49 protein-coding genes, 1 tRNA gene and 1 pseudogene (1 of these 51 running past the window's edge) are annotated in these 57,671 nt (G+C 29.9%); 16 read left to right on the forward strand and 35 right to left on the reverse strand.

Annotation, left to right across the window (positions count from 1 at the left end):
* Positions 1-345: 345 nt before the first annotated feature.
* The 17 genes from L3J60_RS04435 to L3J60_RS04515 form a co-directional block, all read right to left on the reverse strand.
* Positions 346-2,583, reverse strand: coding sequence for a heparinase II/III family protein (locus L3J60_RS04435; RefSeq protein ID WP_291974285.1), 2,238 nt, complete (start codon positions 2,581-2,583; stop codon positions 346-348).
* A 22-nt stretch (positions 2,584-2,605) separates the two neighbouring features.
* Complete coding sequence (locus L3J60_RS04440) at positions 2,606-4,912, reverse strand: chondroitinase-B domain-containing protein (RefSeq protein ID WP_291974286.1); 2,307 nt, start codon at positions 4,910-4,912, stop codon at positions 2,606-2,608.
* A gap of 32 nt (positions 4,913-4,944) precedes the next feature.
* The gene (locus L3J60_RS04445) at positions 4,945-6,156 is read right to left on the reverse strand and encodes a T9SS type A sorting domain-containing protein (RefSeq protein WP_291974287.1); all 1,212 of its coding nucleotides are present in this window, start codon (positions 6,154-6,156) and stop codon (positions 4,945-4,947) included.
* 28 nt (positions 6,157-6,184) lie between these two features.
* Positions 6,185-7,123: a polysaccharide lyase family 7 protein gene (locus L3J60_RS04450; RefSeq protein ID WP_291974288.1), complete on the reverse strand. Its 939-nt coding sequence runs from the start codon at positions 7,121-7,123 to the stop codon at positions 6,185-6,187.
* Positions 7,124-7,141: 18 nt separating this feature from the next.
* Positions 7,142-7,807, reverse strand: a complete 666-nt coding sequence (locus L3J60_RS04455; protein ID WP_291974289.1) for a bifunctional 4-hydroxy-2-oxoglutarate aldolase/2-dehydro-3-deoxy-phosphogluconate aldolase — start codon at positions 7,805-7,807, stop codon at positions 7,142-7,144.
* 16 nt (positions 7,808-7,823) lie between these two features.
* On the reverse strand, positions 7,824-9,041 hold the full coding sequence (locus L3J60_RS04460) for a 6-phosphofructokinase (protein ID WP_291974290.1): 1,218 nt from the start codon (positions 9,039-9,041) through the stop codon (positions 7,824-7,826).
* A gap of 77 nt (positions 9,042-9,118) precedes the next feature.
* Positions 9,119-10,165: a sugar kinase gene (locus tag L3J60_RS04465; protein WP_291974291.1), complete on the reverse strand. Its 1,047-nt coding sequence runs from the start codon at positions 10,163-10,165 to the stop codon at positions 9,119-9,121.
* Positions 10,166-10,167: 2 nt separating this feature from the next.
* Entirely contained in the window at positions 10,168-10,965 is a 798-nt protein-coding gene (locus tag L3J60_RS04470; RefSeq protein ID WP_291974292.1) for an alpha/beta hydrolase, read from the reverse strand.
* A gap of 178 nt (positions 10,966-11,143) precedes the next feature.
* Complete coding sequence (locus L3J60_RS04475) at positions 11,144-11,908, reverse strand: SDR family NAD(P)-dependent oxidoreductase (RefSeq protein WP_291974293.1); 765 nt, start codon at positions 11,906-11,908, stop codon at positions 11,144-11,146.
* A gap of 27 nt (positions 11,909-11,935) precedes the next feature.
* Positions 11,936-13,408, reverse strand: coding sequence for an MFS transporter (locus L3J60_RS04480; RefSeq protein ID WP_291974294.1), 1,473 nt, complete (start codon positions 13,406-13,408; stop codon positions 11,936-11,938).
* 221 nt (positions 13,409-13,629) lie between these two features.
* On the reverse strand, positions 13,630-14,331 hold the full coding sequence (locus L3J60_RS04485) for a FadR/GntR family transcriptional regulator (RefSeq protein ID WP_291974295.1): 702 nt from the start codon (positions 14,329-14,331) through the stop codon (positions 13,630-13,632).
* Positions 14,332-14,430: 99 nt separating this feature from the next.
* Positions 14,431-15,297 carry a polysaccharide lyase family 7 protein gene (locus tag L3J60_RS04490; RefSeq protein WP_291974296.1) on the reverse strand — a complete coding sequence of 289 codons (867 nt, stop codon included), beginning with the start codon at positions 15,295-15,297 and terminating at the stop codon, positions 14,431-14,433.
* Positions 15,298-15,434: 137 nt separating this feature from the next.
* Complete coding sequence (locus tag L3J60_RS04495) at positions 15,435-16,295, reverse strand: PKD domain-containing protein (RefSeq protein ID WP_291974297.1); 861 nt, start codon at positions 16,293-16,295, stop codon at positions 15,435-15,437.
* Positions 16,296-16,312: 17 nt separating this feature from the next.
* The gene (locus L3J60_RS04500) at positions 16,313-17,755 is read right to left on the reverse strand and encodes a RagB/SusD family nutrient uptake outer membrane protein (protein ID WP_291974298.1); all 1,443 of its coding nucleotides are present in this window, start codon (positions 17,753-17,755) and stop codon (positions 16,313-16,315) included.
* A gap of 11 nt (positions 17,756-17,766) precedes the next feature.
* On the reverse strand, positions 17,767-20,853 hold the full coding sequence (locus L3J60_RS04505; RefSeq protein ID WP_291974299.1) for a TonB-dependent receptor: 3,087 nt from the start codon (positions 20,851-20,853) through the stop codon (positions 17,767-17,769).
* Between the two features lie 404 nt (positions 20,854-21,257).
* Positions 21,258-21,605 carry a cupin domain-containing protein gene (locus L3J60_RS04510; RefSeq protein WP_291974300.1) on the reverse strand — a complete coding sequence of 116 codons (348 nt, stop codon included), beginning with the start codon at positions 21,603-21,605 and terminating at the stop codon, positions 21,258-21,260.
* Positions 21,606-21,619: 14 nt separating this feature from the next.
* Positions 21,620-23,899 carry an alginate lyase family protein gene (locus L3J60_RS04515; protein ID WP_291974301.1) on the reverse strand — a complete coding sequence of 760 codons (2,280 nt, stop codon included), beginning with the start codon at positions 23,897-23,899 and terminating at the stop codon, positions 21,620-21,622.
* Between the two features lie 105 nt (positions 23,900-24,004).
* Here L3J60_RS04515 and L3J60_RS04520 point away from each other — a divergent pair, with 105 nt between their 5' ends.
* Entirely contained in the window at positions 24,005-24,610 is a 606-nt protein-coding gene (locus tag L3J60_RS04520; protein ID WP_291974302.1) for a ribonuclease activity regulator RraA, read from the forward strand.
* A 129-nt stretch (positions 24,611-24,739) separates the two neighbouring features.
* Positions 24,740-27,169 (forward strand): polysaccharide lyase 6 family protein, encoded by a 2,430-nt coding sequence (locus L3J60_RS04525; protein WP_291974303.1) that lies wholly within the window; start codon positions 24,740-24,742, stop codon positions 27,167-27,169.
* Positions 27,170-27,523: 354 nt separating this feature from the next.
* Here L3J60_RS04525 and L3J60_RS04530 read toward each other — a convergent pair.
* Together L3J60_RS04530 and L3J60_RS04535 are read right to left on the reverse strand one after the other, a co-directional pair.
* Positions 27,524-27,676: pseudogene (locus tag L3J60_RS04530) on the reverse strand (IS1595 family transposase); the annotation flags it as partial.
* Positions 27,677-27,779: 103 nt separating this feature from the next.
* Positions 27,780-27,852 (reverse strand) — tRNA-Met (locus L3J60_RS04535).
* 97 nt (positions 27,853-27,949) lie between these two features.
* On the opposite strand from L3J60_RS04535, the gene era reads away from it, so the two are divergent.
* On the forward strand, positions 27,950-28,831 hold the full coding sequence (gene era, locus L3J60_RS04540; RefSeq protein WP_291974304.1) for a GTPase Era: 882 nt from the start codon (positions 27,950-27,952) through the stop codon (positions 28,829-28,831).
* A gap of 5 nt (positions 28,832-28,836) precedes the next feature.
* Here era and L3J60_RS04545 read toward each other — a convergent pair whose 3' ends face one another.
* Positions 28,837-29,295, reverse strand: a complete 459-nt coding sequence (locus L3J60_RS04545; protein WP_291974305.1) for a GTP-binding protein — start codon at positions 29,293-29,295, stop codon at positions 28,837-28,839.
* A 166-nt stretch (positions 29,296-29,461) separates the two neighbouring features.
* Here L3J60_RS04545 and der point away from each other — a divergent pair, with 166 nt between their 5' ends.
* The 3 genes from der (at position 29,462) to L3J60_RS04560 (ending at position 32,462) form a co-directional block, all read left to right on the forward strand.
* Positions 29,462-30,763: a ribosome biogenesis GTPase Der gene (der, locus tag L3J60_RS04550; protein ID WP_291974306.1), complete on the forward strand. Its 1,302-nt coding sequence runs from the start codon at positions 29,462-29,464 to the stop codon at positions 30,761-30,763.
* Positions 30,764-30,876: 113 nt separating this feature from the next.
* The gene (locus L3J60_RS04555; protein ID WP_291974307.1) at positions 30,877-32,043 is read left to right on the forward strand and encodes an FAD-dependent oxidoreductase; all 1,167 of its coding nucleotides are present in this window, start codon (positions 30,877-30,879) and stop codon (positions 32,041-32,043) included.
* 47 nt (positions 32,044-32,090) lie between these two features.
* A complete protein-coding gene (locus L3J60_RS04560) occupies positions 32,091-32,462 on the forward strand; it encodes a NifB/NifX family molybdenum-iron cluster-binding protein (RefSeq protein WP_291974308.1) in 372 nt (123 codons plus the stop codon).
* A gap of 204 nt (positions 32,463-32,666) precedes the next feature.
* Here the strand turns inward: L3J60_RS04560 and L3J60_RS04565 are convergent, their stop codons facing one another.
* The 8 genes from L3J60_RS04565 to L3J60_RS04600 all read right to left on the reverse strand — a co-directional run bounded on the left by L3J60_RS04565 (position 32,667) and on the right by L3J60_RS04600 (position 39,172).
* Positions 32,667-32,972 (reverse strand): hypothetical protein, encoded by a 306-nt coding sequence (locus L3J60_RS04565; protein ID WP_291974309.1) that lies wholly within the window; start codon positions 32,970-32,972, stop codon positions 32,667-32,669.
* A gap of 11 nt (positions 32,973-32,983) precedes the next feature.
* Positions 32,984-34,060, reverse strand: coding sequence for a cytochrome d ubiquinol oxidase subunit II (cydB, locus tag L3J60_RS04570; protein WP_291974310.1), 1,077 nt, complete (start codon positions 34,058-34,060; stop codon positions 32,984-32,986).
* Positions 34,061-34,063: 3 nt separating this feature from the next.
* Positions 34,064-35,395, reverse strand: coding sequence for a cytochrome ubiquinol oxidase subunit I (locus L3J60_RS04575; RefSeq protein ID WP_291974311.1), 1,332 nt, complete (start codon positions 35,393-35,395; stop codon positions 34,064-34,066).
* A 545-nt stretch (positions 35,396-35,940) separates the two neighbouring features.
* Entirely contained in the window at positions 35,941-36,735 is a 795-nt protein-coding gene (locus L3J60_RS04580) for a YgcG family protein (protein ID WP_291974312.1), read from the reverse strand.
* Positions 36,736-36,743: 8 nt separating this feature from the next.
* Entirely contained in the window at positions 36,744-37,181 is a 438-nt protein-coding gene (locus L3J60_RS04585; RefSeq protein ID WP_291974313.1) for a TPM domain-containing protein, read from the reverse strand.
* Positions 37,181-37,792, reverse strand: a complete 612-nt coding sequence (locus L3J60_RS04590; protein WP_291974314.1) for a LemA family protein — start codon at positions 37,790-37,792, stop codon at positions 37,181-37,183. Before L3J60_RS04590 ends, L3J60_RS04585 begins: the two co-directional genes overlap by 1 nt.
* 76 nt (positions 37,793-37,868) lie before the next feature.
* Positions 37,869-38,201, reverse strand: coding sequence for a MerR family transcriptional regulator (locus L3J60_RS04595; RefSeq protein ID WP_291974315.1), 333 nt, complete (start codon positions 38,199-38,201; stop codon positions 37,869-37,871).
* On the reverse strand, positions 38,201-39,172 hold the full coding sequence (locus tag L3J60_RS04600; RefSeq protein ID WP_291974316.1) for a peptidoglycan DD-metalloendopeptidase family protein: 972 nt from the start codon (positions 39,170-39,172) through the stop codon (positions 38,201-38,203). Before L3J60_RS04600 ends, L3J60_RS04595 begins: the two co-directional genes overlap by 1 nt.
* A 132-nt stretch (positions 39,173-39,304) precedes the next feature.
* Here L3J60_RS04600 and alaS point away from each other — a divergent pair, with 132 nt between their 5' ends.
* Together alaS and L3J60_RS04610 are read left to right on the forward strand one after the other, a co-directional pair.
* Complete coding sequence (alaS, locus tag L3J60_RS04605) at positions 39,305-41,953, forward strand: alanine--tRNA ligase (RefSeq protein WP_291974317.1); 2,649 nt, start codon at positions 39,305-39,307, stop codon at positions 41,951-41,953.
* 108 nt (positions 41,954-42,061) lie between these two features.
* On the forward strand, positions 42,062-43,009 hold the full coding sequence (locus L3J60_RS04610) for a GSCFA domain-containing protein (protein WP_291974318.1): 948 nt from the start codon (positions 42,062-42,064) through the stop codon (positions 43,007-43,009).
* A gap of 230 nt (positions 43,010-43,239) precedes the next feature.
* Here L3J60_RS04610 and L3J60_RS04615 read toward each other — a convergent pair whose 3' ends face one another.
* The gene (locus tag L3J60_RS04615; RefSeq protein ID WP_291974319.1) at positions 43,240-43,551 is read right to left on the reverse strand and encodes a rhodanese-like domain-containing protein; all 312 of its coding nucleotides are present in this window, start codon (positions 43,549-43,551) and stop codon (positions 43,240-43,242) included.
* Positions 43,552-43,618: 67 nt separating this feature from the next.
* Positions 43,619-45,364 (reverse strand): aromatic amino acid hydroxylase, encoded by a 1,746-nt coding sequence (locus L3J60_RS04620; RefSeq protein WP_291974320.1) that lies wholly within the window; start codon positions 45,362-45,364, stop codon positions 43,619-43,621.
* Between the two features lie 157 nt (positions 45,365-45,521).
* Here L3J60_RS04620 and gpmI point away from each other — a divergent pair, with 157 nt between their 5' ends.
* From gpmI to L3J60_RS04640, 4 genes are all read left to right on the forward strand, one after another.
* The gene (gene gpmI, locus L3J60_RS04625) at positions 45,522-47,039 is read left to right on the forward strand and encodes a 2,3-bisphosphoglycerate-independent phosphoglycerate mutase (protein ID WP_291974321.1); all 1,518 of its coding nucleotides are present in this window, start codon (positions 45,522-45,524) and stop codon (positions 47,037-47,039) included.
* A 33-nt stretch (positions 47,040-47,072) separates the two neighbouring features.
* Entirely contained in the window at positions 47,073-47,603 is a 531-nt protein-coding gene (locus L3J60_RS04630) for a thioredoxin family protein (RefSeq protein WP_291974322.1), read from the forward strand.
* Between the two features lie 47 nt (positions 47,604-47,650).
* Positions 47,651-48,064: a hypothetical protein gene (locus L3J60_RS04635; RefSeq protein ID WP_291974323.1), complete on the forward strand. Its 414-nt coding sequence runs from the start codon at positions 47,651-47,653 to the stop codon at positions 48,062-48,064.
* Positions 48,065-48,268: 204 nt separating this feature from the next.
* The gene (locus L3J60_RS04640) at positions 48,269-49,240 is read left to right on the forward strand and encodes a Fic family protein (protein WP_291974324.1); all 972 of its coding nucleotides are present in this window, start codon (positions 48,269-48,271) and stop codon (positions 49,238-49,240) included.
* A gap of 573 nt (positions 49,241-49,813) precedes the next feature.
* Here the strand turns inward: L3J60_RS04640 and L3J60_RS04645 are convergent.
* A complete protein-coding gene (locus L3J60_RS04645; protein WP_291974338.1) occupies positions 49,814-51,082 on the reverse strand; it encodes an acetyl-CoA hydrolase/transferase C-terminal domain-containing protein in 1,269 nt (422 codons plus the stop codon).
* A gap of 343 nt (positions 51,083-51,425) precedes the next feature.
* Here L3J60_RS04645 and map point away from each other — a divergent pair, with 343 nt between their 5' ends.
* The 3 genes from map to L3J60_RS04660 are packed head-to-tail and all read left to right on the forward strand — an operon-like array spanning position 51,426 to position 53,350.
* Positions 51,426-52,244 (forward strand): type I methionyl aminopeptidase, encoded by an 819-nt coding sequence (gene map, locus L3J60_RS04650; protein ID WP_291974325.1) that lies wholly within the window; start codon positions 51,426-51,428, stop codon positions 52,242-52,244.
* Between the two features lie 2 nt (positions 52,245-52,246).
* A complete protein-coding gene (locus L3J60_RS04655) occupies positions 52,247-52,579 on the forward strand; it encodes a cupin domain-containing protein (protein ID WP_291974326.1) in 333 nt (110 codons plus the stop codon).
* A gap of 6 nt (positions 52,580-52,585) precedes the next feature.
* Positions 52,586-53,350, forward strand: coding sequence for a class I SAM-dependent methyltransferase (locus L3J60_RS04660; RefSeq protein ID WP_291974327.1), 765 nt, complete (start codon positions 52,586-52,588; stop codon positions 53,348-53,350).
* A gap of 1 nt (position 53,351) precedes the next feature.
* Here L3J60_RS04660 and L3J60_RS04665 read toward each other — a convergent pair whose 3' ends face one another.
* A complete protein-coding gene (locus L3J60_RS04665; protein ID WP_291974328.1) occupies positions 53,352-54,338 on the reverse strand; it encodes an FAD:protein FMN transferase in 987 nt (328 codons plus the stop codon).
* Positions 54,339-54,481: 143 nt separating this feature from the next.
* Here L3J60_RS04665 and L3J60_RS04670 point away from each other — a divergent pair, with 143 nt between their 5' ends.
* Positions 54,482-55,321, forward strand: a complete 840-nt coding sequence (locus L3J60_RS04670) for an OmpA family protein (protein ID WP_291974329.1) — start codon at positions 54,482-54,484, stop codon at positions 55,319-55,321.
* 46 nt (positions 55,322-55,367) lie between these two features.
* Here the strand turns inward: L3J60_RS04670 and L3J60_RS04675 are convergent, their stop codons facing one another.
* From L3J60_RS04675 to nqrE, 3 genes are all read right to left on the reverse strand, one after another.
* The gene (locus tag L3J60_RS04675; protein ID WP_291974330.1) at positions 55,368-55,745 is read right to left on the reverse strand and encodes a Na(+)-translocating NADH-quinone reductase subunit F; all 378 of its coding nucleotides are present in this window, start codon (positions 55,743-55,745) and stop codon (positions 55,368-55,370) included.
* Positions 55,746-55,817: 72 nt separating this feature from the next.
* On the reverse strand, positions 55,818-57,128 hold the full coding sequence (gene nqrF / locus L3J60_RS04680; RefSeq protein WP_291974331.1) for an NADH:ubiquinone reductase (Na(+)-transporting) subunit F: 1,311 nt from the start codon (positions 57,126-57,128) through the stop codon (positions 55,818-55,820).
* A gap of 2 nt (positions 57,129-57,130) precedes the next feature.
* Positions 57,131-57,671: the 3' portion of an NADH:ubiquinone reductase (Na(+)-transporting) subunit E gene (gene nqrE, locus L3J60_RS04685; RefSeq protein ID WP_291974332.1), read on the reverse strand. Its footprint extends 173 nt past the window's final position; the window shows 541 of its 714 coding nt (coding positions 174-714); its start codon lies off the right edge, out of view — the gene reads right to left on this strand; its stop codon occupies positions 57,131-57,133.

Consider the following 57,671-nt stretch of genomic DNA (forward strand, 5'->3'; position numbering starts at 1 on the left):
CCTCTTTAAAATAACTAGAAGATCTTTCTTATCTTGATCTGCTAATTCCTCAATCATTAATTGTAAATCCATAATACTCTAAATTTATATAAAGATAGTAAAATCTACATCATTTCGCAACATAACCATTTTAAATGTGGCTTAAATTAACCCGAAATAGTGCTTTTTGAGGATTGACTAAGTAGCTAGAATGATAAAGAAAAATCAACTGTTGAATCCTAAAAGCTCAACCTACAAATCATTTATATCATTAACTTCTTGAAAAACTAAATTAGTTTAAAACTTTATGCTTAATTTTAGCAGATACAAAAGAACCGAGTAAATGTATTAACTTAACAAGTTATTTTATACTTTAAAATATAATCTATCCAAGTTTTTTTTGTTGACTGAATTTAACTTGGTTAGTCCAACAATAGAAATTTCAACTTTTTTATCACCAATTAATTGAATTTCAATTAAATTTTTTGATTTATTAAGATAGATATCTGTACTCTTTGAAAATTTAATTTCTACATTTTTATAACTGATATTCGTTATTCCAAAAAAGTAGTTTTCTTCATTTTTTGATAAGGAAGCAAAGCCTAAATCTGTTGAATTCCATTTTGATTGATTAATTTTCCAACCTTTTAAATCAGGATTTTCTTGATTTTCATTAATTCTGTTTTCATAACCTACATATGGATAAATTATAGTAATAAAACTAAAATTATGAGTATTACGTTTGGTTAAAATTGACCATTGCTTTCCTCTAGCTCCATTACTATCAACAGAGTCAATCGCATTTAATTCAAAAATATCACAACCCGAGGCATCATCAAAAGTAGCTCTCAATAAATTAGGTTGATTTTCAAAAGTATAATGTCCTTGCCAAACTTGTTTGTAATTATGACTATTGCTTGAAACAAAATTATCTTTTACAATCCAAAAATCATCTTTAATAAAAATAACTTGTCGCGAATATTTCACACCAATATTTTCAAATCCATTATGACTGCCTACAAATACATCAAAATTTGGATTTGTTTGCCAAGTAATTACTTTTGGTACTGGTAACGATTTAAAGTTACCAAATCCACTTCCTCCTTTATTAGAAACATAATTTTTTCCCAACAATTCATCATCCACCAAAGCCACATTTTTTACCCTTGAATTTTTGAATAATTCCAAATCATTCAAAGAATATCTCACTTGGTAATTTGGCAAAATAACCTTGCCATTTGCCATTGCTTGTACTCCTAATATATCTCCGTGCTGATGATCTGGCTTATCTTTATCTACTCCAGCTGATATTACCATCATTTTATCATTCAAATTCCAACCTTCTCTTTGAATAAAATATTTGGTACTTTTAAATGCAACCGACTGAATTTTAGGTGTTTCAGATTTTATGTTATTTAATAATTCTAATTGCGATTTATTTAAAAACCAATACATTTTTGCAGATACATTTTCACTTGCAAAATAACCCATTTCTGAATCATTAAATAATAAATAACCCAACGTTAATGCACCAGAAATATCATTTTTTTCAGCCCACGGATTGTCAGTGTCATCTTGTAAAACTGGTGCTGATTTATCAGGATACGCAATTTTCACAAGTGTTGTAAATAATGATTTCAATTTAGATCCCCATTCATCATCTAATTTTAACTTAGATTGCTTTACCAATTGATAGACATAAAAATAATTTTCAATATCACTTATATGATAATGTACTGAACGCTCAAATTGAAAACCATCAGGATTTATTTCCTTAGATAAATGATCTTTTAAAATTTCCATTGCTTTTTCATACCACACATCAGTTCCTTTAAAATCACGAAACAACATAGAAATCATTGCCAAAGCTGAAACACCTCTAGTTTGATGATTACCAGGTGTATATTTCATATTTATTTGATATAAATTTGCTCCGTGCTGTAATAAAGTTGCAATTGTTTTTAATTGATCTCCATCAGAATAATCTTTTTCTCCTAAAAACAAATTATGAATTTGTAACCAATTTAAAACACGATATCCAGCTCTAAATGATTCATAAATACCATTACCATCTTCAAGTTTTTCAAACTTATTGTTTTCTAATGCTTCATTTAAAGAAGCCATTTGAGATTTAAAATAGTTTATATACCTAGCATTTTTTTGCTGATAAAAATAATACAGTGCAATATCAACCATTTTATGTTGTCTTGCTAAATGACGAATAGCATACGCATTTATTGGCTCTCCATTTAAATAATTACAAGCTAATTTCCAACTTGGGTGATCTGAAAATTTACCCAAATAATCTAAAGCTCTTTCTGTATGTTCTTCTTTTTTTCCTGGATATAAAGCCTCATACTTTTGAAATTTTTGAGGTACATCCTTCCAATCATAAAAAAATCGTTCAGAAAATTTTGTTCTAAAATAATTTGCTAAAACAGCTTCTGAAATTTTTCCATTTACTGAAAGTTGTTCTTTAACAGAAGGCTTTAAATAATCAACCAGTTTATTGACCTCAATAACCTTATTAGCAGCTATTTCTTGAGAAAAACCAATACTAATACTAACTAAAAAACAACTAAATATGGCAACTAATAATTTCATTTTAAATAAATTCATCAACCTATTAATACATCAATTTTTGCTTAATAGTTTCTACAACCTTAATTTCTCCACTATTTACAACTTTATTATCTACTGGCAGTTGCCCTTTTTCACCCCATAAAACAGCAATATATTTTACTGGATTATTAATAAATGAATTATTCTCAAAGGTCACATTTACAATACCGTGATTCTTAATTAGCAATTTACTTGCTTCATTTTTACCACATTTTATAAATTCATTATTCTTCAAAATTAAATTACCTCCAATGGTAGATTCATCATAACCACCTCTGTAATAGTCAATAACATTTTGTTGAATATTTTCAAATTTTGAATTGGTGATAATTACAAACTCTGCATTATAAAAGCCTTTATCATTCGTTTCTTTAGCCAATTCAAAACCTTTTATACAATTTTTTATGATTGAATTTTTAACCGCAATGGTATCAGCAAACGAACCTTGTGAAACTTCTAATACACTTTTAAAATTGCTTATTTCAGAATCTTCTATTTTTAAATCATAAGCTACTGACATATATTTTTTTAAAGTAGCAAAGGCATTTTGGATATTTTTCCCTTTTAAAATAACACCTTGTAAATTTAAATTTCCATTTGGAAGTAATTCAAATGCAGCTGTATTTTTAGCTCCTGTATAGGTCATTTCAACTTTTTGATCTTTATCAGCTGATTTTATGGTAATTTCTTTATCAACTTTTAAAGGCAATGAAATTGTAATCGCTTTTGCAGTAATTTCAAGAATACTTCCGGGTTTAGCATTCGCCAATTCATTTGCTAATTCTTTTTCATTTGCAACTTTAATGATAGTATGTTCTAAGACTTCTTTTTGATTTGAAAACCAACTTGCCCCATATTTATTTTTATCAATAGTAATTTTATTTTTATCCACAGGAACAATAAAGGCTCCTATTCCAACTTTTTGATTTCTGACTTTTCCAAATAAATCGGTTTTAATCGTTTCAAAATCAAATCCTTTATAAGTTTCAAACTTATTTTCTTTTGGAGTAAATAACCAATCATTCAACTTTTCAAAATCCATTTTTTTGGTAATCAATCCATCACTTTGAACTTCACTTTCGTTTTTATAATTTAAAATATTATTTTTAAAAGTAACCCCATCAACTTTATCGTAATTTTTAATCAAATATTTTTCTGGCTGACTATTATAAATCAAGTTATTAGCAACAATCATTCTAGTAGGTCTTGCTGATCTAATTTCAGAAAGAGGCAAAACATCCTTTTTACTTATGTTTGCTCCAACACTAAATTGCCACGGTGTTTTACAATCAACATACGTATTGTAAGCAGCAACAACATCTGTAACTTGATTATATCTATTTAAAGGTGATTTAGGAATTCCATTCATTACTGCCAAAGCACTTCTAAATTCATTCCCTTTTAATTTATAAAAATAGTTATTGGTTATCCAATGTCCTGTGTTAATCACTCTAATTCCTCCTATAAAAGGAGAATTATCATTTCCTATAAAAATGTTACCATCTATAGTAGCATAATTTCCGTGACGTAAAACTAATGAACCTTCACACTCGAAAAACACATTATGTTTAAAAACATTAAAGTTTGACTTGCTTGAAATCACTTCAACCTCACCATTACAACTATCAAAATAATTATTAGCAATGTTTACATAAGCTGGTGTCATTGAAGTATAACTATCACCAATTTGAATGGTTTCGCCATGAGGGCCACCCATTCTAGGACGAGGTCCAAAATAATTATTTATTATTTGATGATGAGTATTGATGTTTCTATTTCCCTTTAAATACACTCTAACCGTTGGTCCAACACTTGATTTACCTGCAATATAACAGTGTTCTAACGTATTATTTCTCCCCCAAAATTCAACCCAATGATCATTTGTAGCTCTGCTTGGTTGTGTGAAATTTTTAATAACACAATTGCTTATTTTACAATGATTTGCAATTTCATTATCATTAATTTTAAATTGAATTATAGTATTTGAAGGTGAATATCCATTTTTAAAATACAATCCTCTCACTTGCAAATATTCACCAGCTAATTTTAAATAAGATTTTCCTTCAATAAAAACCTTTCCTTCAGTTTCACTTCTTAAAATAATTGGATTTTCTTTAGTACCATGTCCTCTAAATTTAATTAGAACATCCTTCCAAACCCCATTAGACAATACAATTTCATCACCTGGTTTAGCATTAGAAATAGCCGTTTTTAAAGCTTCATTATTCGGTACCTCAATGATATTTGTATTGATTTTACCACAAGATAAAAAAGTAATAAAAACCAGAAGAATTATAAATTTTTTATACATTTTTAATGAATTTTGAAAGTTTTAATTTAATACTATTCTACAATAATTTTCTTAGTAAAATTTGAATTATTTGCCTTCACGTTTAATATATAAATTCCTTTTGAAAGAGATGAAATATCTAATTTATTCGATCTCAAAACTTTTTTTTCTAAAATTTTAGACCCTAACAAATTATATACTTTTACAGAAGTTATATCTATATTTTTTGATTTAATATTTATAAAACCTTTTGCTGGATTAGGGTATATATTAAATTTTGAAGCTAAAACATTATCTTCAACATAAAGAGCTGCTGCTGTTGGATTTAATGCTCCATAAACATCTTTAATACCTTCCCATCCCGCAAATGCATCTGGGTAAACTTTTGTACTAGTAGTACTAAACACCCAATTTGGCACACTAGAATTACTTCCGTTTGCAGAAACAATCCAATCATCAGCTGTATAACCAGTTTTAGTACCTTGCCTTAAAATATAGTTTGCGTCTGAGGTTGTAGCAAATTCTACAATAGTTGCACTTGTTGTAATGAATCGACTACCTCCACCTACTATTGGTTGAGCATAAACAATTTGACCATATCCATACTCTGCACCATTTTCGTAATCATCATCCATATAAGTGATAGAATCATATAGAGTCCATGATGTGTGGTCTCCTGTTGCATTAATAATACCATCAGCATCAGTAGCGTCAGAAGTTCCATCTATCCTAACACTTTTTGGATTTGAACTAGCAGATATAAGCATATAGGTTGCAGTTGCATCAATTAAATTACCATCATAACCAATATCAGGTGTTTTAGTAGAAACATTAGAGGAGCTTGAACCAGTTACATCATTACCAGTTAACTCAATAACGATAACCGTAGCATCAGAAGATATAAGAGATGAATAGGCGTTCGTTGTAACAACGTTGGTATTTTTATCAGTATAGTTACATACAATAGCCAATATTCCATTAGCACCAAAAGTTCTTGTGCCATCTCCTAATTTTATAGCTTCTGAAACTTTTCCACGACTTGAACTGCTTCCATCTCCTTCAATCGATATAAAATACAAATCAGAAGGAACAACTGCATTTGCTGTACCTCTAATTTCAATATATTCGTTAGTTAAATCTGGACCTGATGGGCTTGCAATAAGCTTATTTATATAAATTCCAGTACCCATTGGAATGTTGTCAAACGTTTGAGAATACCCAAACGAGCTAATAATTAATGCAATAAAAAATAATTTTGTTTTCATAATATAAAGTTTTAATTGCTTAATTTATTTAATGTGTTACTGTTAATTTGTAATATTTTAATTTACTAAAAGCTTCTTTATCAGTTGACCCCAAATAATTTCCTGCTTTAAAATAATTTTCAAAAGGCCATTTTGCTAGACTTCCATCCTCAAAAGTATAAGAGTTGTTTCCGTTTAAGATAACTTCGAGCTTACCAGCAGAAGCAATAATTTGTAAATCAAATGCTTCGTATCCTACATATCCCATGTTATGTTTAATATCAGACCAAGTGTTACTAGAGACATCTAACAAATTATCTCCATTTGTGTTTTCATTGATCAAAGATTTTTTGTAAGCCCATAAATTACCGTCTATCCAAGTCATTTTAAGTAATGGCGGGGCATTGTTGGAAGTAAAACTGTGCAAATCCATATCATTTTGAGAAATAATACCATGTATTTGCATTAAAATAACCTTAGGGTGATTGTAACTACTTCCATTAGAATTTTTAGAAACCTCAACCATTTTTAATCTACCAGATATAGAACCACCGTTCTTAAGCGTCCAATTTTCTTTTGAATTACTAGGATTAATAAGTTCTCTTAATTCGGTTCTAGAATAACTACTATTTGTTGTTGAAACATCTGGATATGTGTAGAAAACAATAGAACCGTCTATAGTATCATCATACATAAAAGGTTGAACAGCTACTAAAGTTCTGTATCCATTATTAATAAGTTGATTAGGTTGATAACTATCAGGACTTCCATTATTGTCTTTATCTACTGGTAAAGTTAATTTCCAATGAGAAAAATCTATGTTAGCATATTGAGGTGTATTATTATTTGAACTACTCGATCCATTTGGATCGTGATATGGAACAATATTACCTTCATAGCCACCACAACTAATAAACAAAAAAAGTATTATCCATAAGATTTTGGATAACTTAATATTGAATTTTTTTACTTTCAAGTTAACAATCATGTCTCAACCTTTTAAATATTATTTCAATGCATCTATTATTTTGAGAGCTTTTTTAACAAGCTCTTTAATTTTTTTATAATCAAAACTTCCTTCAGTATTCTTAGAAATTAGTTTTGACCCCATCCCAACACACGTTACGCCAGCATTAAACCAAGATTCTAAACTTTCTTTTGTTGGTGACACGCCTCCTGTTGGCATAATACTTGTCCAAGGTTGTGGTCCTTTTATTGCTTTAACAAAATCGGCTCTATAAGTTCCTCCAGGAAATAATTTGACTATTTCGCAACCCATTTCTTCAGCTTTTGCAATTTCAGATAATGAGCCACATCCTGCAGACCAAAGCACCTTACGTCTGTTACAAACAATTACAATATCTTCTCTCAATACTGGTGTAACAATAAAATTAGCTCCTAAAGCTATAAACCTTGAAGCTGCAGCCCCATCAGTTACAGAGCCAACGCCCATTATCATGTCTGGTAATTCTTTTATTGCATATTTATTTAATTTACCAAACACTTCATGAGCAAAATCACCACGAGCTGTAAACTCCATCAACCTTGCACCACCATCATAACAGGCTTTTAAAACTTTTTTACTTACCTCAATATTTGGATGATAAAACAACGGTACTAGTCCGGTTTCTTTCATTGCTGTTGCAACCTCTATTCTTGTAAATTGTGCCATTATTAACTTTTAAAATTTAACTCCAGTTTAATATCTTTTTTAAATCATATTGTGCTGGATTACTAATATATTTTTCTACTTTTTTATAATCTTTTTCTTTTATAAAACTCATGTTATTTATAAATAATTGAGCCATATCAGATTCAATTTCAACTAATCTAGGTTTTACCTTACCAGATTCATCTTGAAAATCTCTCAAATAAAGTGGTGCAATATCTCCTCGTGAATTTGCACTAACAATACATCCTGTTAAACCTTGATCAAATAATTTTTTTACACCAATACCTAACAATGTACACAAAGTTAAATCGAAGGCTATTGGATTGCAGCATCTCAACTCATAACCTACTTCAACAGGTCTAGACTTTATTTCAATTCCAATTTCTTTTAACTTTAATTGCAATAAATAATTAAAAACATGAGACTTACTTACATTTCCAAGTTCAGGATGTCCGTGTTCATCAAATGTAAAATTAATTCCCGAATTTTTAATTTCATCTACATCCATAAAATGAAAAACACCTTCGCTTACCAAAGCAACTCCATACTCAATTCCACTAATTTTATTTTTAATAATTGATGAAATAATTATATTGATAATTTTATCAAATGTTATTTTTGTTTTATTAAACATTTCAGGAATTATCATCATAGGAAAATGACAAGCCGAGGCTATTCCAAAAGCTAAATGTCCCGCAGACCTCCCCATTGTAGACATTACAAACCAATTTTCACTGGTTCTGGCATCTTTATATACTGTGTTTCCAATTCTAACGCCCTCATCTTTAGCAGTATGAAATCCAAAAGTTGGATTCCTATCAGGCAAAGGTAAATCATTATCTATTGTTTTTGGAACGTGAATATGTGCTATCTCCAAATGATTTTCTACAAGATAATTTGTTAATCTATTCGCTGTTGACGCAGTATCATCACCTCCAATTGTGACCAATAATTTTACATTATTTTTTTTGAAAAAATCAGCTTTAAAATCACTATCTTTTGGTTTGAACCTACTCATAGTTAACGTAGAGCCTCCTAAACTAAAAATACGATCAGCACTTTGAAAGTCAAAGTGTTTTATAGATGAATTTTCAGAAAATAACCCCTTATATCCATGATGAACACCTAAAACGTCATATCCATCTTTCAGAAATATTTTGGCAAGTGTACTTATTACCGTATTAATTCCTGGTGCTGGACCACCTCCACAAATTATTGCAATTGATTTTTTCATTATTTAAGAAGGAAGGCTGAGCTAAATGAATAACTCGACTTTCCATCAATCTAAATTTAATTAATAATCTATATTATTTATCTAGCAACTCGACCTGAGGAGTCTCCTCCCATTAATTTATTTACTTCATCAACAGTTACTAAATTTGCATCTCCTTTTATCGTGTGTTTTAAACAAGATGCTGCTACTGCAAAGTCCAATGCGTTTTGGTCATCTTCTGGATATTTTAACAATCCATAAATTAAACCTCCCATAAAACTATCACCACCTCCAACTCTATCTACAATATCTGTAATTTGGTATTGACGTGTTTTGTGCATTTTTTTACCATCGTATAAAACGCCAGCCCAAGTATTATGTGAGGCCGAAATAGAACCACGCAATGTTGTAATTACTTTTTTAGCTCTTGGGAATTTTTCCATCATTTGTTGACAAACAGATAAAAAAGCTTCTGCCTTTATATTTTGCCCTTCAGTTTGTACACTAATACCTTCTGGTTTAATTCCAAAGTGCATTTCTGCATCTTCTTCATTTCCTAAAATAATATCACAATAAGAAGTCAATTCTGCCATAATTCCTTCACGATGTGCAGCATCACAAAATTTCCAAAGTTTGGCTCGGTAATTTAAATCGGTTGAAATGGTCAATCCTAATTTGCTTGCCACTTTTACAGCTTCTAAACAAACATCAGCAGCACCTTGAGAAATAGCAGGTGTAATTCCTGTCCAATGAAACCATTCAGCACCATCAAAAACTTCCTCCCAATTAATCATTCCAGATTTAATTTCTGACATTGCTGAGTATGCTCTGTCATAAACTACTTTAGAACCTCTACTGACAGCTCCTGTTTCTAAAAAGTAGATACCTAATCTATCGCCACCCCAAATAATTTTATCTATTCCCACGCCTCTTTTACGCATTTCCATCATCGCACATTGTCCTATATCATTTTTAGGCAAACGGGTTACAAAATCTACAGATATACCATAATTTGCTAAAGAAACGGCTACATTGGATTCTCCACCTCCATAAACAACATCAAAATTATTGGCTTGTGAAAATCTTAAAAATCCTTGCGGAGACAATCTTAACATGATTTCTCCAAATGTTACTACTTTACTCATTTTTAATTATTTTTTTTAAAATCCAGATTGTCCAAAAAATTCCACATTTGGATATTTACTTTTTGTTTTTCTTTATCAGAAAATTTACCATGTTTACCATTTGGAACAGTTATAAATTTTGTTTTAACACCAAAGGATATCATTTTTTTAGCCAATTCCAAAGATTGAGAATAAGGAACAATAGGATCAGAGTCACCATGAACAATAAATAGTGGTGGGCTGTTTTTTGTTATATAGTATAAAGGAGATACAGATTTTACAAATTCTAGATTTCCAAATCCATCACCTAACCATCGTTTGGCTGATCCCCATTTATTTAATGGGACTAAATCTGTAACCCCATATTTGTCAATAATGGCAGCAACATTGATTTCTCCACTATACGTACAGTTAGTATCAAACCTTTTATCATTTGCCAGTAGTCCTGCCATAAGGGCTAAATGACCACCAGAGGAACTACCCATGATAACAATTTTTTTAGTATCAATATTTAATTCTTGAGCATGAGCGTATATATAAATTAAAGCACAGCGAACATCTTCAATAGCTGCTGGAGCTGGAGCAACGTCAACTAAACGATATTCTACATTGGCGACAGCATACCCATTTTTAAAAAATGAACTATAACCAGTTTGAGATTCTTTGACACCATGATTCCACCCACCACCATGAATATTTATGACTACTGGGGTAGGTTTTTCGGATTTCGGATTGGCATATAAATCCATGCGACCATTCCAACCGTCAACTTTGGTATAAATAACATTTATCTGTGCCTGATAACCTTCAGGGAATTTCACAAGCTTATATTCCTCGTCCTGACTGTATGTAGTACTGGATAAATTTATTAAAGTGATGAATAAAAAAATAAGTTTTTTCATATAGGTTAAGACTTCTAAATTGTAATATTTCTTTAATTGTGATAGAAAAACTACACCAATTTTCAAATTAACTATAAATTTAAAATCAACTATAAATTTAAATTCCTAAAGCTTGTCCACCCCCAATTTGAATAGTTTCAGCTGTTATAAAAGATGCATCTTTACTAGCTAAAAATGACACAACGGAAGCTACTTCTTGTGGTTGCCCTAATCTTCCAAGCATAATATTATTCTTCCATGAAGCAAAAACTTCTGGCTTGGTTGATTTAATTTGAGCATGGAATGGAGTATCAATTGTACCAGGAGATACTGCATTTACTCTAATTCCATATTCAGCTAAATCTTTTGCTAAAGCTCTTGTTATAGTATGAACTCCTGCTTTAGATGTTCCGTAAATTCCAGCTCCCGGTCCTCCAGCATTCCAAGCTGCATTCGATGTGTAATTAATTATGGAAGCATTTTCTCCTTTTTTAAGGAAAGGAATAGCAGCTCTTGATGCAAAAAATACTGAATCAAGGTTTAAAGCCATTACAAATCTATAAAATTCAGTTGTCATTTCTTCAAATCGAGATCTACCACCTAATCCACCTGCATTATTTACAAGAAGGTCAATTTTACCATACTTTTTCCCGATTGTATTTATATTAGAAGTTACAGCTTCATCATTTGTAACATCAAATCCATAATATTCTGCAGTAATTCCTTCTGCAGTAAGTTCTTCTACTCTTTTAGCTCCTGCTTCATCCTCAATACCGTTTAAAACTACGGTATATCCATCTTTACCCAATCGTTTTGCTACTTCAAAACCTATTCCGCCAGTAGCTCCTGTGATTACTGCTACTTTACTTTTTAAATTACTCATATTTCTAAATTTTATTAATTTTTAATTTTATTTTATCTTCTCAATTTTACCTATTGTCATAAATATAGAGATTAATGATAATGGAACTAATGCACCCAGCAAACCAAACAATAATGGCCAACTTGTGATATAGCCTGCAAACTTAATTGCTAATATTGTACCCAATACCGCAGATGCACCACCTAAACCTGCTAATGATCCAACTGATTTTCCGCCATGTAAATCACTAGGTAATGTTTGAATATTAGTCATTGTAAATTGGAAACCTCCAAGAACAAAAGCCATTAATATAACTGCTAAAGGAGCATTTGGAACCATAACAGCTGCAATAATAGATGGAATTATAATTGCTCCCCCTAAGACCATTGCTGTTTTTCTAGCTTTATCAACTGTTGATCCTTTACGAATTAAATATCCTGAAAACCATCCACCTGCAACACTTCCAATCATTGCTCCCACATAAGGAACCCATGCTGAAAAGGCTAATTCTTTAATGTTTAAACCGAATTCTTCCACTAAATACATTGGCAAAAAAGTAACAAACATCCACCAAATAGGATCAAGAAAAAATCTTCCTAATATTACAGAATAATTCTTTTTATTAGCTAGTAATTGTCCCCATGTTTTACCAACTTCAATTTCTTCAGTATTATTATTAGATTCTGACTTTTTACTTAAAATATATTCTCGTTCCTCATCAGTAATCCAAGGGTGATCTTTTGGACCTTTCTTATTTATAATAAGCCATGGAATTAACCACAAAAGACCTAAACCACCAATTACAACAAAAGTAAGTTTCCATCCAATTGCCATATATAACATTAAAATAATTATTGGGGCTAATATAGAACCAATAGATGCAGCAGCCCCAAAAAGACCTTGTGCAAAAGCACGTTCCTTTTGTGGAAACCATTCCGCATTACTCTTTGTGGCTCCAGGCCATGGACCTGCTTCTCCTAAACCAAGCATCATCCTAAATCCAGTTAAAGATACTTTTCCTTGTGCTAGTGAAGTAAAAGAATCGGCAATACCCCATAAGAAAACTGAAACTACAAAACCTTTACGAGTTCCTATTCTATCATATAATTTTCCAGAAAAAAGTTGACTAAAACCATAGGCAATCATAAAGAAAATTGTAATAAGACCTAACTCTTCCTTTGCTTGTTTTGAAGCTACTTCAGGGCTTGCATCTTTATCTACAATACCTAATTCATAAGCAATTCCTTCACGATTAACAGCAATTTTACCATCTTCTTTAAAAGTGATAAATTTAGGTTTCTGAATAATTTCCTTTCCCCGCTTTGAAACTAAACGATAGGTATTATCCTCAGCTATAAACTGAGCCTGATTCTCATTTAGATTAACATTAATATCATCTACTAATTTATATTCAATATTAGCGACCCACATATAATTCAACGTACCTCTATCAAGGTAATTTATAATGGTAATAAGCATTATTAAACCAATAATTACCCACCTTAATCCTTTTATCTTCATGTTTAACTGTTTTATTTTTAGATTCTTTTAAACAATACAATCTTATATTCATTTTTATTTTTGATAAATACTTAAGTTAAAATTATATTGAATTTATTGAATTAAGTTATTAAAATATTTTTTTAATAGCACTTATTCTATATTAATATGTGACGTTCCCTCCTAATTAAATTCATTATTTGAAGATTATCTGTACAAAATCTCTTCATTTTTATTTAAAATTATTCTTTATAACAATATTGATATAATTCTGTAAAATGAATTTTTAATTTTTCTTTAGCATCACTAGAATTTTGATTTTTAATAGCATCAAAAATGGCTTGATGTTCCTCAATTCCCAATAATGCTCTGTCTTTATCACAAACGTGATACTTATCAAAATTAGTAATAATACCTGGCGTAATAATTAACATCAATTTATTTAAAGTGCTATTACCACTTGCTTTTGCAATTGCTAAATGAAATAATAAATCTTCTTGAACTGCATTTTCACCATTTAAAACTTTTTCTTTATAAGCATTTAATGCAGACTCCATTTGTACCAAGTTTTTTTCACTTCTACGAAGAGCGGCTAAGCCAGCAGATTTTAATTCTAACAAAATTCTAGTTTCAACTAATGCTTTAAAATTTGGATCTTGTAAACTTAAAATATCGTCTACCATACCATTTAAAGCTATGACTCCAATATTAGCAACAAAAGTTCCGCTTTGAGGAATTGATTTTAACAAACCATAATATTCAAGTTTTTGAATAGCTTCCCTTACATTACTTCTAGTTACCTCAAATTTTTCAGACAACATTCTCTCCGAAGGTAATTTGTCTTCTGGTTCCAAATTTTTAAAATTTATTAAATCTCTAATTTTGGAGATTATTAAATTTTGAACTTCCAGATTGTCGCTTTTTGTTATTAAATCTAACTTCATATTTAAATAATGGTTAACTAAATTTTTTTGCTAAAATTATGAAAATCTAAAATAGTAAATTTACTTCTCTATTTATAGCAATTCTCAACAATATCAATTCTAATGTGTTACAACTAAAGAATAATATTTAACTCTTGCAAATGAATCTTTATTTTTACTGACTAAATAATTTCCCGCTTTAAAATAATTTTCGAAAACTCCCCATTTTTGAATGCTAATATCATCATATACTACAGATGCATTATCATTTAAAATCACTTCCATTTTATCTTTTGAAACTTTAACTTCTAAGGTGAATTTATCAAACCCAACATATTCTGGAAAAGTATAACCATCATCATCACCCCACGAATTAGTTTTTAAAATATCAATAGCATTCGTATTTAAATCTTTTAAAACTTTTGTTTTAACCCTAACTTTTCCATCTACCCAATAAATTTTTAACATTGGAGGTGCATTGTTATCACTTTGTCCTATCAAATCACGCTGAGCATTGGTCAATCTTCCATGAATTTGCATAATAATGGCTCTGTTATAATCACCATTCTCATCCATTGAAATCTCATCCATTGATAATACTCCTTTTATATTACCTCCTTGAGCAAAAGTCCAATTTACATTTAAATTATTTGGATCTATCAACTCTCTTAATTCAGTTCTTGAATAGGAAGTATTAGAAGTGGTAGCTCCTGGATAGGTATAAAACACAATGGCTCCATTAATAGAATCATTATACATAAATGGTTTTAACGTTTCATTGGTTGCATAATCCAATATTTCTGGAGGATACACTTCTGTTGGATTTCCTATAGGAAGCGTAACTTTCCAATGGCTTAAATCAATTTTGGGTAATTTATAATCACTTGAATTACCTCCCTGATTGTTATCAGCAGGCGTAATATACTCACCTCCTGACTTATTCGGTACATTTTCTTGACAGCTTACACTAATGCTCAATAAGAGCATTAGTGTCACTGTAATTATATAATTCAAACAAATTATAATTTTTCTCATTTCACTTTTCTACTTTATTATCCTAAACACTAATACTAAATATGTTTTATCGGAAGTTATTCACACTTCCTAGTTATACCATTTTACAACTATGGTAAAGCAAGTGAAAAGTCATCTACTCTGCACTCAACACCTTCATTTATAATTAAAATAGCTATCGTCTCATTAGCTCCTGTATTGAATGGAATATCTACCCTAACATAGGCATTTGCATCGGTTTGATCAGTTCCAACATAATTAGCAAGGGTTGCACCTGCAACTTGACTTAAATCTGTTATGGAACCTCCTAAAACACTAACGGTTAATGATCCAGTACCACTAGTTTTCATTGTATAATAATACGTTAAAATATAATCAGTGTTTGCAGATAATTTCAATTCTTGATAAGCTACACGATCTCCCGCAGATGGAAATTTAGCTGCTTGAGAACCACTATTTACAGGACTAGAAGTAATTTGAATTACACCTCCTAAACTTGTCCTCCATGAATCTCTACCATCTCCTGTTCCATCAGGAAGTGAATTATCTTCAAAGCCTGCCTCAAGAATATTTGGTAATAAAGCTGCTGGTACCGGTGGCTGAACAACTTCTATAACTTGACTATCTGTACTTACTACATCTAATTTATCTGAAGCAGTCAAAGTAACCGTATAACTTCCCTCTCCTGAGAATGTATGAACAGGGTCAACTTCTGTTGATGAACTACCATCTCCAAAATCCCAAGCATAAGTTGTTGCACTAGTTGAGGTATTGGCAAAGGTATAAATTTTCCATGCATCTACATCACCTGAACCTTGACTGTATACAAAACTAGAAGAAGGTGGTGTAGCATCAGGAATAGAATTAGCTTCTATTGGATCAAATTGGCCATCATTTATACAGCTATTTAACATTAGGACAGTTACAATTGCAACTAAAGCCCATAAACTATTTTTGATTAGATTTTTCATTGTTAATGTGTTTTATATTAGTAACCAGGGTTTTGCTTTAAAACACCCTTACTTAAGTTAATTTCTCTTTGTGGAATAGGTAATAACAAATCTGTTGCTGTAAAACTTCCACCTGTTGCTGTAGAAAATGCTGATAACACATTTTGAGCTTCATTAAATCGAATTAAATCAAACAATCTTTGATCCTCAAATGCAAGTTCAACACGTCTTTCGTCTAATAATTCTTGCTTAGTAATTGGGTCAGGAGCATCTATAGTTGGCATACCTGCTCTTAACCGAATTGCATTAAATGAATCTCTTGCTGCTTGAGACGTTGTAGAGGCACCTCCAGCCATAATAGCTTCAACATGCATTAAAAGCACATCAGCATAACGTAACACTATCCAGTCATTTCCTGCTTTAGTTGGATCTGTAGATGTTGGTGCAATACCTAATGAAGCATCTCCATTTGGTAAATATTTTACTACTTGATATTGTGTTGGCTGTCCAACATCTTGGCGATATGAATATGGTGTTCTATTACCTCCTAAATTATCTAAAGCATTTCTCACATCTTCAGTTGTATAATTTACACCACTAGTTCTACCAACACCATTTAGCCATTCTGCAGAAAAATTTTCACTATCTTGTGAATCACCTTCATATCCAATAGCAAAGATAATTTCATCGTTTAATTCATTATAAAATACATCTTTAAAATTAGGTTCTAATGCAAACCCACTTCCCATAACATCTTCACATAAAGTTTGTGCTTCTAAATAGTTAGTCCCTTCAGTTAAATATACTTTAGCTAATAATGCTTGTGCAGCCGCTTTTGAGGCTCTTGTTTTATAAGCATTATCTAAACTACCTACAGCTACTAATAAATCGCTTTCAATTAAACTATAAACTTCAGATGTTGCTGCTCTAGTATACTGAACGTCAGTATCTTCAGTTGAAATAACAGAGGTAACTAAAGGAATCTCTCCATACAAACGGACGAGATTAAAATACGCATAGGCTCGAACAAATTTTGCTTCTCCTTCAATCCTAGCTCTATTCTCATCTGATGCTACGTCTAAATTTGCTAAAACGGTATTGGCTCTAAATATTACATTGTAAAAACTTGTGTAATAGTCTGCAACAATGCCATTTGTTGCTTCAATAGCATAATTCTCAAATTGAGCAGCTTCTCCTTCACTACTTTTTGTCCTGGTATTATCACTACGCATTTCAGTAAGGTAAAACTCATATTGTAAAGCATGGTTATCACCAGTTCTTGTAGAGTTAACACCCTGAAGACCATCGTACATATTAACCAGTGCTCCTTCTAAATCTGAATCATTTTGAAAAAATGTGGCAGAATTTAACACAGAAATTGGTGCTGGGCTCAAATAATCCTGACAAGATGTTAAAGTAAAAAACACGAGACCTACTATTACTATATCTTTTAATTTTAGTTTATTAATTATATTTTTCATAATTGTTCTTTTTAAAATTCAACATTTAAGCCTACAGAAATTGTTTGTTGTATAGGCGATCCTCCTCTTTGATATCCATAAGTTGTAGATAACTGAGTGCCAGATTTATGATAGACAGATTCTGGATTCCAACCGGTATAATTTTTTGCCGTGAGATACATTAAATTTTGCCCTGAGACATAAACTCTAAATTTAGTTAGGTTAAGTTTATCAGCTGTGCTACTTGGTAATGTATATCCAATATTTACGTTTCTTAATGCTACATAAGAAGCATTTTGTATGATAGAATTGGTAAATATTTTTTGCTTAATAAAGCCTTGATTTGGTGTACTAGAAATAAAATCTTGAGCAGAATTAAATTGATTGAAAATATATTGATCCGCCATATTTCTTACCTCTGCACCATGACTACCTTGAAACATAAAAGAAATATCAAAATCGTAAATTTTAAAATCATTAGAAAAACTCCACACTAAATCTGGATATGGATTACCTAATATGGTTTTATCATTGTCATCAATCAATCCATCACCATTTAAATCTTTTACATAAACATCTTGAGCTTGAGCTCCAATTGGATGATAAGGATTGGATATATACTCTAAAGGAATTTGTTTATCTACAACCCAACCGTAAAATGATGAGATAGGGTTGCCCTCAAGATTAATCCATTCAGCAGCTCTCTTTGAGTCAACACTTTGTATCTGACCATTAGAATCTGCAAAATCTAGTAATTCATTTTTATTATGAGATGCAATTAAAGTTGTTTTCCAAGAGAAGTTCTCCTTTGACACGTTGCGCGAACGTAACTCTAATTCAACACCACTATTTTTTACCTTTCCAAGGTTTACTAAAGCTTCTGTAAAACCTGTAGTTGCCGATATTGGATTGTTTAATAATAGTTGATCACTTGTTCTATTATAATAATCTAATGAACCTGTAATGATATTATTTGCAAAACCAAAGTCTATACCAGGGTTAATTTCTCTTAAACGTTCCCATTGTAAATCTTTATTTGCAATGTTTAGCGGATTATAACCATTAGTTATATTACCATTAATTACAGCTGTAGAAGGATCAAGTAAGGAATAGGAAGGATAGAAATCTATTTGATTACTACCTGTATCTAATGCGTTGCTTCCTGTAAAACCATAACTTATACGTAATTTTAAATTATTAACAACTTCACTTTCTTTTAAAAAACTTTCGTTACTAACTATCCATCCAACAGAAAAAGCAGGGAAATTTCCGTATTTATAATTTGAACCAAAAATTGAGCTACCATCGCGTCTGAAACTAACGGAAGCTAAATATTTATTATCAAAAGCATAATTAGCTCTTGCAAATATAGAAACTAACGCTTCTTCATATTCTTCAGAGCTAAAATTTATAATGTTAGTTGCTGCCGATATTGTTTGTAGTTTATCGGATGTATAACCATTTCCTGAAATAGCATCATTACTAAATTTCCAACGTTCAGTAGCCAAACCAGCAATAGCAGATATAGTATGTTTTCCTATGGTTTTGTCATAAGCAAAATAACCGTCTAGAGATCCATGTACTCGTTTTTCATTAAACAAATCTAATTGCGCAGCAGCAGCTCCTTTTCTACTTGCCTGTACACCTTGCCATCTACGTCTTTTAGTATATTGGACATCTCCACCAGCTGTTATTTTAATATTTAAATCGTCATTAATGTTATATTTTCCATAAGCACTTCCAAAAATTTTAAATTTATTATCTGTACGATCACGTTCTAAAATTTTTGCAGCAGGATTGGTATTGGACGTATTACTAATACTTGTTCCCCCAGATGCAACTGGCACACCATTAGCCAGATCATAGTTGTCAAACATACGTTGTATGGCATAGTCGCCAATTTGAGCATTTGCATATTTACCACCATCTCTTAATCTATTTACAAATTGAATATTACGTGCATCTAAATAGACAGGCAACCAGGAAGGCTGACGTAAAATATCGTGTGTAGAACCATCAAAACGACGTCTGTCTGTTATAGAAGGAGTTAAATTCACACCAAATGAAAATTTATCATTTAATTTTGTATTAACCTTTAATTTAAGACTATACTTTTTATAGTCATCAGTTAACAAAACACCTTCGTCATGTAAATAACTTAAGGCTGTACTGAATTTTGTTCTTTTACTTCCTCCTCTAGCTGCAAATGAGTAACTAGAAATAATTCCTCCATTAAAGATTACATCTTGCCAGTTTGTATTATCCCCTAATAACTGTTTGTATTTAGTTTTGTCTGATATTGCACCTGTTGCTGCTAATTCTTCAGCGGCAGTTTTAGCTACAGAAAAGGTATAAGCATCACTATGTCTTCCTTCTTTATATCCAGTATAAGAATTAAAACTAAATTTAGTTTCACCTTCTTTCCCACTTTTGGTAGAAATCATTATAATACCATTTGCACCACGAGAACCATAAATAGAAGTAGATGCAGCATCTTTTAATATTTCAAAAGATTGCACATCATTCATATCTAATGATCCCAGGTAATCACCATCTACCACCAATCCATCTACAACAATTAAAGGTGTAGAATTACCCGTAATTGAACCAGGTCCACGAATTGTAATTGTTGGTGCAGCACCTGCTGAACCATCTGTGTTTTGAATGTTTACACCAGAAACTCTACCAACAAGAGCTTCATCTACACGTGGCACAGCTTCATTCTCCATATTCTTATTTACAACTTTTGAAATAGATCCTGTTAAATGAGATTTTTTTGATGTTCCATATCCAATTACAACAACTTCATCAAGAACATTTTGTTGCTCCTTTAATGTTATATTTAGATTTTTTTGATTGTTTATAGTAATTGATTTGGTTTCAAATCCTAAAAAAGAAAATTGTAATACATCTCCTTTTTTTACGTCTAAAGAAAACACACCGTCAAAATCGGAGGTCGTTCCTTTTGCAGATCCCTTTATAATAACATTTACCCCAGGAACTGGAGAATTATCAGCTGCTGACAAAACCGTACCTTTTATAGGATAGCTAGTTTGTGCTATTAAAGATAAATTGAGTAATAATACTGCAATTATAGTTAATTTAGATTTTAAATTCATAATATGTTTTTTGTATAAGAATTAAGTTTGAGTAATACATTTTTAAATATTAATAATAGTTCAGATTTTAATCTTAAGTTTCTCCATTTTATAAACCAACTACTTTTAAAAAAGATTAATTAAAATTCTTATTTTTGCAGTTAACAACATGGTGTACAAAATGTCATGTTCATTTTACTTCCCTCCTAAGTGGAGTAAATTTTTCTAAAAAGGGTAGGTGCAACTATCCTTTTTTTTGTGTCTAGTTTTAAGGTGAATTTTCAATAATTTTTGTTTTTTGAATTAATATTATTTTTTGGTAAACCAAACTGGTAAACCAAACTGGTTGACCAAATATAAAAAAAATTATCTACTTAACAAAAAATTAACATAATAATCTCATCTTTATACAACTAAAGATATAGTTATTCCATAAAATCTTCTCTAATTGGACTAAAAACGTCAATAAGTATTCCCGCTTTTGTGCAAGTTGCTCCGTGAAGTACCTTCGGTGGAATATATACAGAATCTCCACCTTTTACTATTTTAGTTTCTCCACCAATTGAAAATTCAAACTCCCCACTCGCTACATATGTAGTTTGTGAATGATAATGTTCATGTTCATAACCAATACCTCCTTCGTCAAAACTTACTTTAACAAGCATAATTTTATCATCATAGCCCATTATTTTACGCTTAACCCCTTCTCCTACTACTTCCCATTCTTGGTTTTCGTCTAATAAAAATTCTTTACTTGCTCCAAAACTTTTCATAATTGTTATTTCTATTAATTAATATTTGTGTAATAATAAGATCCAATCCATTGGTAAACCTTGTCGTTCAGTTTTAATTTGTGTTTACTGGTTTTTGAAACAACATCATTAGCCAACATCAATAATTTTGATTTTCCATTTACGGTTTTAATTTTAATTGAAACAAATTCTGGAGTATTTGTCAAAACTTCTAAATTTGAAATAATGCTTTTTGAATTTAATGCCAATTCTGATACCGGACTATAACTACCATGGGGCTCAATAACAGAAACAAAAATGGTGTTTTGTGTATCCTTTCTTCTCAAAATAAATGCAGGATCATTTCTTAAATTGAAATGAGGATCATTTGCTCCAATTTTTGCGAATATTAAATTATCATTTTTAGTAGCAACTGTTGTCAATGTATAAAATACACCTTGATTTAACCAAGAAAATTTAACATTATTAGAAGTCGGTTTCCCTTCTCCTATTTTCCATAAATACTGATAACCGTCTTTTTCACCTAATGGTTTTAATTCTGAATTTACTTTATAATCAAAATTTGTTTCCATTATTTGACCAAAATAATAAAAAGGTAAATCGTATTGATTTTTAGTTTTTGATTGAACTTGAAGCACATCAATTACAAAAGGTTTTTCAAATTCATCATCATTAATAATTGCCATTGTTCTATGTAATTGAGTACCTGAATAAGCATTATCCTCTTTTGCACTTACAATTTTGATACTGCTATTTTTTGCATCAAAAAAGAATAAATCAGAATGATGTTTACTACCAATTTCATATTTTCCTTTAAATTGACTCGATTCATTTTGAACAAGGGTGTTATGTGCAATTGTTTGTTTTGCCCAAGTTTTGTTTTCTTTTAAATAATTACCACCTCCTTTTTGTTCAATATTTACAAATCGCACCAAACCATAATCTTGTAAAACTTCATTGCTATTATTAAATAATGAAAAAGATAATTTATCATAATGTCCGTGACTTAATCCTTGTGCCGTATATTTAAAGACTAACTCCAAATCATTACTTCTTAATATACCTACACCACCTTGTTTTCCTTCTGGCCCATCTGATAAATTCACTGATTTTTTAATAAAAGGTTTCGTTTTACCTTCTTCAATTCCTTTGGCTACTGCCAAACCGGCATCATCTAATGTAACCACTTGTTGTTTATTTGCAATATCTAATAATTTTGGATCTTCTCCTCCAAATTTATAGGCAATATCTACTGATGAAACTACTGACTTTGAATAATATGACATTCCTTTTTGAGCATCATTTAAAGTGAAAAAATCTCCATTTTTATTCGATAGGTTTAGTAATGTTGACACGGCTTTTATTAAAACACTATCTTTATATTTAAAAATTTCAAGATTTGGTTTCACATTTTGCAAAGCTTCAGCAAAAATTAGAAAAGGATACATTGCATAACGTTGATAATAAGGCCCTTCAGTATAATATCCATCAGGTGAAAAAGGCTCTTCTATGTTTGCTAAAAATCCTGCCTTTTCCCCTTTAACTTTTATAAGTCCACCATCATTATCTTTCATTCCTTCTTTTAAATGATCATCCTTTATACCGTACAATGCCCGATTTAATAAACGGTCATCATCCATAACCAAAGCAATCATACCAACAGCAGCATTTCCCCAGGTGCTATGGTTATGAATACGGTTAAAAAATTGAGGATTTCCAATAGATATAAAATCTGCAAAAGGTTTAAATAAATCTTTTTCTAAAAAGTCCCTATCGTCTTTTGAAAGCCAATCATAAATACAGTCATAAGCCTGACTTGTGTAAACTAACCAATTGGCATCGTTTAAACATTGCCAAAATAATTTACCACGGGCATACGATCTGGTTTGTGGGTGAAGCGGCAAGGTTGGATACATTTTTGCATACTCTAATAACATATCTCTAACATAAACTGCATATTTTTCATCACCCAATAACTGAAACAAAACTCCAGCTTTTTGCATCATTAAGTGATTTTTTTTATGACGTTCATGAGTGTATCCTCCTGAATAATCTTTAGGAATTGGTACGTCTATTCCTGCTAAAATTTCGGCATCAACTTCTTTTTTTGTTACGGCTAATGTTTTATCAAATATTGGTATATGACCTAATTGTGCCTTTATATCTTGAACTCCTTGTTTGGTTAAAATTAAACTAGGATGCTGTAGCCCTCTATTAATTGTAGGATTATTTAGTTTTTTAGCATCCTTTTCACAAGACGAAAATAGTCCTAAACTAATTAAAAAGAGAGAGAATATTACATATGAAAATCGCATTTTCTAAAAATTATAATTGGTTTACCAAATTGGTTTACCAAATATATGTATATTTGTAACGCAAACAAATTTTTAACAGATTAATTATCAACACATCTAAATTCTATGACCATTTTAGCAAAATCGACTACAGAAAAACTAAAAAAAGTAAGTACACCCACTATTGCGACTTGCTTATTTAAAAAAGGTTATAAAAATCAATTTATTCAGAATGTTGTCCCTTTAAAAAAAGGTAGACCAACAATGGTAGGAGAAGCATTTACACTACGTTATATTCCCGCTAGAGAAGATTTAAATCCTATTACCATTTTCAGATACCCTCAACATCCACAAAGGGAAGCCATTGAAACTTGTCCACATGGATCGATTTTGGTAATTGATAGTCGTAAAAACGCAAGAGCTGCTTCTGGTGGTGATATATTAGTAACTCGTTTAATGAAACGTGGAGCAACTGGAATTGTAACCGATGGTGGTTTTAGAGATTCCTCCAATATAGCAAATTTAGATTTTCCTTCATATCATCAAAAACTTAGTGCACCAACCAATTTAACACTACATCAAGCTTTAGATATAAATGTGCCAATTGGTTGTGGAGATGTTGCCGTTTTTCCTGATGATGTGATTGTAGGTGATAATGATGGTGTAATGGTAATTCCACAGGAAATTACAGATGAAGTAGCAAATGAATGTACTGAAATGACCATTTTTTAAAATTATGTTTTAGAACAAGTTAACCAAGGAAAGTTAATTATAGGTTTATATCCACCAACACTCGAATCTACACTAGTTGAATTTGAAAAATGGGAAATTAATAATAAAAATAATTTAATCTAATAAATAATGATTGCTAAAAAAATAATTTTATTTGCTGTATTGATTAGTATTTATTCTCAATTGATTGCTCAAACTTCTTATTTAAATAAACGTATTCTTGTTGAAAATGTATCTGCATTTAATAACGCTATCAAAGTAGCAACTCCAGGTACTCAAATTATTTTAAAGAATGGAGTTTGGAAAGATGTTCACTTAAAAATTGAAGGTATTGGAACAAAGCTAGATTCAATTGTAATTAAAGCTGAAAATGAAGGGAAAGTCATTTTAACTGGAAATTCCAGCATAAAAATTTCCGGAAAATATATTAAAGTTCAAGGTTTTTGGTTTAAAAATGGTACTCCAAAATCAAAATCTGTAATTGAATTTAAAAAAGACAAGCAGAATGCTGCCTATAATTGCAGACTAACAAATTGTACCATCTCAAATTACAACCCACAAGATAAATCAATAGAAAGTCATTGGATTGAGTTATGGGGGAAAAATAACCGAGTAGATCATAACAATTTTACGGGCAAAACAAATGCTGGAACTACGCTTATTGTTTGGTTAAAAGGCCAGGAAAACACAGAAAATCACCATTTAATTGATCATAATTTTTTTGGATACAGACCCAATTTAGGTGAAAATGGTAGTGAAACTATTAGGATTGGAACAAGTACAAATTCACTTTTATCATCAAAAACAACAGTTGAATTTAACACGTTTAAAAATTGTAATGGTGAAATTGAAATTATTTCAAATAAATCATGTGATAATATTTATAAAAATAATTTATTTATTGAAAGTGAAGGAACTTTAACCCTACGTCATGGCAATAGAGCATTGGTTGAAAATAATGTTTTTATTGGTAATAACAATCCAAAAGTTGGTGGTATTCGCATTATAAATGAAGGCCACAAAATTCAAAATAATGTATTAATAAATGTAGTTGGGAAAAATTATAGATCGCCAATTACGATTATGAATGGCGTTCCAAATTCTCCTTTAAATAGATATAGTCAAGTTAAAAATGTAACTATTCAAAATAATACTTTAATTAATTGCAGCCCCATGGTTTTTGGTGCTGGTAAAGACTCAGAAAAAAGTTTAACTGCGGTTAATACAACTTTTGCTAACAATTTAATTACCAATACAACGAACACTTCAGTTTTAGAAGAACAAGATGCAATATCTGGAATTCAATTTATTGGAAACATTGTTGATTCAGACTCATCAGTAAATCCAGCACAATTCACTAAGATAAATATCGTTTGGAATTTATTAAAAGGACTTCCTATGCCTTCAATTTCAAATGATGAAATGAAAAAAAATTCAAAAAAAATAAGCGTAAGTCCAAAATATGATTGCACCAATTCTGAAAGAATTGATTTTGTTGCTGGCGCATTTAATTTGGATAATAAAAAATTACCTCTTGCAATACTTGCTAAAACTGGACCATCATGGACTCCAATAATTTCAAAAATCATCGAAAAAGTTCAGAATCCGTCAGAAATTAATGTAAAACCTGGAATTAGAACTTTAGAAAAGGCCTTAAAAAAAGCTTCAAATAATAGCTCTTTAATTTTGAGCTCTGGAACTTACTTTATCAAAAAAACAATGAAAATAAATGGAAATATTCATATTAAAGCATTGGATACAATTGCAAAAGTAATTCTAAAATCTGCAAATGACTTAGAAAAAGGACTTTTATACTTTTTTAGAATGAATGAAAATAGCAGTCTTCATTTAGATAATATTTCATTTGATGGAGGCTACAAATCCCCTGTGAAATATGCAATTGTTTCACCTGATGAACAAAAACCTAATAGTTATTCTGTATTTGTAAAAAACTGTAATTTTAAAAATTTTTCAAATTCAAATGGTGCTGTTTTTAAGGCATACCAAGGTGCTTTTGCTGATACTTTAAGTATTTTAAATAGTACCATTGAAAATTGTTACAGAGGATTAAATATTTCATACGAAAAATCTTTAGCAGGAAAAACTAATGTAAAAAACATCATTATAAAAAATACTATTTTTAAAAATATTGATGAGTTTGCCATAAATTATTACAGAAACAATATCAATCCTTTAACAAGTGGCGGAAATTTAATTGTAGACCATTGTATATTTAGTAATGTTTACAATAAAGAAAAGGGTTATACCATTAAAATTAAAGGAATAGATAAGGTGAAAATTACAAATTCAGTATTTGAAAACAGTTATCAAATAAAAGATTTCATCAGTTTAAACGGAATCACAAATATGATAAAAAATTGTTTGGTTTATATGAATGGAAACATCAAAACATCAAATAATGCAACTAAAGATAATATCATATTTAAAAGTCCAAAATGGGATAATCATAAGTTATTTATTCCCAAAAAAAAATCAATTTTATTAAAAGAAAATAATGGAATTGGAAGAATTGGCTTGACACAAAATAAAAAAGAATAAATTTTCAATAAAAAACTATACGTTACTTTGCTTTTTCTAATTTCACTAAAAATAAGATAATCTTCTGTATCTCAGTAATCTATTCGTGATCTAAAAAGAATTCAAACCTTCAACCGAGTGCTTAGAAGGAAGGAATCAATAAATATCTAAAAATTATATTGCAACAATTTGATTGCCCAAATAAGTATGGGATACTTGATAAATTGATGTTAACAAAACTAGCTTTCTACGAGAATTACCATATGTATATTTTTGAGGGGCTCCCCTAATGAAATAAAAAATATTTCAAAAATTGATGGAGTTAACAGAAATATTGGAATTCCATAAAAATTAATTGAGTTATACGCTTACTATCTATTTTATTTGATTTTGATAAATGGGTTTACTTTCTATCATTCTGTGAATAGTTTTATGAAAAATGCTGGTTTTAAATTGAGAACGATTTATCCTAATATAAAGCTCATCAAAGTATGCTTGAATATGCCATTTACTTACATGAGTTGGTATTGGAGTGCTACATTTACTCGGACAATATTTTAAGACTGTTTAAATAATAAAAAAAACGGTTTAGTGTGAACTAAACCGTCTATTTTAAAACAATTCTACTTAGTAGCGGGGACTGGACTCGAACCAGCGACCTTCGGGTTATGAGCCCGACGAGCTACCTACTGCTCTACCCCGCGATTTGGATGGCAAAGATACAACGATTTTTCAAAAAACCTACAAGTTTTTATAAATTAAAAAGATTAAAGAGTACCTTTGCCGCCTTAAACATTGAAAATGAAGCATAAAGCAGGTTTTGTTAATATTATTGGGAATCCAAACGTTGGTAAATCTACCTTAATGAATGCCTTTGTTGGAGAGCGATTGTCTATTATAACCTCAAAAGCACAAACTACTCGTCATCGTATATTAGGAATTGTAAATGGTGATGATTTTCAGATTTTATTTTCTGATACTCCTGGAATTATAAAACCCGCCTACGAACTTCAAAATTCTATGATGGGTTTTGTAAAATCTGCTTTTGAAGATGCCGATGTTCTTATTTATATGGTTGAAATTGGTGAAAAAGAACTTAAAGATGAATCCTTTTTCAACAAAATAACTCATGCTAAAATTCCTGTTTTATTAGTGATTAATAAAATTGATAAATCCAATCAACAGCAAGTTGAAGAAAAAATTGAATACTGGAAAACTAAAGTATCTAATGCTGAAATATTTGTAATATCTGCACTTGAAAAATTTAATATTGAAGCTGTCTTCAATAGAATAATAGAACTCCTTCCAGAGTCTCCTGCCTTTTATCCAAAAGATCAATTAACCGATAAGCCTGAACGGTTTTTTATCAACGAAGCTATTCGTGAAAAAATTCTATTACATTATAAAAAAGAAATTCCTTATTCCGTAGAAGTAGAAACCGAAGAGTTTTCTGAAACGGATAAACTTATCAAAATTCGTTCTATAATTATGGTAGAACGCGAAACTCAAAAAGGAATAATTATTGGTCATAAAGGTGCTGCATTAAAACGCGTAGGAACAGAAGCTCGTAAAGATTTACAGCAATTTTTTGGTAAAAAAATTCATCTGGAATTATATGTTAAAGTAAATAAAAACTGGAGAAGTGATAAACGTCAACTTCGTAGATTTGGATATAATGATTAATTTTTTTACTTCTTTTCTAAAGTTTTCATCATAAATTGATATAATTCATTCATTTGAGAATGTCCTTTTTTCTTTCCTAATCGTCCTAAAAAATACATTACAAACCATAAAACAGGAACTACAAAAAGCATTGTTAATGCAAACGAATATTCCGATTTTAAATTCCACTGTACATAAGCCATAATAGCAAACACCATAAAAACAAATGCCATTACAAAATGAATAAACATAAACAAGGTCCAAACTTGTGGCTTAGGTCCAAATAATCCTTTTACAATAGCTTTATTTTCATCAGCTTCAACAACTTCAATATTAAGTTGTGGCGACCAAAAATGATTTTCTATTTCAGGCACATCAATAATAATATGTCCATCAATTATTTTACTACAATACTTGCAGTTTTTTTGGTTTAAATTTTCTTTAAATTTTGTAATTATTTTTTGCTGGCTTTCATTAAAATCCATTTTAAATCTAGGCCGCAAAAAAATTTCATTATTTTTTTGGGTACTCACGTTTTTTGATTTTTTAGTACGGAAATATACTATTTTTTAATGAACCTGAAATTAAGAACTTACAATCTGCAAACTCCAAATTAAAATTATGTATTTTTGCAAAAATTTAAAAATTACCATGAGTAATATTGTAGCCATTGTTGGAAGACCAAATGTAGGAAAATCTACTTTGTTTAATCGTTTAATAAAACGAAGACAAGCCATTGTAGATTCTGTAAGTGGAGTTACTAGAGATCGCCATTATGGAAAAAGTGATTGGAACGGTAAAGAGTTCTCAGTAATTGATACTGGTGGTTATGTTATTGGATCAGATGATATTTTTGAAGAAGAAATTAGAAAGCAAGTACAATTGGCTATTGATGAATCCGATATTATTGTTTTTGTTGTTGATGTTGAAGAAGGCATTACACCTATGGATACTGAGGTGGCTAATATTTTAAGAAAAGTTAAAAAACCTGTACTAATAGCAGTAAATAAAGTTGATAACTCAAAGCGTGATGCAGATGCTGTTGAATTTTATAATTTAGGTTTAGGCGATTATTTTACAATTTCCTCTATTAACGGAAGTGGAACAGGAGAATTATTAGATGCTTTATCTGAAAAATTAAAAGAAGAAGTTATTGAAGAAAATGAATTACCAAGTTTTGCAGTTGTAGGAAGACCAAATGCAGGAAAATCATCTTTTATTAATGCTTTAATTGGTGAAGAAAGAAATATTGTTACCGATATTGCTGGTACAACACGAGATTCTATCGATACAAAATATAATCAATTTGGATTTGATTTTAAATTAATTGATACTGCTGGAATTCGGAAAAAATCTAAAGTTAAAGAAGATTTAGAATTTTACTCCGTAATGCGAGCTGTTAGAGCTATTGAAAATTGCGATGTAGCCATTTTAGTTATTGATGCTACACGTGATTTTGAAGGGCAAGATGAAAACATATTTTGGCTAGCCGAAAAAAACAGAAAAGGTGTAGTAATTTTAGTGAACAAATGGGACTTAATTGAAAAAGAAACCAATACCATGCGTGATTATGAAGCTAAAATTAGAAGAGAAATTGCTCCATTTACAGATGTTCCAATCATTTTTATAAGTGCACTAACTAAACAACGAGTATTTAAAGCTATTGAAACTGCTGTAGCTGTTTTTGAAAATAGAAAAAAACGAATTCCTACCAGTAAGTTAAATGATGCTATGCTAGATATTGTTAAACAAAACGGACCTCCAGCAATTAAAGGTAAATTTGTTAAAATTAAATTTTGTACACAATTACCAACGCCAACGCCTCAATTTGCTTTTTTTGCTAACTTACCACAATATGTAAAAGAACCCTACAAACGTTTTGTTGAGAATAAATTGCGAGAAATATTTAATTTTACAGGAGTTCCTATTACTATTTATTTTAGAAAAAAATAAACCATTTATTTAATTTATAACCTTCTGTAATTCAGTTTACACAGCTTTGTAATTAATCTTACAAATAATGTAATGCTAACCAATTACTTTTGATATTAATTTAAATTCATAATATGAAAATATTGGTATTAGGAGGTGGTTTTGCTGGTATTGAAACCGCTATAAAACTACGAAAATATGGTTACGAAGTAACCCTAATTTCTGAACGAGATTACATGTTTATTTATCCTATTTCTATTTGGATACCTGTTAGTAAAATAAGTTTTGAGGACACTAAACTGAACTTATTTGAACTTCAAAAAAAACACGGTTTTAACGTTATCATTGAAAAGATAACCAAAATTGATACTAATAATCAGCAAATTATAACTGATAAAAACACTCATAAATACGATTATTTATTTATTGCATTAGGAATGAGCAAAGTTCATATTAAAGGTTTAGAAAACACGCATTCTATTTGTGGCAAACCTGATGAAGCTACAATTATTAAAGATAAACTAAATCAATTAGTTGAAAAAGGAACAGGAAATATAACCGTAGGTTTTGGTGGTAATCCTAACGACCCAACTGCAACTACTATGCGTGGAGGTCCAGCTTTTGAATTGCTTTTTAATATTAGTCATTTCATTAAAAACAAAGGACTACGTGATAAATTTATCATCACATTTTTTGCACCAATGGCTGAACCTGGAAAACGCATGGGTAAAAAAGCATTTCAAAAAATGGGAGGTTTCTTTGAACGCTATCATGTAAAGACACATTTTGGTAAAAAAATTAAAGAATTCACTAAAGATGCAATTGTATTTGCAGATGAAACCAAATTAAAATCAGATTTAACATTATACATATCAGGTGGTGACGGATTACCAATTATTAAAGAAACTAGTTTGCCACAAAATGAAACTGGATTTGTTAAAATTAATGAGCTTTGTAGAGTAGAAAATGAAGATAATATTTATGTAATTGGCGATGCTGCCGCAATTAGAAACCATCCTTGGGCGGCTAAACAAGGTCATATTGCTGAAGTTATGGCCGATGTTAGTACCTATAATTTTCATAATATGATTATTGCTAGTGGAAAACGAAAAAGCTATTGGGAAAAACTACATATTATTTGTGTAATGGATAGTGGTGATGGTGCTGCATTTGTGGTTAGAACCTCTAAAAAAGAAATTATGATTCCGTTACCAATTGTTGGGCATTGGCTTAAAAAAGGTTGGGGTTGGTACTACAAACAAAGTAAAATGAAACGGATGTTTAGAATTCCTGGAATGTAATTTTAAAAGATAAAATCTTATAAAAAATAATTAAATACACTAAAATTATGAAAATTGCAATACCAACAAACGATAGAAAGTCTATCGCCAAAAGAACGGGAAGAGCTACTGAATTTGGGATTTTCACCATTGAAAATGGAGAAATTCAATCCGTAACATACATTAAAAATACACACAGCCATGGCGACCATGATAAAAGTGAGGGAAAACATCACAACACTTCAGAACATAATGGAAGCCATGAAGAACACAATCATGATGAACTATTAATCCCTTTAAAAAATATTGATATTTTATTAGTGAGAGCAATTGGAAAACATATGAGACAAACACTTAAAAAAGGAAATATTTCTTATAAATTAGTTAAAATTGATGATATATCTGAAATTATTTCTGATTATTTAGAAGATTTAAAATAATTATCAAAACAAATCAAAATAACAAAAAAGAGGCTTTCTAAAAAGAGAAATATTCGTCAACCTGAATTTACTTTCAGGTTCTCATAGTAATTGATTATTCGTATGATGAGATTCTGAAACAATACTTCGACGCCGCTCAGTATGACATCTTCAGGATGACGAGTCAAGACTTTTAGAAAGCCTCTTTTTATTTTTAATTATAAACTATTTTTTATTATTATTTAGTTTAACATAAATTATTTTTAATAAAACCAATACAACAATTGCACCACATAAAGAAACTAATAAATTAATAATCAATAAATTATAATTTATACTTCCATTTTTAACAATAGAGATAGGATCAAAGCCAAGCCTTCCAATAGATTTTATAAAAAATATACTTCCAAATACTCCTGCAATTGAATTCCCAATTAATCCAAATGAATATTTTTTAAAAATAAACCCAAATAAGTTAGCACCAATAATTCCAATTACAACACTAATAATGGCTATTAATGATTCAAGCATAATTATTAAAATTAGTGATTTCCATAATCCATATCATCAATTTTACCAGTCAAAATTCTTTTTTGAACTATAAAATACACAACTAATAATATAAGTCCAATTGTTCCCCAACCAACAGCAACAGACAAACCATAATTTGAAGCAGCCGTATTATAAATTGTTAACGATTTGTTTATGTTATTTGTAGAGGGTAAAATAACTGGAAATAAAGAAGCTAATGAAGATGTTATTCCTCCTAAAATCACTAATGTTGAAAACGTAAAAGCATAAATATCCTTTTTTAATTTTTTTATAAAAAATAGTCCAAATAATCCTACAAAATATATAATAGGAAATAGTATTAAATACGGCTTATCTATAAAATTAGCGAAAGAATTTGGTCGTATTATTTGCCAAATGGATAATGAAAATATAGTTAATATTAAAAGTACTATTGTCAACTTAAAAATTACAGATTTAAGTTTATTATTTATGGATGAGTTTGTTTTTAAAATAATCCAAGTTGCTCCATGAATTGCTAATGTTACCACTGAAATTAATCCAATTACAATAGTAAACCAATCCAAAACTCCTGGATGAATGGTTAAAGGACTAAAGCTACTATCCCATAATGGTAAGAAAAAAAAGTGAGGTTCAAAAGCAGAGATACCATTTTCAACACCTCCTAAATTTACACCTCTAACTACATTTCCTAAAGCAACACCAAAAAATAAAGCTAGCAATAAACTAGAAACACCAAAAGCTTTATCCCAAAAAATTGTCCAAATATTATAGTTAAACTGACTTCTAAATTCTAATCCAATTGCTCTAAAAATAATCAACCATAATATCATTATTAGCGGCAAATAAAATCCACTAAAAGCAGAAGCATATAATGTAGGAAATGCCATAAATAACATCCCTCCTCCAGCAACAAGCCAAACCTCATTAGAATCCCAAAATAAACCTGCAGCCTTTGCAATTACTAGTTTATCTTTCTCCTTTTTTGCAAAAAATAAATGTATAATACCAACACCAAAGTCGTAACCATCTAAAACAAAAAATATAGCTAAAACAACTGCAATAATCAAATACCAATAGATTTCCATAATTTAAAGTTTTTTAGAGGTTGGACCTTGGTGAATAGTTTTGCCGACTAGCACTAAAAATAATAGTCCTAAAACCATATATAAACCAACAAATCCCAATAATGTGAATAATGTATTTCCTGAAGAAACCGTTGGAGACATTCCAACACTGGTTCTTAACAACCCATAAACTAAATACGGTTGTCTTCCTAATTCTGCTACATACCAACCTGTTAAATTTGCTATATAAGGAAACGGAACTAAAAACATAATAACCCAAAGTAAAGGTTTAAGTGTAAATAATTTTTTTCGCCACAAAAAGAAAACTGCCAAAAACATGATGGCTATAAATATAGTTCCTAAACCAACCATAATGTGATAGGCATAATAAAGTGCTGGAATATTATCGGGTAAATCTTCTTTTTTAAATTGATCCATCCCTTTAATTTGTTTATTCCAATCTTTATAGGTTAAAAAGCTTAAAACATCTGGTACTGCAATTTTATTGTCTAATTTTTTAGCTACCATATTAGGTTGCCCAATAAGCACAATTTCAGCACCACCTTGCTCTGTTTTAAAAACACCTTCCATAGCAGCAAAAGAAGCTGGTTGATATTTAACTACATTTTTAGCATTCCAATCTCCTGTCGGAAAAGCAACCAATAGAGCCGCTATTAAGCCAAATATTATTCCTGTTTTCAAAAATAGTTTACCATATTCCAAATTCTTATTTCTTAGAATATAAAAAGCACCAATACTAGCAACTACAAATGATGAAGTTACCAAAGAAGCTGATTGATTGTGTAAATATGCTGGAATTAACCATGGATTATTAAAAATTGCTAAAAAGTTGTGAAGTACAAATTTTCCATTTTCTAAAATTTCATAACCAACTGGGTGCTGCATCCATGCATTTGTAGCTAAAATAAACCAGCCACTTAACCATGAACCTAAAAACACCAAAAAGCCTGTTAAAAAGTGCAATTTCTGTCCCATTAGTTTTTCTCCAAAAATAAACAATGCTAAAAAAGAAGATTCTAAAAAGAATGCAAGTACGCCTTCCATAGCTAAGGTTTGCCCAATAATTCCACCTGTAAGTTCAGAAAATTTTGCCCAATTGGTGCCAAATTGAAATTCCATTGGAATACCTGTAACTACACCCATGGTGAAATTAATTGCAAAAATTTTCATAAAAAATTTAGCAGCATTGTTATACTTTTCAATATCAGTTTTTAAAAATTTCCACTTGAAATAAACTATCAATAGAGATAAACCCATTGTTAATTGAGGAAATATGTAGTGGAATGTGATAGTAAACGCAAATTGCAGCCTATCATAAAAAAGCATATCGTTCATAATGTTTTTAATTTTTTGACAAAATTATACTAAAGAATAATTAATCGCTATAACAAAGGTTACTAACTATTAATTTTGAATATAAACTTAAGAATAATTTAGTGATATAGGAAAAGTATTTTTAAAAAAGTATTTATTTTAAAAACATCAAGGTTATAGGTTAATCTCTCTATTTGTTTGGCAATATTAAATCTGTTGTGCATTTTGACTCTTTAAACTTACTGTTTTACATCAGTTTGAGCCTACCTGACGGCAAGGCGGATAATTTTTGATAAAAAAACGGTATTGAGAACATCTGTATTTAAATAAAAAACCTATTCTCGATACTAATTTTAAGCCTAAAAAGGCTAAAATTCACTCGAATTGACAAAATTTTATCAAAATGCACAATGGGTTAAATCCGTTTTTAAGTACTGTTTTTGTGCTTCACTACAATCAATTAATAAAAGTATTAGTATGAAAAAAATATTTATCTTCTTTTGATAAATTATTAAATAAAATTTTACCTTTTTAAAAGAAATTATATTTACAAATAGTTTTAACAATTACCAACCACCACCAGCTCCACCACCAGAGAATCCGCCACCACCAAAACCGCCTCCAAAGCCACCACCAGAACTTCCTCCGCCAAAGCTTCCACTTCCAAAATTACCTCGTCCTGCTCCACTTAATAAAATTGCAGTTAAAATATTTGCGGCTATATTTCTTTTTCCACCACCTCCTTTTCCACCACGTTTATTATTGTTAGAAAAGATGGAAAGAATAAAAAAGAATAAAATAATAATTAAAAATATTGGAGGCCCACCATTAGATTTTTTGCTTTTTTTCGGATTTTTATTTTTAAAAGTTCCATTTAAAACCTGAAAAATAGCATCTGCCCCTTTGTTTAGTCCACTATAAAAATCACCTTTTTTAAATTCGGGAATAATAATGTTTCTAACAATAGTTCCTGTAGTTCCCGCAGTTAATTTATATTCAACACCATAACCTGGAGCTATCCATATTTTATGTTCATTTTTAGCTAATAATACTAAAACACCGTTATCTTCTTTAGCTTGACCAATTCCCCATTTTTGTGCCCATCTTGGAGTTAAAATACCTATATCTTCACCTTTAATTGTCTCAACCGTAATCATTACGATTTGGGTAGAAGTTGAATCAGAATATTTAATAAGTTTTTGTTCTAATGCTGTTTTTTGAGAACTGGACAATAAATTAGCATAATCATAAACACTAGTTTGTAATTTAGGTTTAGGCGGAATAGTAAATTGCCCAAAAGATAATTGTACTACAAATAAGGCTATAAAAAGCGGAAGACTAACTTTAATTATTTTTTTCATAAAATGTTTTATCCTTTTGAAATTTCATCTGGTAATTCATTTACATCATCTTTTTCATAAGGAAAATAAGCTTTTAATTGATTTCCTACTTCAATAATTCCTTCTTCCAATCCTTTTGCATAGTTTTTTTCAGCAAAATTAGTAAGTACTTTGTTTTTTACAATTTCCCAAAAATTATTGGGTACAAACTTATGAATTCCTTCATCGCCAATAATGGCAAATTGCTTGCTTTCAACAGCTAAATAAAATAAAACGCCATTTTTTAAATGAGTTCGATCCATTTTTAAAAATTGAAAAACCTCCTTTGCTCTTTCCATTGGAGGTTTTTTTGTGTTTTTTTCAATATGAACCCGTATTTCACCTGAAGTATTTTTTTCAGCAATTTTTATTGCATTTACAATAGATTGTTCTTGCTCAGCAGACAAAAAATCTTCAATTTTTGACATTAGTTTTTCTTTTTATTGAAATCAAATTTAACATCTGGTGCCTTTTCGGCTCCAGCTTCTGCATTAAAATAAGGTTTACTTTCAAAATGAAATAAGCCCGCTAATAAGGTGTTAGGAAACGTTTTAATATGATTATTATAGGGTTTTGTTGCTTCATTAAAACGAGTACGTGCTGTTAATATCTGGTTTTCTGTACTTGTTAATTCATCTTGTAATTTTAAAAAGTTTTGATTCGCTTTTAAATCAGGATAACGTTCAACCGTTACCAATAAACTTTTTAAAGCACCGCTTAATCCGCCTTGTACTTTATTAAAATTAGCCAATTGTTGTGGCGTTACTTTAGATGGATCAATATTTATAGAAGTTGCTTTGGCACGTGCTTCAATTACCGCTGTTAAAGTAGATTTTTCAAAATCTGCTGCTCCTTTAACGGTATTTACCAAATTGCCAATTAAATCACTTCTACGTTGGTAAGCTGTTTCTACATTACCCCAACTTTCTGATATGTTTTCATTTAATTTAACCGCTGTATTATTGAAATTTACACCCCATCGATAAAATCCAAATACAATAACTACAATAATTATTACAGGTATTAGCCACTTTTTCATTTTTAATATAATTTAATTGTTAATAATTCATTTTATTGGTAGCTTAAAATTAGTTTTTGTTACGATTAAACTTACTTTAAGCTAAATTATTTTTTATTTTAATCAATTCTGATTTAATATTTTCTAACCGATCAATAATTTCAAAATTATCTTTTATTGCTTTTGGTTTTTCCTTCATTTTAGCTTTAGCTCCTTCTAAGGTAAATCCTTTTTCTTTTACTAAATGATAAATAATTTGAAGGTTTTTAACATCAACCTGTGTAAATAATCGATTTCCTTTTTTATTCTTTTTTGGTTTTAAAATGTCAAATTCTTTTTCCCAAAATCGAATATGCGAAGTATTTACATTAAATGCTTTGGCTACTTCACCAATTTTATAATATCGTTTTTCAGGTAAATTTATATGCATTAGTCTAAAGATTGTCCTTCCATTTGAGCTGCTTTTTGCATGGCAATAAATTCTTGAGGAGATAAATTTCCGTAATAATAATTAATTGGATTCACTTTTACGCCATTTTTATGAACTTCATAATGTAAATGTGGTCCTTGTGATCGTCCTGTAGTACCTACAAACCCGATTAAATCTCCTCGTTTTACACGTTGTCCCTTTCTAACATTGTATTTACTTAAATGTGCATACAACGTAATATAACCAAATCCGTGATTTATTTCAATATGTTTTCCAAAACCTGACGCTCGTTGATCTACCCTTTTTACAATGCCATCACCAGTTGCATAAACAGGCGTGCCAATTGGAGCTGAAAAATCCATTCCATAATGTTTTTTTCTGGCTTTTGTGAATGGATCTGTCCGCCATCCGTAGCCAGAAGCCATTCGTTTTAAATCTCCTTTTTTTACGGGTTGAATTGCTGGTATTGCAGCCAATAGTTTTTCTTTATTATCTGCTAACTTAACAATTTCATCTAACGATTTAGACTGAATATAAAGTTGTTTTGCTAAAATATCCATGTTTTTGGTAACGTCAATTATCATTTCTGAATTGTTGAATCCTTCTAATGATTTGTAACGATTTACACCACCAAAACCTGCTTTTCGTTGTTCTTTAGGAATAGGATTCACTTCAAAATATAATCTGTAAATATTATTATCTCTATCTTGAACTTCGCTTAAAACACTTTCTATTTGTTTTATTCGTTTACTGTGCAGTTGTTCATTCAATTTTACAAATTCTAACTGACGTTTTAGTTCTTTTTCTTTAGGAGATTCAAAAACTGAAGTAAAAACCACATAACCTAAAAACATGAGAATTAACGATGCCAATAACATCAGTAAAAAATTCCTAAATTTTTCCCTTTTCCTTAAGTGAATTTTTTGATAGGATAAGGTATCTGGATTGTAATAATATTTTACTTTCGCCATAAATAGAAATTATCTTATTTTTGCACCATAAAACGTATTACAATTTTATAATATTGTGGTGCGTAAACAACAAAATTACAAAATGTTTTGCAATAGATGTAAAACAAAACCATTTTAGCATTGTATTAACATATGAAATCACAAGAAATACGTCAGCAATTTTTAGACTTTTTTGCTTCTAAAAACCATAAAATCGTACCTTCATCTCCAATGGTATTAAAAAACGATCCAACGCTAATGTTTACCAACGCTGGTATGGTTCCGTTTAAAGAATATTTTTTAGGACAAAAAAAAGTAAATCACAAACGAGTTGCTGATACACAAAAATGCCTACGTGTTTCTGGAAAACATAACGATTTAGAGGAAGTTGGTAAGGACACTTATCATCATACTATGTTTGAAATGTTAGGCAACTGGAGTTTTGGTGATTATTTTAAAAAAGAAGCTATTGATTGGGCTTGGGAATTTTTAACCAAAGTTGTAAATATTGATAAAAACAGTTTATACGTTACTGTTTTTGAAGGCGATAAAAAAGATGGATTAGCATTAGATAAAGACGCCTACAACTTTTGGAAAGAACATATTAATGAAGACCGAATTTTAAACGGGAACAAAAAAGATAATTTTTGGGAAATGGGTGCTCAAGGACCTTGTGGACCTTGTTCTGAAATTCACGTAGATTTACGTTCTGATGAAGAAAAAGCTAAAATTTCTGGTAAAAGTTTAGTAAATCAAGATCATCCTTTGGTGGTTGAAATATGGAATTTAGTTTTTATGGAATTCAACAGAAAAGCAGATGGTTCCTTAGAAAAATTACCCGCAAAACATGTAGATACCGGAATGGGATTTGAACGTTTGTGTATGGTTTTACAACATAAACAATCAAATTACGATACCGATGTTTTTACTCCTTTAATTCGTGAAATTGAAACTATTACCAATAATAAATATGGTAAAAATGAAGAAACAGATATTGCAATACGTGTGGTAGCTGACCATGTAAGAGCAGTTGCTTTTGCAATTGCTGACGGGAAATTACCATCAAATACTGGAGCAGGTTATGTAATTAGAAGAATTTTAAGAAGATCCATCCGCTACGGTTTTACTTTTTTAAATAAAAAAGAAGCATTCATTTACAAATTAGTGAATACATTAAGTAAACAAATGGGTGATTATTTTCCTGAACTTAAAGCTCAAAAACAATTAATTACCAATGTTATAAAGGAAGAAGAAAACTCTTTTCTGCATACTTTAGAACAAGGTTTAGTTTTATTAGATGGAATTATCAAAAACACTTCTGGAAAAGAAGTTTCTGGTAAAAAAGCTTTTCAATTATTTGATACTTACGGTTTTCCAATTGATTTAACTTCTTTAATTCTTTCAGAAAAAGGACTTACCTTAAATGAAAAAGAATTTCAAGAAGCTTTAGAAAAACAAAAAAACCGATCAAGAGCTGCATCCACTGTTGAAACCGAAGATTGGGTAATTATTAATGAAGATGATGTAGAGGAATTTATAGGATATGATTTTTTAGAAGCGACTGTTAAATTAACTAGATATCGAAAAATTAGCTCTAAAAAAGATGGTGATTTGTATCAATTAGTCTTTAATTTAACGCCATTTTACGCAGAAGGTGGCGGACAAGTTGGAGACAAAGGTTATATTGAAGTAAGTAACGGAAACGTAATTTACATTATTGACACTAAAAAAGAGAATAATTTAATTATACATTACACTAAAAGTTTACCAAAAAACTTACAGCAAAGTTTTAAAATTGTTGTAGATGAAACACAACGCTTTAGAACCGCTTGCAATCATTCCGCTACACATTTATTACAACAAGCATTACGTGAAGTTTTAGGAACTCATGTAGAACAAAAAGGCTCTTTTGTACATTCAAAAGGCTTGCGTTTCGATTTTTCTCATTTTGCAAAATTAACAGTTGATGAATTGCGTGCTGTTGAAGATTTTGTAAATGAACGAATTAACAATAAACTACCATTACAAGAGTTCCGTAATATTCCTATGGAAACCGCACTAAATAAAGGAGCAATGGCTTTGTTTGGTGAAAAATATGGAGATACCGTTAGAGCCATTCAGTTTGGAAAATCAGTTGAACTTTGTGGCGGAATTCATGTTCAAAACACCAGTGATATTTGGCATTTTAAAATAGTAAGCGAAAGTGCAATTGCTGCAGGCGTTAGACGAATTGAAGCCATAACTGGAGATGCTACAAAAGATTACTACATTAAACAAGACAATGAGCTTAACATTGTTCGAGGAGTTTTAAAGGGCACAATAAATGTCACATCAGAAGTTATAGGAGGAGTAACTTTAAATGTTGCAAATTCAGTTTATAAATTAAAGTCAGATAATGTTGTCCTAAAAAAACAAATTGAGGCTTTAGTAAAGGATAAAGCTAAAAATTTAAAAGGCGATTTAAAAAATGAAGTTAAAGAAGTAAATGGCATTAATTTTTTAGCTAAAAAAATTGATCTAAATCAAAATAGCATCAAAGATTTATGTTTTGAATTAGGTAACGAAATAGACAACTTATTCATTTTATTTGGTTCAGAAAAAGAAGGCAAAGCATTTTTAACTTGTTATATTTCTAAAAAATTAGTGGAAGAAAAAAAATTAGATGCGGGTAAAGTGGTGCGTGAATTGGGTGGATTAATTCACGGTGGCGGAGGCGGACAACCATTTTTTGCAACTGCCGGTGGTAGAAACCCTGACGGAATTGAAAAAGCTTTACAAGAAGCAAAAAGATATATTATTTAAAAATGAAATTCAGAACCTTATAATGTCCGTCATGCTGAGCTTGGCTCAGCATCTTTTGATGAGACCCTGAATCAAGTTCAGGGTGACGGATAACTAAATACCTAAAAAGTGAAATTTAGAACCAACATACAACTACAAAAAGAACGTAATCAACTAGATTATGACTCCAAAATAATATTGTTTGGTTCGTGTTTTTCTGAGCATATTTTTAACAAGCTTAACTATTTTAAATTTAATGCGGTTAGTAATCCGTTTGGAATTTTATTTAACCCAATTACTATTGAAAAGGTAATTACCAATTCCATCAATGAAAAAAGATATACCGAAAAAGATATTTTTTACCTTAATGAACGTTGGCATTGTTTTGATGCACATTCGGATTTGAGTTCTCCTGATAAAAATGAGTTGCTTCAAAATTTAAATAACTCAATTAAATCCACCCATAAAAAATTAACTGAAGCAACACACCTAATAATTACATTAGGAACATCGTGGGTTTATCGATTTATTGAAATGGATGCCATTGTAGGAAATTGTCATAAAGTTCCACAAAAAAAGTTTTTAAAAGAGTTGCTTTCTGTGGATGAAATTACTGTTTCCTTAGAAAATATGATTACGCTCATCAAATCTGTAAATGCTTCAACAAACATCATTTTTACCGTAAGCCCCATTCGTCATTTAAAAGATGGATTTGTAGAAAATTCACACAGTAAAGCACATTTATTAGCTGCAATTCATCAAGTAACTGATAATAGAAATCGACTATACTACTTTCCTTCTTATGAAATTATGATGGATGATTTACGTGATTATCGATTTTATAATAGCGACATGATTCATCCAAATAATACTGCCATCAGTTATATTTGGGAACAATTTCAGCAAGTTTGGATTTCAGAAAAATCAATTTCTATAATGAAAGAAATTGATACCATTCAAAAAGGATTGGCTCACAAACCTTTTAATCCTTCTTCAAAACAACATCAACAATTTTTAAAAAACTTAAAGGATAAAATTAAAGTGATTCAAAAACAATATCCTTTAATTTCATTTTAGCACAAAAAAAAAGAGAAGTAAAAAACTTCTCTAATATATTATTATAACCTGAGTTCGATATAAGGATTTAGTTGTTAAAAACGCTATTCTCGATACAATTTTCTATTGAAAATTACTCGAATTGACGTGTTTTGTTCGCAAATTACGTCAGATTGAGTGAAATTCTGAAAGAATTTTGTATCGAAATCAAGTAATTTGCTTACATCGAACTCAGGTTTATATGTAAAATGTTAATTCAAAAACTTAGCAACATTTTGCCAAGGTCCACCATTAACAACATCAATGCCTTTTTTACTTAAAAAAGAAGTCGCTTGCCCACTTCTAGCTCCACTTCTGCAAACTGCAATTACCTTTTTATTTAAAGCTTTAATCTCTTCAACTGCTGTAGGAATATTGTTTAAAACAATGTTTTGAGACCCTTTAACGTGTCCTTCTCTAAACTCTTCTGGAGTTCTAACATCAATAACAACAGCACCTTCTTTTATGTATTTTTCAACTGTTTCATTATCATTACCTCCTCCAAATAACCCAAAAAAACTCATTTTTATTTTTTTTAATTAAGGCGCAAATATAGTTCAATCCTTACATAATACTGTAACAAAAATTACTTTATTTTTTTATTAATTGAAGTCCATTAGTTATTAAAGCGTTGTATTTAGGTTCTTTTTTTAATTGATTTAAAAAATTAAATACATCTACTTCTAAAATCGATTTTGAATTATAAATTAATTCGTAAATCTCTAAAGCCAATAACCAATCATTTGGATATTCCTTAGCTATTTTATAAAATATTTCAGAAAGTAAATTAATATCATTTTTTTTATTTTCTCTTATTTCACGTACTTTTTTATACAATATATGCAACTCTTTTTGCTTTTCATTGTATTTGATTTTATGTGTTTTATTTTCAGATATTTTCCCAAAATTATCGAAGGAACTTACACAAGCTGGTCCGGCATAAGCTGAAATAATTTCTTTTCCAACAGCCATATCATATATTCCCCATTCTGGTTTAAATAAAATGGTTTCACCGTGAGTTACCGTGCAATTTTTAAAAGAAATAAGTACTATTTTCCCCATCAAATCTCTAATTCCTGTAATTACTGTTCCTGTAACTTTAATATCTCCTTCAAAAAGTAAGGTTGTTTTTTTTTCTTCATAAATTTCATAGGCTTCTAAATCCTTAGGATACATATTTTCAATCGCCAAATTTATCCCTTTTAATTTTCCAACCGGGCTTCCAAATCCGTCAGCATGATAATTTGTACCGTGACCTATTAACTCCTTATCTTTAATTGCCAAAGCAGTTAAACCTGTAGTTTGAAAATAAACTGGTTTCTGATTTTCAGTAGCTATTACGTTGGTAAAAATTCCTGATATTTGAATTCCCGTACTCAATTCAATAGTTCCTAAATTTTTAGATTGAATTAGCTTTTGAATTCCCTTTAAACCACCCGTTCTTAATGCCATTTTATTAGCAAATTCCTCTAATACATAACTTAAATGTGCAAAATCTGGAGTTACAAAAAGTTGAGGTTGTGCTTTAGTAATATCAAAATTTTGATTAGCAGCCTCAATAGAATACGGTATTTTTTTTACTTTATTGGTCAAACACCATTTACTTTCGCCAATAGATGATAATAATCCTGCACCATAAATTCTTGGATTGTCTAAACTTCCAATAAGTCCATATTCAACAGTCCACCAGTGCAAATTTCGTATTTGAGCCATTTCAGAAAGTTCTTCAGTTAATTGTTGCAAAGTTTCTACTTTTTGCTGTGCTTCATTAATTTCACTCTCAGAAGAATTTGGATCTTCTTTTAAAATAGATAATTTACGTACGGCTTCATATATTTCAAAATCTTTGGCAGAAGAAATTGCCTTACTTCCTATTTCTCCAAATCGTCTTAAATATTCTGCATATTCTGGATTTGCAATAATTGGTGCGTGCCCAGCAGCCTCGTGTATTATATCAGGTGCCGGAGTATATTCAATATGTTCAAGAGTTCTTATATCCGAAGCTATTACCAGTACTTTATATGCTTGAAATTCCATAAATGCATTTGGAGGAATAAAACCATCAACAGCAACAGCTGCCCAACCAATTTTTTTTAGAATACGATTCATTCCTTCCATTTTGGGAATACTATCCACTGAAATACCTGTCTCTTTTAATCCTTTTAAATAAGATTTATGTGCTACTTTACTTAAAAAATCAATATTTATACGCATCACATATCTCCAAACTGCTTGATTTTGGAATGTGTAACTTGTATAAGGTTGTTTAACAATATACTTATGTAAGTATTTTGGTAATTTTTTTGTAACGTTATTAAACACAATATCTGTAGCCATTAAAATATTTTTTTGCGTGAATTTACAATTTTTCAGCTAAATTACTGTATGTTCTACGCAACCGTTTTAGTAATTTTTAACGCATTTAACAATTAATTATCAATACCTTCCTTTAAAACCTTCGTATATTTGCATTGTAAAATAAAACACAATTCTTATGAATAAGAAAGTAATTTTAATGATTTTAGATGGATGGGGAATTACTCAAATCCCAGAAGTTTCTGCAGTTTTTAATGCTAAAACCTCATTTATAGATAGTTTATATACTAAATTTCCTAATGCCAGTTTACGTACCGATGGTTTAAATGTAGGTTTACCTGAAGGACAAATGGGTAATAGTGAAGTTGGACATATGAATTTAGGTGCTGGTAGAATTGTGTATCAAAATCTTGTAAAACTTAATAAAGCGGTTAAAGAAAATACCTTAGGAAAAGAGAAAGAATTGTTAGATGCTTTAAATTATGCCAAAGAAAATAACAAAAATGTTCATTTTTTAGGATTGGTTTCTGATGGAGGAATTCACTCTCACATTAATCATTTAAAAGCTTTATTAGATGTTGCTGCAGAAAATAAAGTTGATAACGTGTTTTTACATGCGTTTACTGATGGACGTGATTGCGATCCAAAATCTGGAAGTTCTTTTATAAAAGATATTGAAAATCATATGAAAAAATCAACCGGTAAATTGGCAACAGTTACTGGAAGATATTACGCAATGGATAGAGATAAACGTTGGGAACGTGTTAAAATAGCGTATGATGCTTTAGTAAGTGGAATAGGAACAAAATCTGAAAATGCCATAGAAAGCATTAAAGAAAGTTACAATAATAACGTAACCGATGAATTCATTAAACCTATAATTATGACTGATGATAATCATCAGCCAATTACAAAAATTCAAAAAGACGATGTTGTAATTTTCTTTAATTATAGAACCGATAGAGGTCGAGAATTAACCGAAGTATTAACACAAAATAATTATCCTGATTTTAATATGAAAACCATTCCATTATATTTTGTTACTATGACAAATTATAATGAGGCGTTTAAAGGAATTCATGTAATTTATAATACGGAAGATTTAAAAGATACTTTAGGTGAAATTTTAGAAAAAGAAGGAAAAAAACAAATTAGAATAGCAGAAACAGAAAAATATCCACACGTAACTTTCTTCTTTTCTGGTGGAAGAGAAAAACCTTTTAAAGGTGAAAAAAGAATTTTATTAAACTCTCCAAAAGTAGCTACATACGATTTAAAACCTGAAATGAGTGCTTATGAAATTAAAGATGCCATTATTCCAGAATTAAACAAAAAAGAAGTTGATTTTGTTTGTTTGAATTTTGCCAATGGAGATATGGTTGGTCATACCGGAGTGATGTCTGCAGCAATAAAAGCTTGTGAAGGTGTTGATGCTTGTGTAAAAGAGGTGGTAACTGCTGCTTTAAATAATGATTATACCACCATTATAATTGCAGACCACGGAAATTGTGAAACCATGATAAACCCTGATGGAACGCCAAATACACAACATACTACTAATCCTGTTCCTTTTATTTTAGTAGATAAAGATATCAAACAAATAAAAGATGGCGTTTTAGGAGATATTTCACCTACCATTTTAAAATTAATGGGAATTCCTCAACCTAAAGTTATGACACAACATTCTTTAATTTAATTTTGTCTTTTTAATCAAATTAAATTCTTAAAAATGAAAAAACTAATTTTAGCCATTATTATACTAACTTCCATTGGTTGTAATGCTCAAAAAAAATTAACTCCTACAAAAGATTCCGAAGGAAATTTAATTGGATATGCTCAAAAATCTGACTTTTTAAAAGAAGCTTATAATTATTGGTTTACACCAAATTATAAAAACTACAAGGTAGATGAAAAATTAGTTGCCAAAATAAAACCATTACTAAAAAATGTTACTATTAAAGCATTTATGGGAACTTGGTGTAGTGATAGCAAAGAACAAACCCCAGCACTTTATAAAATTTTAGACGCTACTGATTTTAATTATAAAAATTTAAAATTAATAGCTGTTGATAGAGATAAAAAAACACCCGATAGTTTACAAAAAGGATATAATATTCACCACGTTCCTACTTTTATATTTTATAAAAATGGAAAAGAAATCGGTCGTTTTGTAGAATATCCACAGGAAACCATTGAAAAAGATATGATTAAAATTTTATCTGGCAAATCATTTACACCCAACTATTCTGAAGATAATTAAACAGTTATTTAAAAAGACGTTGGCTTTTTTAATACGGATTTAAAAAAATGACTAAATTAATTATAAAAGGACCTACAGATTTTGACTCTAGGTTTGTAAGAAACAGCATTTATTTAGATGGACAAAAAATTGGACGAATTGGTTATGGAGAAACTTTAAAATTAGAAGTTGAATCTGGAGACCATAATTTATATGGGGAAATTCTTTGGTATAGAAGCAAAAACCTTTCTTTTTATATTAAAGAAAACCAAACTAAAACATTCAAAATATCTAGGCAGGAATATCAGAAATATTTTATTCTGATTTTTTTAGTAATTCTATTTATATATTCATTTGCAAAAATTAACTACAATATAAATTTAAATATTTTATTGATTTTACTAATTTTTACTTTTGTATACCCTTTTTACACTTTAACTTTTGGGAGACATAAATATCTGAAAATGACTGAATTACTTTAGAAAGTAATAAAAATAGATGAACTATTTAAAAGACAAATTTTAAATCGGATAACCTAAAATTTATAAAAAAATACTAAAAACAACTCATAAAATCCCGTTATCTAAAGAGTATAAACCATTGTGCCCAATTAAAAAAAATAGTATAAAATTAGATTTATAGAGTAAATGATATTATTTTTGATAGTGTCAAATGATAGTATCAATATGAAACCGCCATACGAAATAACTCCTAAAATTTTAAAATTAATAACTTCTATTTCAGAAAAAATTGGAGAAGTAAATGCCAATTTCTTAAATAAACCTTCTCCTCAATTGAGAAAACAGAACAAAATTAAAACCATTCATTCTTCACTAAAAATTGAGGGAAATACTCTTAATGAAAAACAAATCACTGCTCTTTTAGAAAATAAACGAGTAGTTGGACCAAAAAAAGATATTAAAGAGGTTTTAAATGCAATTGATATTTATGAAAATTTAGATAGGTACAATCCATTAAATGAAAAATCCTTTTTAAAAGCTCATCAGAATTTAATGAAAAATCTGATTGAAAATGTTGGGAAATATAGAAATCAAGGCGTTGGAATTGTAAAAGGTTCAAAAGTTGAGCATGTAGCTCCTCCGCATGAAAATGTTCCATACTTAATGAAAGACCTTTTTAAGTATTTAAAAAAACCTAATGAAATTGAATTAATTAAAAGTTGCGTATTCCATTATGAAATGGAATTTATTCATCCTTTTCTAGATGGAAACGGTAGAATGGGACGATTATGGCAAACTTTGATTTTAATGGAAAAATATCCAGTATTTGAATATTTACCATTTGAAACACTAATTAGTAAAGATCAAGAGAAATACTACAATGCTTTATCTCAAAGTGATAACTCTGGAGAATCAACGAAATTTATTGAGTATATGTTAGATGTTATTAACATCTCAATAAGTGAATTATTAGACTTTAATAATCGAACTCTAAATGAAAAAGCCAGACTAGAATATTTTAGTTTACTAAATAAAATAGAGTTTACTAGAAAAGATTATATGGATATTTTCAAATATATTTCTCCTGCAACTGCTAGTAGAGACTTGAAAAAAGGTGTGGAATTAAACTTATTTAAAAAAATTGGTAAAATGAATAAAACGAAATACAAACTAATAACTGGATTCAACAATGTATAACCAAAATTGTTTTTTATCGATAAATAGATTAATAGAGGTCAGTAGTTAGTTACATAACTAAAAATAATAATTAAACTCGTTGTGCATTTTAACTTTTTAAACTTACTGTTACGTCTGTTCGAGAGCTGAGGCAAAAATTTTCTCAAGTGGCTGTAATGACATTACGAATTTTAAATAAGTCTGTCATTCCTGCCTACGCAGGAATGACAATTCTAAAAAAAATCATAATCTAAGTTAAATTATGATTTTTAATTAGTTAAATAAGATGTCAATGGTAGCCTACCTGACGGCAAGGCAGGTAATTTTTGATAAAAAATTGTATCGAGAACTGTTGGTACACTAATTAGGTCTCGACTCCGCTCGACCTGACACTATTATTGGAATTAAAACTTACATAGTATGCATTTAACTACTGACCTCAAAAGATTAATTCAAAATCATTATCTTACTATTTTCATCAAATGAAAAATTGCGATAACCAATACATAACTTTCGTTACACAAAACCATCATTCTGAACTGATTTTAGTTGATTAAAATTAAACTTTCTAGACCTCCTTTTTCCTATTTATTTTTAGCACATTTCTTCAAAAAATTCCCTGTCAATTTCTTCTCTATGATCTGGATGTGCAATTTTCACTAATTCATGAGCTCGTTGTTTTATAGTTTTTCCATATAGATTTGCTACGCCGTATTCGGTAACAATATATTGTACGTGAGCTCTGGTAGTTACAACACCAGCTCCACGGTTTAAAAATGGCACAATTCTACTAATTCCATTTTTTGTGGTTGAAGGCATTGCAATAATTGCTTTTCCACCTTCACTTAAAGAAGCTCCTCTAATAAAATCCATTTGCCCACCAACACCTGAATACAATCGTGTACCAATAGAATCTGCACAAACTTGCCCTGTCATATCAACCTGAATGGCTGAATTAATGGCTACCATTTTTGGATTTTTTCTAATATTATGTACATCATTTACATAATCACAAGATCGCATTTCAATAAACGGATTATCATCTACATAATCATATAATCTTTTTGAGCCCATTAAAAAAGTGGTTAAGGCTCTTCCTTTACCAATTCCTTTGTAATTACAATTTATAACGTCATCTAAAATTAAATCAATTACACCATCAGAAAACATTTCAGTATGCAATCCTAAATCTTTATGATTTTTTAATTTTGATAAAACTGCATTTGGAATATTCCCAATTCCCATTTGTAAAGTACTTCTATCTTCAATTAAGTTTGCAATATGATCCCCTATTTTACTTTCAATTTCATTAGGTTCAGGTAAAATAAACTCATGAATTGGCGTATCTTCTTCTACAAAAGTATCTAGCTCCGAAATATGAATAATACCTTCTCCAAGTACTCTCGGCATTTGTTTATTAATTAAAGCAATTACGTGTTTCGCATTTTCAATAACTGATAAAATTGCTTCTATAGAAACTCCTAAAGAACAATATCCATGTTTATCTGGCGTAGAAACTTGAATTAAAGCTACATCAACAGGTAAAATTCCTCGTTTAAACAACATAGGAACTTCACTTAAAAAAACAGGGGTATAAGAACCATTTCCTGCTTTTAAGGTATGGCGAACATTTGGTCCAATAAATAAAGAATTTACATGAAAACTTTTACTGTATTTTGGGTTGGCATAAGGTGTTTTTCCTTCCACATGCAAGTGGCATATTTCAACATTTATCAACTCTTCATGCCGTGCTGTTAAAGCATTTATTAAAGACTGGGGTGCAGATGCAGCCGCCTGAATATAAACCCTATCGTTAGATTTTACAATTTTTACTGCTTCTTCTGCTGTTACTGCTTTATACATCATTCAACTCCTTTATTAAAATTTATGCAAATTTAAGGAGGTTTTTACTTAAAAATACTGTTAAAAATCACTTTTAGTACCTTTTATTAAAAATAAATTTGAATATCCATAATCCAACATAACCTTTGCCATCCCAAACTTATTTCAGAGCCATATTCAATAAATACTAGTTATTAAATATGAGTTACTGAAATAAACCATCTGTAGCTGACAGGTTCAGCACAACATTATTTTTATTATTACAAATTACGGACAATTATAAAATAATTAAAAATGAAACTATTCAGAATAGAATAATAAATTAATATTTAAATTATCTTTGCACCATAAATAGTTTGCTATTATGATTAAAATTAAATCTTTAGAAGAAATTGAATTAATGCGCGAAAGTGCTCTTATTGTTTCTAAAACATTAGGAATACTGGCTAAAGAAGTAAAACCTGGTGTAACTACTTTATACTTGGATAAATTAGCGGAAGAATTTATTAGAGATCACGATGCAATTCCTGGTTTTTTAGGTTTGTATGATTTTCCTAATACGTTATGTATGAGTCCAAATGCACAAGTTGTACATGGAATTCCGGATGATAAACCTTTAGAAAATGGTGATATTATTTCTATTGATTGTGGTTCGTTAAAAAATGGTTTTTATGGAGATCACGCCTATACTTTTGAAGTAGGTGAAGTTGCAGAAGAAACCAAAAAATTATTACAAGTAACCAAAGAAAGTTTATTAATTGGTATTCGAGAATTTAAAGCTGGAAATAGAGTTGGTGATGTTGGTTTTGCCATTCAAAATTATTGCGAAAAACACGGTTACGGAATTGTACGTGAATTGGTTGGACATGGATTAGGAAAAGTTATGCATGAAGATCCTGAAATGCCAAATTATGGAAAAAGAGGAAGAGGTAAAAAATTTATAGAAGGTATGGTTGTAGCCATTGAACCTATGGTAAATATGGGAACTCATAGAATTAACCAATTAAATGATGGCTGGACTATTTTAACTAAAGATGGAAAACCAAGTGCTCACTTTGAGCATGATGTTGCATTGATTAATGGTAAACCTGAACTGTTATCTACTTTTAAATATATTTATGAAGCTTTAGGAATTGAAAGCAATGAAGAAGATGAGTTTAGAGCTAAAAAATTAGTGCTATAAATATGAATAAATTCATAAATATTCAAGATTTAAAAACAACGGAATTACTAAAAGGTTTTAACGGTAAGTTTGTACATACTAAAAATTTTACCATTGCTTTTTGGGAAATTGATAAAGATTCCATTTTACCAAAACACAAACACATTCACGAACAAACTACCCAAGTTATTGAAGGGAATTTAGAATTAACTATTGGAACAGAAACCAAGATTTTAAAGGCTGGTGAAATGGCAATTATTCCTTCAAACATAGCTCATAGCGGTAAAGCAATAACTAACTGTAAAGTTACCGATACTTTTTATCCTGTTCGTGAAGATTATAAATTTGATAATTAATTGATTTTGAAAAAGTTATTTAAATTTTTTCTAAATAGTGTTCCAAGACCAATTTTAATTAAAATTAGTTATTGGGTTAGCCCAATAATTGCTTTTATTTTAAAAGGAAATAAATTTACCGATCCTATTGATGGCAAAAGCTTTAAAACTTTTTTACCTTATGGATATGGAAAACAACGAAATAACGCATTATCTCCCAGCACGTTATCCTTAGAGCGACATCGATTACTTTGGTTGTATTTACAGCATGAAACTAATTTTTTTTCCGCCAAAAACAAAGTACTACACATTGCACCTGAACAATGCTTTTTAAAACGTTTTAAACAATTAAAAAATTTAGATTATATAACTGCCGATTTATATTCGCCAATAGCTGATGTAAAAGCTGATATTTGTAATCTTCCCTTTAAAAATAATGAATTTGATGTTGTTTTATGTAACCATGTATTAGAACATATTGAAGATGACAAAAAAGCAATGAGTGAATTATATCGGGTTTTAAAACCCAATGGTTTTGGAATTTTTCAAGTACCTCAAGATTTAACGTTAGAAAAAACATACGAAGATTTCTCAATAATAGTACCAAAAGAAAGAGCCAAACATTTTGGACAATACGACCATGTTAGAATTTATGGAAAAGATTATTTCAATAAACTGCGTGCAGTTGGTTTTAAGGTAAAAGAAGTAAATTATTCCGCAGAACTAAATAACGAATTAATTAAAAAATATTGTTTGGTAAAAGATGAAATTTTGCCAGTTTGTTTTAAATAAGCTACTCTGTAAAATTAGGAGTTTTATACGTTTTCATTTTATTATTATCATCAGCATAAATTAAAAAAGCTTTTAATTCTGGATGATTTTTTAAAAATGTTTTTGCTTTTTCAAATCCCATTGCCATAAATGCAGTTGCGTAACCATCAACATCTGCACAATCAGATTTTGAAATAACGGAAGCACTCAATAAATTGCTTGGCGTTGCAAAACCAGTTAATGGATTTATAGTATGTACATATTTTTTACCATTTTTTGCAATTCTAAACTTTCTATAATTACCAGAAGTTGCAATAGATTCATTTAATAATTTAATATTAGTATTTATAGATCTTGTTCCATCGGTATTCGGGTTTTCAATAGCAATTCTCCAAGGTGTTCCTAATTGATTAATACCTCGTGCTCTAATTTCTCCACCAATTTCAACCATATAGTTTGGAATTTTATTATTTTCAAACATTCTGCCAACCAAATCTACCAAATACCCTTTTGCAATCGCATTAAAATCGAAATAGGTTTGTGGATATTGCTTGCTGATTTTGTTATTTTTTAAAGATACTTTATCAAATCCAACATATTTTAAAAGCTCTTTAACTTTGGTGGAATCCATGTTTTCAATTCGCTTACCCGGACCAAAACCCCAAGCGTTTACTAAAACACCTACTGTAGGATCAAATTCACCTTTAGTTTCTTTATAAATTCTGGCAGATTTTAAAAATACTTCTTTAAAATAAGCATCAACAACAATACTTGTATCCCCTTTATTTATTTTGGAAATATCTGAAGTTGGTACATATGTTGAAATAGATTTATTTACTTTTTTAATAATATCTTCAATTTTAATATCTAAATTTTTATTATCAGGATTTAAATAGCGAATGGTGAAGGTAGTACCAATAGCATCTCCTCTTAAAATAACTAAATTATCTTGTTTTTGATTACAAGAAAATAAGGCTATAATGCTTAAAAAAAGTATTATTTTTTTCATTTTAAATAAAGTTAATTCTTTGATATTTTTTATTTTTCAAAGATATTAATTAAAATTTTCTTAAAATTAAGATTAATCATAATTAAAGTTTAAAACATACGTTTCTTTTTTATAAATTTGTATTACTTAAACCATTTTAAATTATGAAAAAATTATTTTTAGTAGGACTTACTATTTCCATAGCATTAAGTTCTTGTGTATCACAAAAAAAGTACAGTGAACTTGAAGACAATTTCAGCAACAAAAGCAAAGAATTAGTAGACACGAAAGCCGATTTAATGAAATGTAGAATTGAAGCAGAAAAAGTAAGTGCTTTAAATCAACAAGTTGCAGATTTAAAAAAGGATAAAGAGAAAACATTAGAATATGTAGATAATTTAACTGTTTTATCAAAATCTGCTTCTGATAATATTAAAGAAACGCTTGCTCAAATGGGTAAAAAAGATGAATATATTCATGTTATTCAACAAGCAATGAATCGCAAGGACTCAATTAATTTAGCGTTAGGTTTTAAATTAAAAAGTGTTTTAAAAGACGGATTCAATGATAAAGATATTCAGGTGAATGTTGAAAAAACTGTAGTTTATATTTCTATTGCCGATAAATTATTGTTTAAAAGCGGAAGTGCAATTATTTCATCTGCTGCCAAAAATGTATTAGGTAAAGTTGCTGAAGTTGTAAATGCACAACCAAATGTTGAAGTAATGGTTGAAGGTTACACCGATAATAAACCTATTAGTACAGCTGGAATTAAAGATAATTGGGATTTAAGTGTAAAACGTTCTACTGCTGTTGTTAGAGTTTTACAAAATGATTACAATATTGAGCCAAGTAGATTAATTGCTGCTGGTAGAAGTGAATATAAACCTTTAGAAAGTAATGATACTGTTGAAGGAAGAGCTAGAAATAGAAGAACTAGAATTGTATTAATGCCAAAATTAGACCAATTCTTTAAAATATTAGAAAATAAAGTAGGACAATAGTTCTAATTATAATTATAAAAAAGCCACGAGTAAACTCGTGGCTTTTTTAGTTTAAATCAATTGCCAAATCTTGCAAACCTTCATATTTCAGCAAATAATTTTCATCTAAATTTGGATACTCAGTTTCATTATTTAGGCTACCTAATCCAAGCCCAGCAAATAATACTTTAGCTTTATTTTTTTTAGCGTGATTTTTAAAAGTTTCCATCCAAATAACATCATATTCTAGTGGGTAATTTTCAATGGTATCAAATCTTACAATTACAAAATGCCGTTGGTTATTGGTATCAACACAAACAAATTGAGGATGCTTTTTAAATTGACTATTTACTGCTAAAAATTCAAATCCTCGTTTTTCTAAATCTTTTCCTACAATATTCATTGCTAAATTATGTAGTTCTTGATATGTTAATTTACGCTGCATAAATTACTTTTATAAAAAAATCCGATACAAAAGTACCGGATTTTATATTATTAATTATTTAAGGTCTTCTAATTAACCACCAAAGTCATCAAATCTAATATTCTCATCTGCTAAACCAAAATCTTCACCCATTTTTTGAACCGCTTTATTCATTAATGGAGGCCCGCAAAAATACAATTCAATATCTTCTGGATTTTCATGTTTAGATAAAAACTCATCAATTACAGCTTGGTGTACAAAACCTGTAAATCCATCTCCTTCAGTATCATTAATATCTTTTTTATTTACCCAATTATCTTCAGGTAATGGTTCTGATAATACTAAATAGAATTTAAAATTAGGAAATTCTTTTTCTAAATGTTTAAAATGGTCTACATAAAACAACTCTCTTTTTGATCTCCCACCATACCAATAACTTACTTTTCTTTTTGTTTTTAAGGTTTTAAATAAATGATATAAATGAGATCTCATTGGAGCCATACCTGCCCCACCACCAACATACAACATTTCAGCATCTGAATCATTAATAAAGAACTCTCCATAAGGACCAGAAATAGTTACTTTATCTCCAGTTTTTCTTGAGAAAATATATGAAGAAGCAATACCAGGGTTAACTTTCATCCAACCATTAGTTGTCCTATCAAAAGGTGGAGTAGCAATACGCACATTTAGCATCACTCTTCTTCCTTCTGCAGGATAAGAAGCCATAGAATAAGCACGTTCAATAGTTTCAGTATTTACCATTTTTAATGGCCATAAATTAAATTTATCCCATTCTAACTGGAACTTATCAGGAGTTTCATGTTCTTCTGGATGTGCTGTAATATCAATATCTTTAAAATTTACTTCACAAGGTGGAATTTCAATTTGAATATAACCCCCAGCTTTATAATTCATGTCTTCAGGAATTTCAACTACAAATTCTTTAATAAATGAAGCCAAATTGTAATTGCTAACAACCGTTGCTTCCCATTTTTTAATTCCAAACACTTCTTCAGGAATTGTAATATCCATATCTTGACGAACTTTCACTTGGCAACCCAAACGGTATCCTTCCTGTAATTCTTTTCTTGTAAAATTTGGTGTTTCTGTTGGTAAAGCTTCTCCTCCACCAGAGTTCACAATACATTTACATTGTAAACATGTACCGCCACCGCCACATGCTGATGGTAAAAATATTTTTTTATTTGATAACGTATTTAATAAAGTGCCACCTGATGGAACTTCAATCTCTTTCTTACCATTTATTTTAATTTTTACTGGTCCTGATGGTGCTAATTTTTGTTTAACAACTAATAGCAAAGCCACTAATAAAAGTGTTATTATTAAAAAAGCTACTACCGTTACAACAACTGTACCTAAGGTATTTACTGCTAATATCATTGTTAATTTTTAATTTCTATTGTGTTATCTGCTAAATCAATAGCTTTTTTATTATTTTCAACTTTTACAGTTTCTACTTTTTTGGCTTTTTTCTCAGTTCCACCAGTTAACATTCCACCAAAACTCATAAATCCAATAGCCATTAAACCTGTAATAATAAATGTTATTCCTAGTCCTCTTAACGCAGGAGGAACATTTGAATATCTAATTTTTTCACGTATGGCTGCCATTGCTAAAATGGCTAAAAACCATCCTATTCCAGAACTAATTCCATAATTAAAAGCTAAACTAAAACTTGGAATTTCACGAGATTGCATGAATAATGAGCCTCCTAAAATAGCACAGTTAACGGCTATAAGTGGTAAAAATATTCCTAAAGAGTTATATAAACCTGGTGAAAATTTTTCTACAATTATTTCAACTAATTGAACCATAGTTGCTATAGTTGCTATAAACATAATGAATGATAAAAAGCTTAAATCATATTCAGCATATTCTGGTCCTAACCAAACTAATGCTCCTTCTTGTAAAATATAATGATCT

It is taken from the genome of Lutibacter sp. (assembly GCF_021647475.1).
GTDB lineage: Bacteria > Bacteroidota > Bacteroidia > Flavobacteriales > Flavobacteriaceae > Lutibacter.

Bases quoted from the DNA above. Each gene is read 5' to 3' on its own strand.
- L3J60_RS04510 (WP_291974300.1), bottom strand. From the start codon at position 21,605: ATGAAAAGTTTTGGAGCAAGTAAAGAATTTTTATTAGACGAAAACCAA.
- L3J60_RS04460 (WP_291974290.1), bottom strand. From the start codon at position 9,041: ATGAAAAAATCAATTGCAATAATTTGTGGAGGTGGTCCAGCACCAGGA.
- L3J60_RS04465 (WP_291974291.1), bottom strand. From the start codon at position 10,165: ATGAGTAAAGTAGTAACATTTGGAGAAATCATGTTAAGATTGTCTCCG.
- L3J60_RS04485 (WP_291974295.1), bottom strand. From the start codon at position 14,331: ATGAAGTTAGATTTAATAACAAAAAGCGACAATCTGGAAGTTCAAAAT.
- cydB (WP_291974310.1), bottom strand. From the start codon at position 34,060: ATGGAAATCTATTGGTATTTGATTATTGCAGTTGTTTTAGCTATATTT.
- L3J60_RS04575 (WP_291974311.1), bottom strand. From the start codon at position 35,395: ATGAACGATATGCTTTTTTATGATAGGCTGCAATTTGCGTTTACTATC.
- L3J60_RS04500 (WP_291974298.1), bottom strand. From the start codon at position 17,755: ATGAAAAATATAATTAATAAACTAAAATTAAAAGATATAGTAATAGTA.
- L3J60_RS04590 (WP_291974314.1), bottom strand. From the start codon at position 37,792: ATGAAAAAGTGGCTAATACCTGTAATAATTATTGTAGTTATTGTATTT.
- map (WP_291974325.1), top strand. From the start codon at position 51,426: ATGATTAAAATTAAATCTTTAGAAGAAATTGAATTAATGCGCGAAAGT.
- L3J60_RS04600 (WP_291974316.1), bottom strand. From the start codon at position 39,172: ATGGCGAAAGTAAAATATTATTACAATCCAGATACCTTATCCTATCAA.
- nqrF (WP_291974331.1), bottom strand. From the start codon at position 57,128: ATGATATTAGCAGTAAATACCTTAGGTACAGTTGTTGTAACGGTAGTA.
- L3J60_RS04545 (WP_291974305.1), bottom strand. From the start codon at position 29,295: ATGGATTTTAATGAAAGCCAGCAAAAAATAATTACAAAATTTAAAGAA.
- L3J60_RS04475 (WP_291974293.1), bottom strand. From the start codon at position 11,908: ATGAGTAATTTAAAAAGTAAAGTAGCAGTAATCACAGGAGCTACTGGC.
- L3J60_RS04640 (WP_291974324.1), top strand. From the start codon at position 48,269: ATGAAACCGCCATACGAAATAACTCCTAAAATTTTAAAATTAATAACT.
- L3J60_RS04620 (WP_291974320.1), bottom strand. From the start codon at position 45,364: ATGGCTACAGATATTGTGTTTAATAACGTTACAAAAAAATTACCAAAA.
- L3J60_RS04480 (WP_291974294.1), bottom strand. From the start codon at position 13,408: ATGAAGATAAAAGGATTAAGGTGGGTAATTATTGGTTTAATAATGCTT.
- L3J60_RS04455 (WP_291974289.1), bottom strand. From the start codon at position 7,807: ATGGCACAATTTACAAGAATAGAGGTTGCAACAGCAATGAAAGAAACC.
- L3J60_RS04635 (WP_291974323.1), top strand. From the start codon at position 47,651: ATGACTAAATTAATTATAAAAGGACCTACAGATTTTGACTCTAGGTTT.
- L3J60_RS04655 (WP_291974326.1), top strand. From the start codon at position 52,247: ATGAATAAATTCATAAATATTCAAGATTTAAAAACAACGGAATTACTA.
- L3J60_RS04615 (WP_291974319.1), bottom strand. From the start codon at position 43,551: ATGAGTTTTTTTGGGTTATTTGGAGGAGGTAATGATAATGAAACAGTT.
- L3J60_RS04490 (WP_291974296.1), bottom strand. From the start codon at position 15,297: ATGCTCTTATTGAGCATTAGTGTAAGCTGTCAAGAAAATGTACCGAAT.
- L3J60_RS04560 (WP_291974308.1), top strand. From the start codon at position 32,091: ATGAAAATTGCAATACCAACAAACGATAGAAAGTCTATCGCCAAAAGA.
- L3J60_RS04630 (WP_291974322.1), top strand. From the start codon at position 47,073: ATGAAAAAACTAATTTTAGCCATTATTATACTAACTTCCATTGGTTGT.
- L3J60_RS04675 (WP_291974330.1), bottom strand. From the start codon at position 55,745: ATGCAGCGTAAATTAACATATCAAGAACTACATAATTTAGCAATGAAT.
- L3J60_RS04505 (WP_291974299.1), bottom strand. From the start codon at position 20,853: ATGAATTTAAAATCTAAATTAACTATAATTGCAGTATTATTACTCAAT.
- L3J60_RS04515 (WP_291974301.1), bottom strand. From the start codon at position 23,899: ATGCGATTTTCATATGTAATATTCTCTCTCTTTTTAATTAGTTTAGGA.
- der (WP_291974306.1), top strand. From the start codon at position 29,462: ATGAGTAATATTGTAGCCATTGTTGGAAGACCAAATGTAGGAAAATCT.
- L3J60_RS04450 (WP_291974288.1), bottom strand. From the start codon at position 7,123: ATGATTGTTAACTTGAAAGTAAAAAAATTCAATATTAAGTTATCCAAA.
- L3J60_RS04565 (WP_291974309.1), bottom strand. From the start codon at position 32,972: ATGCTTGAATCATTAATAGCCATTATTAGTGTTGTAATTGGAATTATT.
- L3J60_RS04555 (WP_291974307.1), top strand. From the start codon at position 30,877: ATGAAAATATTGGTATTAGGAGGTGGTTTTGCTGGTATTGAAACCGCT.
- era (WP_291974304.1), top strand. From the start codon at position 27,950: ATGAAGCATAAAGCAGGTTTTGTTAATATTATTGGGAATCCAAACGTT.
- L3J60_RS04580 (WP_291974312.1), bottom strand. From the start codon at position 36,735: ATGAAAAAAATAATTAAAGTTAGTCTTCCGCTTTTTATAGCCTTATTT.
- L3J60_RS04645 (WP_291974338.1), bottom strand. From the start codon at position 51,082: ATGTATAAAGCAGTAACAGCAGAAGAAGCAGTAAAAATTGTAAAATCT.
- L3J60_RS04440 (WP_291974286.1), bottom strand. From the start codon at position 4,912: ATGTATAAAAAATTTATAATTCTTCTGGTTTTTATTACTTTTTTATCT.
- L3J60_RS04585 (WP_291974313.1), bottom strand. From the start codon at position 37,181: ATGTCAAAAATTGAAGATTTTTTGTCTGCTGAGCAAGAACAATCTATT.
- L3J60_RS04435 (WP_291974285.1), bottom strand. From the start codon at position 2,583: ATGAAATTATTAGTTGCCATATTTAGTTGTTTTTTAGTTAGTATTAGT.
- L3J60_RS04520 (WP_291974302.1), top strand. From the start codon at position 24,005: ATGACCATTTTAGCAAAATCGACTACAGAAAAACTAAAAAAAGTAAGT.
- L3J60_RS04525 (WP_291974303.1), top strand. From the start codon at position 24,740: ATGATTGCTAAAAAAATAATTTTATTTGCTGTATTGATTAGTATTTAT.
- L3J60_RS04595 (WP_291974315.1), bottom strand. From the start codon at position 38,201: ATGCATATAAATTTACCTGAAAAACGATATTATAAAATTGGTGAAGTA.
- L3J60_RS04670 (WP_291974329.1), top strand. From the start codon at position 54,482: ATGAAAAAATTATTTTTAGTAGGACTTACTATTTCCATAGCATTAAGT.
- L3J60_RS04495 (WP_291974297.1), bottom strand. From the start codon at position 16,295: ATGAAAAATCTAATCAAAAATAGTTTATGGGCTTTAGTTGCAATTGTA.
- L3J60_RS04445 (WP_291974287.1), bottom strand. From the start codon at position 6,156: ATGAAAACAAAATTATTTTTTATTGCATTAATTATTAGCTCGTTTGGG.
- gpmI (WP_291974321.1), top strand. From the start codon at position 45,522: ATGAATAAGAAAGTAATTTTAATGATTTTAGATGGATGGGGAATTACT.
- alaS (WP_291974317.1), top strand. From the start codon at position 39,305: ATGAAATCACAAGAAATACGTCAGCAATTTTTAGACTTTTTTGCTTCT.
- L3J60_RS04665 (WP_291974328.1), bottom strand. From the start codon at position 54,338: ATGAAAAAAATAATACTTTTTTTAAGCATTATAGCCTTATTTTCTTGT.